This window comes from Clavibacter sp. VKM Ac-2872 (assembly GCF_015351105.1).
GTDB lineage: Bacteria > Actinomycetota > Actinomycetes > Actinomycetales > Microbacteriaceae > Clavibacter.
Genome location: NZ_JADKRR010000001.1, coordinates 840,403 through 884,001, shown reverse-complemented (window position 1 = coordinate 884,001; position 43,599 = coordinate 840,403). Strand labels below are relative to the sequence as shown.

41 protein-coding genes (1 of these 41 only partly in view) are annotated in these 43,599 nt (G+C 72.0%); 6 read left to right on the top strand and 35 right to left on the bottom strand.

Features of this window, described 5'->3' with window-relative positions:
* Positions 1 to 78: 78 nt before the first annotated feature.
* The 5 genes from ITJ40_RS04265 to ITJ40_RS04245 form a co-directional block, all read right to left on the bottom strand.
* Positions 79 to 1,206 (bottom strand): sugar-binding protein, encoded by a 1,128-nt coding sequence (locus tag ITJ40_RS04265; protein ID WP_194665897.1) that lies wholly within the window; start codon positions 1,204 to 1,206, stop codon positions 79 to 81.
* Positions 1,207 to 1,282: 76 nt separating this feature from the next.
* On the bottom strand, positions 1,283 to 2,800 hold the full coding sequence (araA, locus tag ITJ40_RS04260; RefSeq protein ID WP_194665896.1) for an L-arabinose isomerase: 1,518 nt from the start codon (positions 2,798 to 2,800) through the stop codon (positions 1,283 to 1,285).
* Positions 2,797 to 3,507, bottom strand: coding sequence for an L-ribulose-5-phosphate 4-epimerase (locus tag ITJ40_RS04255; protein ID WP_194665895.1), 711 nt, complete (start codon positions 3,505 to 3,507; stop codon positions 2,797 to 2,799). The genes araA and ITJ40_RS04255 overlap by 4 nt, the downstream gene beginning before the upstream one ends.
* Positions 3,504 to 5,207: a ribulokinase gene (araB, locus tag ITJ40_RS04250; protein WP_194665894.1), complete on the bottom strand. Its 1,704-nt coding sequence runs from the start codon at positions 5,205 to 5,207 to the stop codon at positions 3,504 to 3,506. Before araB ends, ITJ40_RS04255 begins: the two co-directional genes overlap by 4 nt.
* Positions 5,208 to 5,386: 179 nt before the next feature.
* Positions 5,387 to 6,409 carry a LacI family DNA-binding transcriptional regulator gene (locus ITJ40_RS04245; protein ID WP_194665893.1) on the bottom strand — a complete coding sequence of 341 codons (1,023 nt, stop codon included), beginning with the start codon at positions 6,407 to 6,409 and terminating at the stop codon, positions 5,387 to 5,389.
* Between the two features lie 176 nt (positions 6,410 to 6,585).
* On the opposite strand from ITJ40_RS04245, the gene ITJ40_RS17400 reads away from it, so the two are divergent.
* Positions 6,586 to 7,335, top strand: a complete 750-nt coding sequence (locus ITJ40_RS17400) for an RNase H family protein (RefSeq protein ID WP_194665892.1) — start codon at positions 6,586 to 6,588, stop codon at positions 7,333 to 7,335.
* A 40-nt stretch (positions 7,336 to 7,375) separates the two neighbouring features.
* Here ITJ40_RS17400 and ITJ40_RS04235 read toward each other — a convergent pair whose 3' ends face one another.
* Together ITJ40_RS04235 and ITJ40_RS04230 are read right to left on the bottom strand one after the other, a co-directional pair.
* Positions 7,376 to 8,548, bottom strand: coding sequence for a cystathionine gamma-synthase (locus tag ITJ40_RS04235; RefSeq protein WP_194665891.1), 1,173 nt, complete (start codon positions 8,546 to 8,548; stop codon positions 7,376 to 7,378).
* Positions 8,549 to 8,598: 50 nt separating this feature from the next.
* On the bottom strand, positions 8,599 to 9,963 hold the full coding sequence (locus ITJ40_RS04230; protein ID WP_194665890.1) for a cystathionine beta-synthase: 1,365 nt from the start codon (positions 9,961 to 9,963) through the stop codon (positions 8,599 to 8,601).
* A gap of 169 nt (positions 9,964 to 10,132) precedes the next feature.
* On the opposite strand from ITJ40_RS04230, the gene ITJ40_RS04225 reads away from it, so the two are divergent.
* Together ITJ40_RS04225 and ITJ40_RS04220 are read left to right on the top strand one after the other, a co-directional pair.
* Complete coding sequence (locus ITJ40_RS04225) at positions 10,133 to 10,876, top strand: DUF3105 domain-containing protein (RefSeq protein ID WP_194665889.1); 744 nt, start codon at positions 10,133 to 10,135, stop codon at positions 10,874 to 10,876.
* Between the two features lie 2 nt (positions 10,877 to 10,878).
* On the top strand, positions 10,879 to 11,646 hold the full coding sequence (locus tag ITJ40_RS04220; protein ID WP_194665888.1) for a DUF305 domain-containing protein: 768 nt from the start codon (positions 10,879 to 10,881) through the stop codon (positions 11,644 to 11,646).
* Between the two features lie 13 nt (positions 11,647 to 11,659).
* On the opposite strand, the gene ITJ40_RS04215 is transcribed toward ITJ40_RS04220, so the two are convergent.
* The 4 genes from ITJ40_RS04215 to ITJ40_RS04200 form a co-directional block, all read right to left on the bottom strand.
* Entirely contained in the window at positions 11,660 to 13,540 is a 1,881-nt protein-coding gene (locus ITJ40_RS04215; RefSeq protein ID WP_194666943.1) for an ABC transporter ATP-binding protein, read from the bottom strand.
* Between the two features lie 121 nt (positions 13,541 to 13,661).
* The gene (locus tag ITJ40_RS04210; RefSeq protein ID WP_194665887.1) at positions 13,662 to 14,651 is read right to left on the bottom strand and encodes a carbohydrate ABC transporter permease; all 990 of its coding nucleotides are present in this window, start codon (positions 14,649 to 14,651) and stop codon (positions 13,662 to 13,664) included.
* Entirely contained in the window at positions 14,648 to 15,619 is a 972-nt protein-coding gene (locus ITJ40_RS04205) for a carbohydrate ABC transporter permease (RefSeq protein ID WP_194665886.1), read from the bottom strand. The genes ITJ40_RS04210 and ITJ40_RS04205 overlap by 4 nt, the downstream gene beginning before the upstream one ends.
* A 139-nt stretch (positions 15,620 to 15,758) precedes the next feature.
* On the bottom strand, positions 15,759 to 17,123 hold the full coding sequence (locus tag ITJ40_RS04200; protein ID WP_194665885.1) for an ABC transporter substrate-binding protein: 1,365 nt from the start codon (positions 17,121 to 17,123) through the stop codon (positions 15,759 to 15,761).
* Between the two features lie 310 nt (positions 17,124 to 17,433).
* On the opposite strand from ITJ40_RS04200, the gene ITJ40_RS04195 reads away from it, so the two are divergent.
* Complete coding sequence (locus ITJ40_RS04195; RefSeq protein WP_194665884.1) at positions 17,434 to 18,453, top strand: LacI family DNA-binding transcriptional regulator; 1,020 nt, start codon at positions 17,434 to 17,436, stop codon at positions 18,451 to 18,453.
* Positions 18,454 to 18,495: 42 nt separating this feature from the next.
* Here ITJ40_RS04195 and ITJ40_RS04190 read toward each other — a convergent pair whose 3' ends face one another.
* Positions 18,496 to 19,728, bottom strand: a complete 1,233-nt coding sequence (locus ITJ40_RS04190) for an MFS transporter (protein ID WP_194665883.1) — start codon at positions 19,726 to 19,728, stop codon at positions 18,496 to 18,498.
* 97 nt (positions 19,729 to 19,825) lie between these two features.
* A complete protein-coding gene (locus ITJ40_RS04185) occupies positions 19,826 to 20,272 on the bottom strand; it encodes a MarR family transcriptional regulator (protein WP_194665882.1) in 447 nt (148 codons plus the stop codon).
* A gap of 135 nt (positions 20,273 to 20,407) precedes the next feature.
* Between ITJ40_RS04185 and ITJ40_RS04180 the strand changes: the two genes are divergently transcribed.
* Positions 20,408 to 20,983, top strand: coding sequence for a hypothetical protein (locus ITJ40_RS04180; protein WP_194665881.1), 576 nt, complete (start codon positions 20,408 to 20,410; stop codon positions 20,981 to 20,983).
* Between the two features lie 85 nt (positions 20,984 to 21,068).
* Here ITJ40_RS04180 and rplL read toward each other — a convergent pair whose 3' ends face one another.
* From rplL to tilS, 20 genes are all read right to left on the bottom strand, one after another.
* Complete coding sequence (gene rplL / locus ITJ40_RS04175; RefSeq protein ID WP_045529261.1) at positions 21,069 to 21,452, bottom strand: 50S ribosomal protein L7/L12; 384 nt, start codon at positions 21,450 to 21,452, stop codon at positions 21,069 to 21,071.
* 75 nt (positions 21,453 to 21,527) lie between these two features.
* Positions 21,528 to 22,043, bottom strand: coding sequence for a 50S ribosomal protein L10 (rplJ, locus tag ITJ40_RS04170; protein WP_012037545.1), 516 nt, complete (start codon positions 22,041 to 22,043; stop codon positions 21,528 to 21,530).
* Positions 22,044 to 22,345: 302 nt separating this feature from the next.
* Complete coding sequence (locus ITJ40_RS04165; RefSeq protein ID WP_194665880.1) at positions 22,346 to 23,323, bottom strand: aldo/keto reductase; 978 nt, start codon at positions 23,321 to 23,323, stop codon at positions 22,346 to 22,348.
* The gene (locus tag ITJ40_RS04160; protein WP_194665879.1) at positions 23,320 to 24,207 is read right to left on the bottom strand and encodes an NAD(P)-dependent oxidoreductase; all 888 of its coding nucleotides are present in this window, start codon (positions 24,205 to 24,207) and stop codon (positions 23,320 to 23,322) included. The genes ITJ40_RS04165 and ITJ40_RS04160 overlap by 4 nt, the downstream gene beginning before the upstream one ends.
* A gap of 161 nt (positions 24,208 to 24,368) precedes the next feature.
* Positions 24,369 to 26,879: an ATP-dependent Clp protease ATP-binding subunit gene (locus ITJ40_RS04155; RefSeq protein WP_012037542.1), complete on the bottom strand. Its 2,511-nt coding sequence runs from the start codon at positions 26,877 to 26,879 to the stop codon at positions 24,369 to 24,371.
* Between the two features lie 153 nt (positions 26,880 to 27,032).
* Complete coding sequence (locus ITJ40_RS04150; protein WP_194665878.1) at positions 27,033 to 27,215, bottom strand: hypothetical protein; 183 nt, start codon at positions 27,213 to 27,215, stop codon at positions 27,033 to 27,035.
* Positions 27,216 to 27,236: 21 nt separating this feature from the next.
* Positions 27,237 to 27,362, bottom strand: a complete 126-nt coding sequence (locus ITJ40_RS17215) for a hypothetical protein (RefSeq protein WP_012037540.1) — start codon at positions 27,360 to 27,362, stop codon at positions 27,237 to 27,239.
* Positions 27,363 to 27,368: 6 nt separating this feature from the next.
* Positions 27,369 to 28,910, bottom strand: a complete 1,542-nt coding sequence (gene lysS, locus ITJ40_RS04145; RefSeq protein ID WP_194665877.1) for a lysine--tRNA ligase — start codon at positions 28,908 to 28,910, stop codon at positions 27,369 to 27,371.
* Between the two features lie 93 nt (positions 28,911 to 29,003).
* Positions 29,004 to 29,882: a pantoate--beta-alanine ligase gene (gene panC, locus ITJ40_RS04140; RefSeq protein ID WP_194665876.1), complete on the bottom strand. Its 879-nt coding sequence runs from the start codon at positions 29,880 to 29,882 to the stop codon at positions 29,004 to 29,006.
* Positions 29,883 to 29,924: 42 nt separating this feature from the next.
* Positions 29,925 to 30,686, bottom strand: coding sequence for a DUF2520 domain-containing protein (locus ITJ40_RS04135; RefSeq protein ID WP_194665875.1), 762 nt, complete (start codon positions 30,684 to 30,686; stop codon positions 29,925 to 29,927).
* Positions 30,683 to 32,482, bottom strand: a complete 1,800-nt coding sequence (locus tag ITJ40_RS04130) for a PH domain-containing protein (protein WP_194665874.1) — start codon at positions 32,480 to 32,482, stop codon at positions 30,683 to 30,685. The genes ITJ40_RS04135 and ITJ40_RS04130 overlap by 4 nt, the downstream gene beginning before the upstream one ends.
* Positions 32,479 to 32,967 carry a PH domain-containing protein gene (locus ITJ40_RS17395; RefSeq protein WP_194665873.1) on the bottom strand — a complete coding sequence of 163 codons (489 nt, stop codon included), beginning with the start codon at positions 32,965 to 32,967 and terminating at the stop codon, positions 32,479 to 32,481. The genes ITJ40_RS04130 and ITJ40_RS17395 overlap by 4 nt, the downstream gene beginning before the upstream one ends.
* A 62-nt stretch (positions 32,968 to 33,029) precedes the next feature.
* Entirely contained in the window at positions 33,030 to 33,512 is a 483-nt protein-coding gene (locus ITJ40_RS04120) for a DUF3180 domain-containing protein (protein ID WP_194665872.1), read from the bottom strand.
* On the bottom strand, positions 33,509 to 34,399 hold the full coding sequence (gene folK, locus ITJ40_RS04115; protein ID WP_194665871.1) for a 2-amino-4-hydroxy-6-hydroxymethyldihydropteridine diphosphokinase: 891 nt from the start codon (positions 34,397 to 34,399) through the stop codon (positions 33,509 to 33,511). Before folK ends, ITJ40_RS04120 begins: the two co-directional genes overlap by 4 nt.
* Positions 34,393 to 35,103, bottom strand: a complete 711-nt coding sequence (locus tag ITJ40_RS04110; protein WP_194665870.1) for a DUF3592 domain-containing protein — start codon at positions 35,101 to 35,103, stop codon at positions 34,393 to 34,395. Before ITJ40_RS04110 ends, folK begins: the two co-directional genes overlap by 7 nt.
* Positions 35,104 to 35,107: 4 nt before the next feature.
* Positions 35,108 to 35,950 (bottom strand): dihydropteroate synthase, encoded by an 843-nt coding sequence (gene folP, locus ITJ40_RS04105; RefSeq protein WP_194666942.1) that lies wholly within the window; start codon positions 35,948 to 35,950, stop codon positions 35,108 to 35,110.
* 35 nt (positions 35,951 to 35,985) lie between these two features.
* Positions 35,986 to 36,576, bottom strand: coding sequence for a GTP cyclohydrolase I (gene folE / locus ITJ40_RS04100; protein WP_194665869.1), 591 nt, complete (start codon positions 36,574 to 36,576; stop codon positions 35,986 to 35,988).
* A 4-nt stretch (positions 36,577 to 36,580) separates the two neighbouring features.
* Positions 36,581 to 38,581, bottom strand: coding sequence for an ATP-dependent zinc metalloprotease FtsH (gene ftsH, locus ITJ40_RS04095; RefSeq protein ID WP_194665868.1), 2,001 nt, complete (start codon positions 38,579 to 38,581; stop codon positions 36,581 to 36,583).
* 157 nt (positions 38,582 to 38,738) lie between these two features.
* A complete protein-coding gene (gene hpt, locus ITJ40_RS04090; RefSeq protein ID WP_194665867.1) occupies positions 38,739 to 39,290 on the bottom strand; it encodes a hypoxanthine phosphoribosyltransferase in 552 nt (183 codons plus the stop codon).
* A 1-nt stretch (position 39,291) separates the two neighbouring features.
* Positions 39,292 to 40,317, bottom strand: a complete 1,026-nt coding sequence (gene tilS / locus ITJ40_RS04085) for a tRNA lysidine(34) synthetase TilS (protein ID WP_194665866.1) — start codon at positions 40,315 to 40,317, stop codon at positions 39,292 to 39,294.
* 54 nt (positions 40,318 to 40,371) lie between these two features.
* On the opposite strand from tilS, the gene ppa reads away from it, so the two are divergent.
* Positions 40,372 to 40,893: an inorganic diphosphatase gene (gene ppa / locus ITJ40_RS04080; RefSeq protein ID WP_194665865.1), complete on the top strand. Its 522-nt coding sequence runs from the start codon at positions 40,372 to 40,374 to the stop codon at positions 40,891 to 40,893.
* Between the two features lie 107 nt (positions 40,894 to 41,000).
* Here the strand turns inward: ppa and ITJ40_RS04075 are convergent, their stop codons facing one another.
* The gene (locus tag ITJ40_RS04075; protein ID WP_194665864.1) at positions 41,001 to 42,356 is read right to left on the bottom strand and encodes an NlpC/P60 family protein; all 1,356 of its coding nucleotides are present in this window, start codon (positions 42,354 to 42,356) and stop codon (positions 41,001 to 41,003) included.
* 13 nt (positions 42,357 to 42,369) lie between these two features.
* Positions 42,370 to 43,599: the 3' portion of a M23 family metallopeptidase gene (locus ITJ40_RS04070; protein ID WP_194665863.1), read on the bottom strand. It continues 66 nt past the right edge of the window; the window shows 1,230 of its 1,296 coding nt (coding positions 67–1,296); its start codon lies beyond the right edge, outside the window; it ends in the stop codon at positions 42,370 to 42,372.

Genomic DNA, 43,599 nt, shown 5'->3' with positions numbered 1-43,599 from the left:
TGCCCCCCCGCCCCGGTGCTGTGGCCGGCCGACGCGAGCGTCGGCCGGCCGGTGCGCCGCCGGGGCGGCGCGGAAGGGCTACTCGCCCTTGTCGATCTCGTCCTGCGTGTAGTAGCCGCTGTCCACGATGACCTCGACGAGGTTGTCCTTCGTCACGGTCACGGGGGCGAACTGCTTGGTCGGGACGTCCTTCACCTTGTTGTTGTAGGTGTCGGGCGCGTCCGGGGTGCCGCCGGTGAGCAGGTCGTCGACCATCGTGACGGCCTCCTTGCCGAGCAGGCGCGTGTCCTTGAAGATCGTCGAGTACTGGACGCCGTCGAGGATGAGCTTGTCGGACGCCTTCTCGCCGTCCTGGCCCGTGATGATCGGCATGGCGCTGCTGGGGACGCCGGCCGAGGTCAGGGCCTGGATGATGCCGCGCGACAGGCCGTCGTACGGCGAGAGGACGCCGTCCGGCTTGGCGCCGCCGGGGTACGAGCCGGAGAGCAGGTTCTCCATGCGGGCCTGGGCGCCCTCCTGCTTCCACTGCTGGATCGCGACCTGGCTGAAGTCCGACTGGCCGGAGCCGATCGTGATCTGCCCGGACTCGAGGAACGGCTTCAGGACGCTCATCGCGCCGTCGTAGAAGAACTGCGCGTTGTTGTCGTCCGGGCTGCCGGCGAAGATCTCGATGGTCTTCTTCTCGGTGCTGCCGGTGGCCTTGCCGTCGGCGTCCACGAGGCCCATGCCCTGCAGGAGCGAGTTGCCCTGCAGCACGCCGACCTGCTGGTTGTCGAACGTCGTGTAGTAGTCGACGTCCGCGGTGCCGTTGATGAGGCGGTCGTACGCGATGACCTTGACGCCGTCGTCGGCCGCGGTCTTGAGGACCTGGGTCAGCGCGGTGCCGTCGATCGACGCGACGATGAGCGCCTTGGCGCCCTTGTTGAGCATGGTCTCGATCTGCGAGATCTGGTCCTGCACCTTGTCGTTCGCGTACTGCAGGTCGACCTTGTAGCCGAGCTTGGTGAGCTGGTCGTTGACGTTGTTGCCGTCGTCGACCCAGCGCTCGCTCGTCTTGGTGGGCATGGCGACGCCGACGAGGGCGCCCTTGTTGTCCTCGGTGCCGCCGGCGCTGCCGCCGCGGCCTCCGCTGCCGCCGGAGCAGGCGGCGAGGGAGAGGGCGATGCTCGTGGCGGCGATGCCGACGAGGACCTTCTTCATCTTCACGGTCGTGTCCTTTCGTACTGCTGCTGTGAGGCGCTCGCCCGGCTTCTGCGCCGGATGCGCACCCCTGGTGTGGGTGTTACAGGCCCTGGGCCAGGCGGTGGTACGCCTGGTTCCAGCGGACTTCCTTGGTGAAACCCTTGAGGGTCGTGTCCTCGTCGATGACGAGGAGCTCGGTGCGCGCGATCTCGGCGAAGTCCTCGAAGACCTCGACGCCGATCTGCGTGCTCATGACCGTGTGGTGGGCGGCCCCGGCCGTGAGCCAGGCCGCTGCGCTCGTCGCGAGGTCCGGCGCGGGCTTCCACACGGCGCGGGCGACGGGCAGGTTCGGGAGCGGCTCGTCGAGCGGGACGACCTCCACCACGTTCGCGACGATGCGGAAGCGGTCGCGCATGTCCGACATGGCGACGACGACCGCGGGGCCGGGATCGGTGTCGAAGACGAGGCGCACGGGATCCTCGCGCCCGCCGATGCCGAGCGGGTGGATCTCGAGGCTCGGTCGGCCGGTCGTGAGCGTGGGGCAGATCTCGAGCATGTGCGCGCCCAGGATCTTCTCCTCGCCGGGGACGAGGTGGTACGTGTAGTCCTCCATGAGGCTCGCGCCCCCGGGGAGGCCGGCGCCCATGACCTTCGCCGCGCGGATCAGCACCGCCGTCTTCCAGTCGCCCTCGGCGCCGAAACCGTAGCCCTCGGCCATGAGCCGCTGGACGGCGAGGCCGGGGAGCTGGCGGAGGCCGCCGAGGTCCTCGAAGCTCGTGGTGAAGGCGCCGAAGCCGCCCTCCTCGAGGAAGGAGCGCAGGCCGACCTCGATGGCCGCGCCGTAGCGGAGCGACTCGTGGCGCTCGCCTCCACGCTGCAGCTCGGGCTGGATGTCGTAGAGGGCCTCGTACTCGTCGACCAGCGCGTCGATCTCGGCGTCGGTCGCCGCGTCCACGCGCTCGACGAGGTCGTTGACGCCCCAGGTGTTGACCGAGACGCCGAACTTGAGCTCGGCCTCCGTCTTGTCGCCCTCGGTGACGGCGACGTTGCGCATGTTGTCGCCGAAGCGGGCGACCTTGAGCTCGTGCACGGCGGCCCAGCCGGCGGCGGCGCGCATCCAGGTGCCGATGCTCTCGCGGACCGACGCGGTGCTCACGTGGCCGACGACCGTCTTGCGGACCACGCCGAGGCGCGACTGGATGTAGCCGAACTCCCGGTCGCCGTGCGCGGCCTGGTTGAGGTTCATGAAGTCCATGTCGATGCTGCTCCACGGCAGCGCGACGTTGGCCTGCGTGTGCAGGTGCAGGAAGGGCTTCTGCAGGGCGTCGAGGCCCTGGATCCACATCTTGGCGGGGCTGAACGTGTGCATCCACGCGATGAGGCCGATGGTGCGGTCGCTCGCGTTGGCCTCGAGGGCCATGCGGCGGATGCTGTCGGAGTCCTTGAGGACGGGCTTCCAGACGACGCGCACGGGGATGTCCGACGCCTCCTCGAGCTGCCGGGCGATCTCCTGCGACTGCTCGGCGACCTGCTGGAGCGTCTCCTCGCCGTAGAGGTTCTGGCTGCCGGTGAGGAACCAGACCTCGTAGTGGTCGAGGGAGGTGGTGATGCGGCTCACTTCAGGGCTCCTTGGGGTGCTTGTCCGTAGACGTTCTGGTAGCGGTCGAACAGGGAGTCGACGGCGTCGGCGGGCAGGGGCGCAGGCGTGCCGAGCTGGCGGGAGATGTGCACCGTGCGCGCCACGTCCTCGACCATGACGGCCGCCTTCACGGCGTCCTTCGCGTCCTTGCCGATGGTGAAGGGCCCGTGACCGGCCATCAGGACGGCGCGCGAGCGGTGCCCGGTGAGCGTCTCGACGATGCCGCGGCCGATCGAGTCGTCGCCGATGATCGCGAACGGGCCGACGGGGATCTCCCCGCCGAACTCGTCGGCCATCGCCGTGATGACGCACGGGATGGGCTCGCGCCGGGCCGCCCACGCCACCGCGTAGGTGGAGTGCGTGTGGACCACGCCGCCCACCTCGGGCATGTTGCGGTAGACGTACGCGTGCGCCGCGGTGTCGCTGGAGGGGGCGTTGCGCGAGCCGGGGGTGTCCGGGATCACGTTGCCGTCGAGGTCGCAGAGGATCATGTTCTCGGGGCTCAGGTCGTCGTAGGCGACGCCCGAGGGCTTGATGACGAACAGGTCGGCGCCGGGGACGCGGCCGGAGACGTTGCCGCCGGTCCAGACCACGAGGCCGTAGCGCACGAGCTCGCCGTGCAGGCGGGAGACCTCGGAGCGGACGCGGGCGACCGCGACCTCGATCTCGGGTGCGTAGGTGCTCACGCGCGGGCCTCCCTCTTCAGCGACTTGAGGCGCTTCATGACGTCGTTGGCGCCGCGGCCGAAGTGGTCGTGCAGCGTGGAGTACTCCTCGTAGAGGCGGTCGTAGGCGAGCGCGCGCTCCTCGCTCGGCTGGTACCTGCCGCGCTCGACCTTGCCCATCGCGTCGCCCGCGACGCGGACGTCCGGGTAGGCGCCCGCGGCGACCGCGGCGTGGATGGCGGATCCGAGGGCCGGGCCCTGCTCGCTCGTGATGACCGAGATGGGCAGCCGGAGGATGTCGCTGTAGGCCTGCATGAGGAACGCGTTCTTCAGCAGGCCGCCGGCGACGATGAACTCGGTGACGGGGACGCCGGACGCGGCGAAGGTCTCGACGATCTTGCGGGTGCCGAACGCGGTGGCCTCGAGCAGCGCCCGGTAGACCTCCTCGGTGCGCGTGGTGAGCGTGGTGCCGATGACGAGGCCGGACAGCTCGTGGTCGACGAGCACCGAGCGGTTGCCGGAGTGCCAGTCGAGCGCGACGAGGCCGTGTCCGCCGACGGGCTGGTCGGCCGCGAGGTCGGTGAGGTGCTGGTGCACGCTCTTCCCGGCGGCCTGGGCCTCCTCGGCGTAGCGCGCGGGCACCTGGTTCTTGACGTACCAGGCGAAGATGTCGCCGACGCCGGATTGGCCGGCCTCGTAGCCGTAGAGCCCGGAGACGATGCCGCCGTCGACGACGCCGCACATGCCGGGGACCTCGGTGAGAACGTCGCTGTTCATGACGTGGCACGTGCTCGTGCCCATGATCGCGACCATCTGGCCGGGCTCGACGGCGCGGGCGACGGGGGCGGTGACGTGCGCGTCGACGTTGCCGACCGCGACGGCGATGCCCTCCGGCAGCCCCGTCCAGGCGGCGGCCTCCGCGGAGAGCGTGCCGGCGGCGGATCCGAGCTGGCCGATCTCGTGCGCGACCTTGTCCTCGGCGAACGAGGCGAAGTCGGGGTTGAGCGCGCCGAGGAAGTCGCGGGTCGGGTACTCGCCGTCCTGGAGGATGCCCTTGTACCCGGCGGTGCAGGCGTTCCGGACGTAGCTGCCGGTGAGCTGCCAGACGATCCAGTCGGCCGCCTCGACCCAGTGCTCCATGAGGCCGTACAGCTCCGGGTCCTCCTCGAGGAGCTGGAGGCCCTTGGCGAACTCCCACTCGCTCGAGATGAGTCCGCCGTAGCGGGCCAGCCACTTCTCGCCCCGCTCCTCGGCCAGCGCGTTGATGCGGTCGGCGTGCGACTGCGCCGCGTGGTGCTTCCAGAGCTTGACGTAGGCGTGCGGGCGGTCGGCGTATCCGTCGACCTCGTTGAGCGGGGTGCCGTCGGCGAGCGTGGGGACCATGGTGCACGCGGTGAAGTCGGTGCCGATGCCGATGACGCGGGCGGGGTCGATGCCGGCCTCGCGGATGGCGGCGGGGACGGCCTGCTTGAGCACGTCGACGTAGTCGCTCGGGACCTGCAGGGCCCACTCGGGCGGCAGCTGCGCGCCGGTCGCGGCGAGCGTGTCGTCCATGACCGCGTGCGGGTAGTCGAGGACGCCGGAGCCGAGCTCGACGCCGTCCGAGACGCGCACCACGACGGCACGGCCGGAGAGGGTGCCGTAGTCGACCCCGATGACGTAGCTCTCGGCCTCCGGGCCGGGCTGTGCCTCGGCTGCGGTGCTCACGGGGGCGCTGGGCACGGGATCGACTCCTTCGTCTGGTGCATGGCGATCCGGGAAGACCGCCCGCCGATGTGAACGGTCACATCAGCGGATGTCACTCTACACACGCGCGGGATCGACCTGTCAACCCGAGAGGCCCCGCCCCCTCGGAATGGGGTGTCGGCGGCTGGGGAGGGCCGGGCCGGCAGCCGCCCGCGTCAGTACGAGGGCGGCCCGGTGGACGCGCGGACGACCAGCTCCGGCATGATCGTGCCCCGGTACCGGTCCCCCGTGTCGCCCATGCCGTCGAGCAGCAGCGCGACGCAGCGGCGGCCGACCTCGGCGAAGTCCTGGCGGACGGTCGTCAGCGGCGGCCAGAAGTGCGCGGCCTCGGGGATGTCGTCGAAGCCGACGATGCTGACGTCGCCCGGGACGTCGAGCCCCGCGTCGCGGACGGCGTGGATGAGGCCGAGGGCCATCTGGTCGTTGCTGGAGAAGATCGCCGTGAAGTCGCGCAGTCGCAGCATCTCGCGGCCCGCGTAGAACCCGAACTCGGCCGTCCAGTCGCCGAGGATGGGCGCGGTCGTGGGCGCCTCGGCCGCCGACATCGCGTCGAGGAAGCCGCGCATCCGCGCCTCCGCCTCGATCCAGTCCTGCGGGCCGGCGAGGTGGTAGATGTCGCGGTGGCCGAGGTCGAGCAGGTGCCGCGTGGCGAGGCGCGCGCCCGCGATCTGGTCGACCGAGAGGTCGTGCGCGTCGCCGAGGCCGTCGCTCTGCATCGTCACGTAGGGGACGTCGAGCGACATGCTCGCGATCACCTCGCGCACGCGCACCTGCGGCGCCACGACCACGAGGCCCTCCACGGCCTGGTCGACGAGGTGGCCGAGCGCGACCTGGATCGCGGCCTCGTCGGAGGACGGCAGGTTCGTGGTCGTGACCAGGTACCCGGCCTCGCGGGCGGCCGACTCGATGGCCGCGATGGAGGACGCCGGACCGTACTGGGAGCTCTGGGCCGTGAGCACGCCGATGGTGCGCGAGCGGCTGGTGACGAGGGCGCGGGCCGCGCGGTTGGGCCGGTACTGCACCTGCTCCATCACGTCGAGGACGCGCTGCCGCGTCTCCGCGCGGAGCGAGGGCGAGTCGTTGATCACGCGCGAGACCGTCTGGTGCGAGACACCGGCGAGGCGTGCGACGTCGCGGATGCTGGGCGCCCTGCCGCGCGGCGTCTCCGTCGTCATCATCGACCCCGTCTCCGTCCGGGCGTCCGCCCGGCCGCGCCTCCTGGCGCAGGTGTCACATTGTCACATGTGACTGTCACATGCCGCACGGCGACCGATCCCGCGCGACCGGGAGGTCCGGCGCCGCCGGTCGGGCGGCTGCGGCAGACTGGTCGTCCACCCGACGAGAGGCACCACCTGTGACGATCACCGCCGCGGCAGACGGATCCGCGCTCGGCAACCCCGGACCCGCCGGCTGGGCCTGGTACGTCGACGACGAGCACTGGGCCGCGGGCGGGTGGGCGCATGCGACCAACAACCAGGGCGAGCTCAAGGCCGTGCTCGAGCTGTTCCGCGCGACCGCGCACCTCGACGACGACCTGCTCGTGCTGTGCGACAGCCAGTACGTCATCAACTCGGTCACCAAGTGGATGCCCGGGTGGAAGCGCAAGGGCTGGCGCAAGGGCGACGGCAAGCCGGTGCTGAACGTGGAGCTGCTCAAGGAGATCGACGCCGAGATCCAGGGCCGCCGCTACCGCTTCGAGTGGGTCAAGGGGCACGCGAACCACCCGCTCAACGAGGCGGCGGACGTGCGGGCGCGCGCGGTGGCCACCGCGTTCCAGGGACGCAGCGCGATCCCCGCCGGCCCCGGCTGGGCGGGTCGCGATGTCGACGAGGACACCACCGAGGCGTCGGAGTCGGCGGCGGTGGAGGCCGATGCCGAGCTGGCAGCCGATCCCGTGGTCGCCGCCTCGGAGGAGCTCGAGGCCGAGGCCCCCGCGCAGCCGGGCCTGTTCGACTTCGACGCGTTCGACGAGGAGATCGCGCCCGAGCCCGGCGACACCACGCTCACGATCGCGCTCGACCGGGACACGATGGCTCGGCTCAGCGCCCACGCGCGCGAGCGCGGCGTGAGCGTCGACGAGGCCGTGCGCGAGCTGCTGCCCTGAGTGCCGCGCGACCCCGCCGGCGCGGCGGGGTCGACCGCGCCTAGTGCTTGCCCTGCTTGAGCGCCTTGCCGAGCGCGCGCTCGAGGTCGACGACGAGGTCCTCGACGGCCTCGATGCCGACCGAGAGGCGCACCAGGTCGTCCGGCACCTCGAGCGGCGTGCCCTTGACGGACGCGTGCGTCATCTCGGCCGGGTAGCTGATGAGCGACTCGACGCCGCCCAGCGACTCCGCGAGCTGGAAGACGCGCGTGCCCTCGACCACGCGCCGCGCGGCCTTCGCGCCCCCGCGGACCTGGAACGAGATCATGCCGCCGAAGCCGGTCATCTGCGCCTTGGCGATGTCGTGGCCGGGGTGGTCCGGCAGGCCCGGGTAGTGCACGGCCGTGACGTCGGGGTGCTGCTGCAGGAACGCGGCGATCTCCTCGGCGTTCGCGGAGTGGCGCTCCATGCGGACGGCGAGGGTCTTGATCCCGCGCGTGGTGAGCCAGGCGTCCATGGGGCCGGAGACCGCGCCGATCGCGAACTGGAGGAAGCCGACCTTCTCGGCCAGCGCGTCGTCGTCGAGGATGACGGCGCCGCCGAGCACGTCGGAGTGCCCGCCCAGGTACTTGGTGGTCGAGTGCACGACCACGTCGGCGCCGAGCGTCAGCGGCTGCTGCAGGTAGGGCGACGCGAACGTGTTGTCGACGACGACCGTGGCGCCCGCCGCGTGGCCGAGGTCGGCGAGCGCGCGGATGTCGCTGATCTTCATCAGCGGGTTGCTCGGCGTCTCGACCCAGAGGACCTTCGCCGGGCCGGATCCGAGCACCCGCTCGACCGCGGCAAGGTCGCTCATGTCGACCGTCTCGACGACGATGCCCCAGTCGCCGAGCACGCGCGTGAGGAGGCGGTACGTGCCGCCGTACACGTCGTCGCTCAGGACGATGCGGTCGCCGGGGCGCGTGATCGCGCGCAGCAGCGTGTCCTCGGCCGCGAGCCCCGACGCGAACGAGAAGGCGTGCTTCCCCTTCTCGAGCGACGCGAGCAGCTCCTGCAGGCCGGTGCGCGTGGGGTTGGCGCTCCGCGCGTACTCGTAGCCCTCGCGGAGCCCGCCGATCCCGTCCTGCACGAAGGTGCTCGTGAGGTACAGCGGCGGGATGACCGCTCCCGTCGTCGGGTCCGGGTCCTGGCCGGCGTGGATCGCGCGGGTGTCGAAGTCGTGCTTGTCGCTCACGGGGAATCGTCTCTCTGGGTCGGGGGATGCGCGCGGGCCGGGCCGGCGGATCAGTCGGTGAGGTAGGTGAGGAGGTCGTGCCGCGTGAGCACCCCGACGGGCTTGCCGCCGTCGCTCACCATGAGCGCGTCGGCGGACCCGAGCGCGCTCCACGCGTCGGGCACGGTCTCGTTCACGCCGATGAGGCCGAACGCGGCGCCCGCGAACGGGCCGACCTGGTCGGACAGCTGGGCGCGCCCGCTGAACACGAGCTCGAGCAGGCTGCGCTCGTCGACCGCGCCGGCGACCTCGCCCATGACGACGGGCGGCTCGGCCGTGAGGACGGGCAGCTGCGAGACGTCGTACTCGGTCATGATGCGGATCGCGTCGCGGATGGTGTCGTTCGGGTGCGCGTGGACGAGGTCGGGCAGGCTGCCGGTCTTGGCGCTCATCACGTCGGCGACCGTGCGCTGGCCGCTCACGCGGGCGAAGCCGTAGGACTGCATCCACTTCTCGTTGAAGATCTTGCCGAGGTAGCCGCGGCCGCCGTCGGGCAGCAGGATCACCATCACGTCGTCGGGGCCGAGGTGCTTCGCGGCCTTGAGCGCGGAGACGACGGCCATGCCGCTGGATCCCCCGACGAGCAGGCCCTCCTCGCGCGCGAGCCGCAGCGTCATGTCGAACGACTCCTGGTCGCTGGAGGCGATGACCTCGTCGACCACGTCGGGGTCGTAGGCGGCCGGCCAGAAGTCCTCGCCGACGCCCTCGACGAGGTAGGGGCGGCCGGAGCCGCCCGAATAGACGGAGCCCTCGGGGTCGGCGCCGACGATGCGCACGCGCCCCTCCGACACCTCCTTGAGGTACCGGCCGACGCCGCTGATGGTGCCGCCGGTGCCGACGCCCGCGACGAAGTGCGTGATCTCCCCCTCGGTGTCGCGCCAGATCTCGGGACCCGTTGTCTCGTAGTGGCTGAGCGGCCCGTTGGGGTTCGAGTACTGGTCGGGCTTGAAGGCGCCGGGGATCTCGCGCGCGAGCCGGTCGCTCACGGAGTAGTAGGAGTCGGGGTGGTCGGGCGCCACGGAGGTGGGCGTGACCACGATCTCGGCGCCGTACGCCGTGAGCACGTTGCGCTTGTCCTCGCCGACCTTGTCGGGCAGCACGAAGACGCAGCGGTAGCCGCGCTGCTGCGCGACGAGCGCGAGGCCCACGCCGGTGTTGCCCGATGTGGGCTCGACGATGGTGCCGCCGGGCTGCAGCTTCCCGTCGCGCTCGGCCGCGTCGATGATGCGCGTCGCGATGCGGTCCTTCGCGCTCCCGCCGGGGTTCAGGTACTCGACCTTCACCAGCACGGTCGCCGAGATCCCCTCGACCACCTTGTTGAGCTTCACGAGCGGGGTGTTCCCGATCAGGTCGAGGATCGTGTCGGCGTACTTCACGTGAGGTGGCGCTCCCGGCTTCGAGGTGCGCGGGCCGGTGGGCCCGCCCGTCCAGTGTAGGCGCGTGCCCTCGCCGTGTTACGGGGCGGTCCGGCCCCGCGCGGGCAGGGTGCGCCCAGCCCGACCCGGTACCCTGGCCGCACATTCCCCCAGCAGAGAAGGACCCTCCGTGGCGCGACGCGACGACACCACGCCCTCCGGCGACGAGAGCGGGCGCCCCGTCCCGCCGACCGCCAAGCAGGCCCAGAAGGACCTCACGGTCAAGCAGCAGCGCGAGGCCCGCCGCGCCGAGAAGGTGGCGGCCCTCAAGAAGCAGCAGGACCGCGCCCGCCGCAACCGCCTCATCGGCATCATCACGGGATCCGTGGCCGCCGTCGCGGTCGTCGCGGTCGTGATCGGCGTGGTCGTCTCGAGCGGGACGCCGAAGCAGGATCCGAATGACATCAGCATCGAGGGCCTCCGCACCTGGGACTCGTTGCCCAGCACGCATGTGCAGACCCCGGTCGACTACGCCGGGCTGTACGACGGCATGAGCCCGCCCGCCGGTGGCGAGCACAACCCCATGTGGCTCAACTGCGGCATCTACGACCAGCCGCAGCCGAACGAGAACGCGGTGCACGACCTCGAGCACGGCGCCGTGTGGATCACCTACGACGCCGCGAAGATCACCGGTGACGACCTGTCGAAGCTCCAGAAGTACGCCGAGTCGTTCGGCGGCTACGTCACGATGTCGCCGTACGACGGCCTCGACACCCCGATCGCGCTGTCCGCGTGGGGCGCGCAGGTCAAGGTCGACACGATCGACGACCAGCGCATCAAGGACTTCATGGCCAAGTACTGGAAGAGCCCCAACGCCCCCGAGGCCGGTGCCGCGTGCACCGGCGCCCTCGAGGGCGAGGGCCGGGTCGGCTGACCGTGACCGACCGCGATAGCGACGCGTCCGACCCGCGTCCCGACGGCGACCCCGTCGTCGACCACGTGCCGGACGACGACATCCGCGAGGAGGAGCTCGAGGGCCTCGTCGCGCACGGCGAGGCCACCCGCGCTCGCGGCCGACGGGTCCGCATCGGCCTGGCCGCGGGCATCGTCGCGGTGGCCCTCGTGGTCGCCGGACTGCTCGTGGGCCGCGTCACCGCGCCCGTCTCGGCGCTCACGCCCAGCACCAACAGCGCGGAGGCGGGCTTCTCCCGCGACATGCAGGTGCACCACGAGCAGGCCGTGCAGATGTCGCTCATGATCATCGACCGCACGGACGACCCCGAGGTCAAGCTCATCGCGCAGGACATCGCGCAGGCGCAGGCCCAGCAGGCCGGTCAGATGTACGCGTTCCTCACCTCGTGGGGCCTCGACCAGGCGCCGTCCCAGCCGCGCATGACCTGGATGACGCTGCCGACGCTCGACGGGAAGACCGACCACTCCTCCATGGACATGACTCCGGGCGCGACGATGCCCGGCCTCGCGTCGCAGGCCGACCTCGACGAGCTGCAGGGCCTCACGGGCGTGGCGGCGGAGCGGAAGTTCCTCACGCTGATGATCGCCCACCACCGCGGCGGCGTCGAGATGGCGCAGGGCCTGCTCGACCGCTCGCGGAACCCCCTGGTCACCGACCTCGCCAACGGCATGGTCATGATCCAGGACAAGGAGATCCTCTACATGCAGCAGCTGCTCGACGCCCGGTCCTGAGCCGCGGCGCGGATCAGGCCGCCGCGGTGCGCTGGTCGCTGTAGAGCCGCGCGTACTCGCCGCGTCGGGCCAGCAGCTCGGCGTGCGTGCCCTGCTCGACGATGCGGCCGGCGACGACCACGAAGATCACGTCGGCGTCCACCACGGTCGAGAGCCGGTGCGCGATCGCGATGGTCGTGCGGCCGCGCGACGCCGTGTCGAGCGCCTGCTGCACGACGCGCTCCGAGATCGCGTCGAGCGCGCTCGTGGCCTCGTCGAGGATCAGCACCGCCGGGTCCTTCAGCAGCACGCGCGCGATGGCGATGCGCTGCTTCTCACCGCCGGAGAGCCGGTAGCCGCGCTCCCCCACGAGGGTCTCGTAGCCGTCGGGGAACGACTCGATGGTCTCGTGGATGTTCGCGGCGCGCGCCGCCCGCTCGATCTGCTCCTGCGTGGCGCCGGGGCGCGCGTAGCGGAGGTTCTCCCCGATGGTGGCGTGGAAGAGGTACGTCTCCTGGCTGACGATTCCGATGTTCTCCAGCAGCGACTCCTGCGCGAGGTCGCGCACGTCCTCGCCCGAGAACAGCACGCGGCCGCCGGTGACGTCGTGGAAGCGCGGGATGAGGTACGACACCGTGGTCTTGCCCGCGCCCGAGGGGCCGACGAAGGCGGCGAACTGGCCCGGCTCGATCGCGAAGGACATGCCGTCGAGGGTCGGCCGTTCGCCGGCGCGCGTGTCGGGGTAGGAGAAGCGCACGTCGTCGAACGCGACGCGGCCGAGGGCGGGGCCCTGGGCCACCTGGCGGGCGTCGTGCCGGTCGCGGATCGCGGGCTCGAGGTCGAGGTACTCGAAGATGCGGGCGAACAGGGCACCGGAGGTCTGGAGGTCGAGGGCCACGCGCATCAGGCCGATGAGGGGCCACATGAGCCGCGCCTGCACGGTCGTGAACGCCACGATGGTGCCCGCCGTGACGCTGACGCCGCCGGTGATGAGGAAGCCCGCGACCACGTAGACGATGGCCGGGATGATCGACAGGAAGATCTGCACGAGCGCGAAGAACCACTGCCCGCTCATCTGCTGGCTCACCTGCAGCCGGATCTGGTTGCGGTTCTCGGCCTCGTAGCGCTCGGTCTCCGCGGCCTGCCGGTTGAAGCTCTTCGACAGGAGGATGCCGGAGACGGAGAGCGTCTCCTGCGTGATCGCGGTCATGTCCGACAGCGACTCCTGCGTCTTCGAGGCGATCCGCGCGCGCACCTGGCCGACGCGCCGCTGCGCGACCACCAGCACGGGCATCAGCACGACGGCCACGAGGGTCAGCTGCCAGTTGAGCACGAGCATCGCGACGAGCGCCGCGATCACGGTCACGGTGTTGCCGAGCACGCTCGAGACCGTGTTGGTGAGGACGGCCGCGACGCCGCCCACGTCGTTCTGGAGGCGCGACTGGATCACGCCCGTCTTCGTGCGCGTGAAGAAGCCGAGCTCCATGCTCTGCAGGTGGCGGAACAGGTCGACCCGCATGGATCCCATGACCCGGTTGCCGACCGTGGCGGTGAGGTAGGTCTGCCAGACGCCGAGGCCCGCGCCCGCGACCCAGATGGCGATCATGATCCCGACGAGCTCGACGAGCACCGGGATGTCCGGGCCGCCCGTCGGCGGGAAGAGCCCGCGGTCGAAGGCCTGCTGCGTGAGCAGCGGCGGCACCACCGTGAGGCCCGCGCCGACCAGCACGAGCGCGATCGTGAGGGCCAGCGCCCGGCGGTGCGGGCGGAACAGCTCCGCTATCCGGCCCAGCAGGTCCTCGACCCGCGGCGCCTCGGCGTTGGCCTTGCGCTGCGCCTCGGCGTCGGCCGCGCTCACCCGCCCGCGGCGTCCGCCGCCTCCGCGCATCCCGCCGCCCGCGGCGATGTCGCCCATCCTCGTCATTCCGGCGATTTTACGCCCGTGGGGGATCTCTCCCGACCACATCGCCGCCGGCAGGACGACGGCCCGGCCGCCCGCGCGAGCGGACGACCGGGCCGGGTGGCACGCGCGCCGGTCAGCCCTTCGTGGATCCGGCCAGGAGCCCGCGCACGAAGTACCGCTGGAGGCTGAAGAACACGATCAGCGGCACCACGAGCGAGACGAACGCGGCGGCCGTGAGCCGCTGCCAGTCCTGCCCGCGCGTTCCCGTCAGCTCCGCGAGGCGCTGCGTGAGCGGCGCCACGTCGGGCGTGCCGCCGGAGAAGATCAGCGCCACCAGCAGGTCGTTCCAGACCCAGAGGAACTGGAAGATCGCGAACGACGCGATGGCGGGGAGCGCCAGCGGCAGCACGATGCGGAAGAACACCTGGCCGTGGCTCGCGCCGTCGACCCGGGCCGCCTCGATGACCTCGCCCGGGATCTCCGAGATGAAGTTGTGCAGCAGGAAGATCGCGAGCGGCAGCGCGAAGATCGTGTGCGCCACCCACACCGGCAGGTATCCCTGCTCGGGGATGAGCGGGATCACGCCGTGCACGGCCTCCTGCAGCGGACGGAGCGTCCGCGTGAACATCTGCAGCAGCGGGATGAGGGCCATCTGCAGCGGCACGATCTGCAGCGCGAAGATCAGCACGAACAGGAAGTTCGAGCCCTTGAACTTGATCCACGCGAACGCGTACGCCGCCATCGACGCGATGACGAGCGGGAACAGCGTCGCCGGGATCGCGATGGCGAGCGAGTTCACGAAGTACGAGCCCAGCTGCGGCGACGACTGCGAGGTGGAGAGCAGCACGTCCTGGTAGTTGTCGAGCGTGAAGCCCGGGTTCTGGAAGATCGTCCACCAGCCCGTGGTCTGGATGAGGCCGGCCGGGCGGAACGACGAGACGAACAGGCCGAAGGTCGGCAGCGTCCAGAGCACCGCGATGATCAGGGCGGCCGCCGTGGCGCGACGCGACGTGAGCCGGTTCTTGACGCGGCGGCTCTTCGCCCCGACGGTGGCGGCCTGCTCGATGGTGCCGCGACGGGTCCCGCGGTCGGCGACGGGCAGGTCGGCGGGTGCGACGCTCATCGGATCTCCCTCTGCTTGCTCATGACGCGGACGTTGTAGATGACGATCGGCAGCACCATGAGGAACAGCACGATCGCGAGCGCCGAGCCGCGGCCCTGCTCGCCGGCGCGGAACGCCTGCGTGTACATCTCGTTGGCGATGACGCTGGTGTCGAAGTTGCCCGCGGTCATGGTGCGGACGATGTCGAACACCTTGAGGGTCGCGATGGAGATGGTCGTGACCACCACGACGAGCGAGCCGCGGATCCCAGGGAGGGTCACGTTGAGGAACCGCTCCCACGCGTTCGTCCCGTCGAGCTGCGCGGCCTCGATCTGCTCGGTCGGCACGCCCTTGATGCTCGCGGACAGGACGACCATGGCGAAGCCGGTCTGGATCCAGATCATCACGATGATGAGCAGCGCCGTGCTGATGGGCGACGTCTGCAGCCACTGCACGGGCTGCTGGCCCAGCCAGACGAGGATCTGGTTGAGCAGGCCGATCTGGGCGCTGTCGCCCGACTTGTAGTCGTAGACGAAGCGCCAGATGATGCCGGCGCCGACGAACGAGATGGCCATCGGCATGAAGACGAGGGCCTTGAAGTACTTCTCGCCGCGCGACTTGTCGATGAAGACGGCGTAGGCGAGGCCGATGGCCGTCGACAGCAGCGGCACGAAGATCACCCAGATGACCGTGTTGAGCAGCGTGCGGAGCGCGGACGGCTGGGTGAACATCCAGACGAAGTTGTCGAACCCGGCCCACTCCCCCGAGTTGTCGCGGAAGGCGAGCAGCGTGGTGCGGAACGCCGGGTAGATGAGGCCGACGGCCAGCAGGATCAGCGCGGGGAGGACGAACGCGCCGAGCTGCACCCAGTCCTTGCCGCGCTTCGGCGCCTTGTCGATGAGGAAGAGGATCAGCCCGATCACCACGGCGAAGACGGCGAGCGCCACCACCACCTGGAGGATCTTGCCGATCAGATCAGCGGTCGTCATGGACGTGTCGCCCTTCGGGTCGGGATGGAGGGAGGGAGGCGGGGCCGCCGCGCGTGCGCGACGGCCCCGCCGGATCCCGCGTGCGTGCGGGGGACGGTGCCGGCCCGGTCAGGGCCGGCGGTGGATCAGCCTGCGTCGATCAGGACGCGGGCCAGCTCGACTCGATGGCGTCGACCGTCTTCTGGGTCGAGTCGCCGCTCAGCCAGCCGACGATCCCCTTCCAGAAGGAGTCGGTGCCGACCGCGCCGGGCATGAGGTCCGATCCGTCGAAGCGGAACGTCGCGTTCGGGTCCTGGAGGATCCGGATGCTCTGCTTGAGGATGTCGCTCGAGGCGTTCGCGGGGTCGAGCCCCTTGTTCGCGCTGATGACGCCGCCCAGCTTCACGCGGTTGTTCGCCCAGGTGTCGCTCGAGAGGTAGGAGAGCACCGCGGTGATCTCGTCGCTCGACTTGAAGGCGCCGACGAGCTCGCCGCCGCCGGTGACGGTCGTCGCGTCGCCCTCGTTGGTGGGCGGCAGGAGGAACGCGTAGACGTCGCCGTCCGGCGAGACCTTGGCGTCGGTGCCGTCGGCCTTCTTCCAGAAGCCCTCGTAGAACGAGGCCTGGTGGTGCAGCGAGCACTTGCCGTCGAGGATCGGGAGGCCGGCGTCGCCGAACTCCGTGGAGATGATCGACGAGACGTCGCCGAGGCCGCCGTTGACGTAGTCGGGGTTCTTGATGATGTCGCCGACGCCGTCGAACGCCTTCACGATGGCGGGGTCGTTGAAGGGGATCTGGTGGGTGACCCACTTGTCGTAGGTCTCGGCGCCGGACTGGCGGATCACGAAGCTCTCGACCCAGTCGGTGCCCGGCCAGCCGGTGGCGTCGCCGGAGCCGATGCCGACGCACCAGGGCTTGTGGTCGCCCTCGGCCGCGATCTTCTGGGTGAGGTCCATGAGCTGCGCGGTGGACTTCGGGATCTCGTATCCCTTGGCCTTGAACTCCGCCGGCGAGTACCAGACGTAGCCCTTGACGCTCGCCATGAGGGGCGCGCCGTAGAAGGTGCCGTCGACCGTGCCGTAGCCCTTCCAGTCGGTGGACCAGTTCTTGTCGACGTTCTCCTCGACGGCGGCGGGCGCCGGCTGCAGGTAGCCCTTCGTGGCGAGCACGTTGAACAGGCCCGGCTGCGGGATGATGCCGATGTCGGGGGCCGACTGGCCCTCCGCGAGGACCGCGATCTGCGCCTCGAACTCCTTGGTGCCCTGGTAGTTCACGGTGATGCCCGTGCAGCTCTCGAAGTCCTTCCAGGACTCGACGAGCCGATCGGCCTCGTCGTCCTGGATGGTGCCGCCGATGCTGACCTCGGGGCTCCCCTCGAACGTCCCGTACGACGAGTACGGCGAGCAGTCGGTGTCCGCGGCGTCCTCGGCCGCGATGTCGCCCGTGCAGCCCGTGAGCGCGAGGCCGGCGATGCCGACCGCTGCGAGGGGTGCCGCGAAGCGACGTCGGAATAGGGCGTGGCCCATGTGCGTCTCCTCTTCATCGAGGGATGCGGGGTGACCCGCCGTCCCGTGGTGCGCGCGACGGTTGGTGAGGCGCCGTCGCCGAAAACCTTCTCCCGCGTCGGGAACCGGTTCCACAGGTCAACGTAGGGGAGCTCGCAGGTCACGGCAAGGTGGATCCGATAACGAAACGGTCTACTTCTCGGCGCCGGCAGGTGCGGGCCCGCCGCGGATGGTCCATCATCGGACTCGGCCCCCGCACGACCTGGAACCGCTTCCAGTCCGCGCGCGACCGGCGCGACGAGGCGCCGCGGGTCCCGATGGAGGGAGCGCGATGAGCGCCATCGCCGACGTCGCCCGGCTGGCCGGGGTCTCCAAGGCCACCGCGTCGCGCGCGCTCAGCGGCCGCGGCTACGTCTCCCCCGCCACGCGCACCCGGGTGTCCGAGGCCGCAGCCGAGATCGGGTACGTCGTCTCCTCGAACGCGTCGAGCCTCGTGACCGGCCAGTCGAAGAACGTGGGCGTCGTCATGCCCTTCCTCAACCGCTGGTTCTTCGCGGAGCTGCTCGAGGGGATCGAGGAGGCGCTCATCGAGGCGGACTACGACCTCACGCTCTACCGCCTCACCGCGGATCCCGAGCAGCGCCGGAAGGTCTTCGAGTACTTCCTCGTGCGCAAGCGCGTGGACGCGGTCATCGCGGTGAGCGTCGCGCTCACGCCCGCGGAGGTCGTGCGACTGCGCGCGCTCGACAAGCCGCTCGTCGGGATCGGCGGGCCGGTCGAGGGCATGAGCACCCTGAGCATCGACGACGAGGCCGCGGCGCGCCTGGCCACCGAGCACCTCCTGAGCCTCGGGCACGCGCGCGTCGTGCACCTGGGCGGCGACCTGCACGCGCAGATGGCGTTCTTCGTGCACGCGAAGCGGCTCGCGGGCTACCGGGCGGCGATGGACGCGGATCCGCGCGGGCTCGAGGCGCGGTTCGCCACGGCGGAGTTCACCATCGACGGCGGGTTCCGCTCCGGCATGGCGCTGCTCGCCGATCCCCGGACCCGGCCGACGGCGGTCTTCGCGGCCTCCGACGAGATCGCCATCGGGACGATCCTCGCGGCCCGGCAGCTGGGCATCGCCGTGCCCGCCGAGCTCTCGGTCGCCGGGATCGACGGGCATGCGCTCGCGCCGCTGTTCGGGCTCACGACGGTGGAGCAGCATCCGCGGGTGCAGGGGCGGGCCGCCGTGGGCATGGTGCTCGAGGGGCTCGCACCTGCGGGCGCGGCGGAGCGCACCGTGACGTTCCCCGTCGACTTCGCGGCGCGCGCGAGCACCACCGCGCCCCCGGCCCCGCCTGCGCCGTGAGGGCGGGCGGGAACGGGGCGGACGGGAGGCGCTCGGCGGGCGTCAGGCGTCGCCCGCGGTGACCGCCTGCGCCTCCTCGAGGGCGTCGACCGGCTCGGCGTCGACGCGACGCAGCCAGCGGTGGCCGGCCACCACGATCACGAGGGCGACGAGCACCGATCCGGCCGCGGCGTAGTAGGGCGTCGCGGCGGAGAAGAGGTCCGCGAGCTCGGTCGCCGCGGGCGGCGCGATGGCGCCGCCGAGGAACCGGACCGACGAGTACGCGGACGAGGCGACGCTGCGCGGGTGGTCCGTCGCCTCCATCACGCACTCGGTGAGGACCGTGTTGAGGACCCCGAGCAGGAGCCCGCCGACGATCACGCACACCACCAGCCCGACCGGGGAGCGGACCACGAGGCCGGCGGCCGCGAGGTCCACCGCGAGGAGCGGGAGCACGAGCCGGAGCACCGACGTGCGCGCCATGCGCCTCGTGAGGAGCGGCGCCACGAGCACCGAGGTGATCGCGAGCCCCACTCCCCAGCCGAAGAAGGTGAGGCCGAGGCCGATGGCGTCGAAGCCCAGCGGGAACGGCGTGTAGGCGAGCAGCACGAAGAAGCCGATGTTGTAGAACAGCGCGGCGGCGGCGAGCACCGCGAGGGCCGGGGTGCGGAGCGCGCGCAGCGGCGCGGACAGGCGCATGGGCGCGCGCGGCGCGGTGTCCTTCCCGAGGAGGGCGAGGATCGCGACGAAGCCGACCGCCATCAGGGTCGCGGTGCCGAAGAACGGGCCGCGCCAGCTCCAGGTGCCGAGGAGGCCGCCGAGGAGCGGACCGACCGCGATGCCGAGGCCGAGCGCCGCCTCGTAGAGCATGATCGCGGACGCGGTGCCGCCGGACGCGGATCCGACGATGGTGGCGAGCGCGGTCGAGATGAAGAGCGCGTTGCCGAGGCCCCAGCCGGCGCGGAAGCCGATGACCTGCTCCACGTCCTGGGAGAGGCCGGCCGCGGCCGCGAAGACCACGATGATCGCGAGGCCGATGAGCAGGGTGCGCTTGGCGCCGATGCGGCTGGAGATCCAGCTGGTGATGAGCATGGCGAGCCCGGTGACGAGCAGGTAGCTCGTGAACAGGAGCTCGGTCTCGGTGGCGGTCGCGTCGAGGCTCGAGGCGATGGCAGGGAGGATCGGGTCGACGAGCCCGATGCCCATGAACGCGATGACGCAGGCGAAGGCGACGGCGAAGACGGAGCGGGGCTGGCGGAAGATGTCGCGGAACGACGCGTGCTGCTGGGTGGACACGGGTGCGGTGTCGCCTCCTGGGATCGGTGCGGATGGGGGATGCGCGGGCGGGCCGCGGCAGGTGGCCGGTGGCAGGTGGCCGGTGGCCGGTGGCCGGTCAGTCGCCGGCCGGCGCGTCGACGCGCGCCATGATGAGCTCGACCGCTCGGGCGAGCGCGGCCACGTCGTCGGCCGGCAGGTCGGCGAAGCGCGGCACGAGGGCGGTGGCGAGGCGATCCCGCCAGTCGGCGAGGGCGGCCTCCCCCGCGGTCGTGATCTCGAGGAGCGTCGCGCGGGCGTCGGACGGGTCCGTCACCTGCGCGATCCACCCCCGGGCCACGAGCGCGCGCACGATCTTGGTCGTCGTGGGCTGCGCGACGCGGCTCCGCTCGGCGAGCACGCCGAGGCGCATCCCGCCGGGCCAGCTGACGAGCACGGAGAGCGTGCGCCAGACGGCGGGCGAGCTGGCGCCGCCGACCTCGTGCGCGGCCAGGCGCGTGAGGCGGTGGCCGGCGGTGACGAGGTCGCCGAGGACGGCGCGCAGGTCGGGCTCGGTCGTGGTCACGCATCAACCATATAGCCGAGCTATGCGAATGTCGAGCCGAGGGGACGGACCGGTCGGGAGTGCCCGCTCGCGTGGTCGGCGGATCGTGCAGGATGGGGCGCCATCACACCGTCGCGACGCACGAGGGAGGCAGCCATGGGACTGTTCGGACTGTTCAAGGGACCGCGGGACGACCGGGCGGAGCGCCCGGGGAAGGCCCGGCGCCCCTCGCCCTGGCCCACGTCGCCCACCCGCAGCGACACGGCGCCGGACGGCGCGGGCGTGCCCCTCCCGGGCGAGGCCGACGGACCGGCCGCGGCCGCCCCCGGCAGCAACGAGGCGGCCATCGCGCAGAACGCGCGCATCGCGGCGCAGATCTACCGCGACGACTACGAGACGCCGCTCGACTTCTCCCGCGCCTCGCTCGCGCGCGTGGATGAGATCCTCGGCCGCTTCCACGACTCCCGCACGAAGCTCCCGACGCCGTTCGGCCGCCTCACCGGCTACTACGTCTCGGAGGTCGCCCGCAAGGAGTTCGGCGGCGGGTACTTCGTCATCGACGAGGAGCCGGGTTCCATCCTGGTCATCGGCCCGCCGGAGCGCGGCGTGATCTACCACGCCTACGACAAGGTCTTCGGGCGCGTGTCGAACGGCCCCGAGGACGACCTCACGTTCTTCCACGACGGCATCCCCGGCACCCTGGACCGACCGGGCGGCGGGCACCTGGTCTGAGGACGCCGCGCCACCCGCCCGGGAACGACGCAGGGCGCCGACCCCCGAGGGGATCGGCGCCCTGTGCGCTGTGCGGTGGTGCGAGCTACTTGACGGTGACCGTCGCGCCCGCGGCCTCGAGCTGGGCCTTCGCCTTGTCGGCGGCCTCCTTGTTGGCGCCCTCCAGGACGGCCTTGGGGGCTCCGTCGACGAGCGCCTTCGCCTCGCCGAGACCGAGGCTCGTGAGGGCGCGCACCTCCTTGATGACCTGGATCTTCTTGTCGCCGGCGGCCTCGAGGATGACGTCGAAGGACGTCTTCTCCTCGACCTCCTCCGCGGGGGCGGCCGAGCCGGGGGCGGCGGCAGCGGCGACGGGCGCCGCGGCGGTGACCTCGAAGACCTCCTCGAACTTCTTGACGAAGTCGCTGAGCTCGATGAGCGTGAGCTCCTTGAAGGCCTCGATGAGCTCGTCGTTCGAGAGCTTTGCCATGATGTATCTCCTTGGGTTGGTGTGGTGTCTCGTTGGATCAGTGCATCGCGCCCCGGGGATGGGACCCGAGGGGTGCTACTGAGCCGATTCCTGCTTCTCGCGCAGCGCCTCGACGGTGCGTACGGCCTGCGAGAGCGGTGCGTTGAACAGGTACGCCGCGCCGAAGAGCGAGGCCTTGAAGGCGCCGGCGAGCTTGCCCAGCAGCACCTCCCGCGACTCGAGGTCGGCGAGCTTGTTCACCTCGTCCGCCGTCAGGGGGTTGCCGTCGAAGTAACCGCCCTTCACGACGAGAAGAGGGTTGGCCTTGGTGAAGGTGCGCAGCGCCTTCGCGACGGCGACGGTGTCGCCGTGCACGAACGCGATCGCGGACGGGCCGACGAGCTCGTCGTCGAACGACGAGATCCCCGCCTGGTTCGCCGCGATCTTGGTCAGCGTGTTCTTCACCACGGCGTAGGTCGCGTCTGCACTGATGCTCTTCCGCAGCTGCTTGAGCTGGGCAACGGTGAGACCGCGGTACTCGGTGAGCAGTACGGCGTTCGAGCTGCGGAACTTCTCCGCGAGCTCGGCGACCGAGGCTTCCTTGTTCGCCATGGCACTCCTTATCACGTGGTTCCCCGACACCGCGGAAGCGGTGCGAGGTGCTGGCAGCCCCCGGCTGCACACATGAGAAACGCTCCGGCACAGGAGGCCGGAGCGGGAGTGTCGCGCAGGCCCTCAGGGCATGCGCTGCATCGTGCTTCGATCACCTGCGCGGGCCTTCACATGAAGTGAACCTTCGTCCGGCGCATCCCCTCGCGGAGGCACGCCGACGACCAGCGGTCTGTGGCTCCGCTCAGAGTAGGCGACGGAGGGCCGCCCGCGCAAGTCGAGGGCGCGGGCGGTCCCCGGCGCGGCTAGTAGCCGACGACCGCGTGCGGCACGTAGTGCTCCTCGAGCAGGGACACCTCGTCGGCCGTGAGCTCGAGATCCAGCGACGCGACCGCGTCCTCGATGTGCGCGACCTTCGTCCCGCCCACGATGGGCGCGGTGACGACGGGGTTCCGCGACACCCAGGCGAGCGCCACCTGGGCCCGCGGGACGCCGCGCGCCGCGGCCACCTCGGCCACCGCGGCGGCGACCCGGCGGTCGGAGTCCTCCTGCGCGGCGTAGAGCGTCTTCCCGAACTCGTCCTTGCGGCTCCGGTCCGTGCTCGCGTCCCAGTCGCGCGTGAGGCGGCCGCGCGCGAGCGGGCTCCACGGCAGGGATCCCACGCCCGCGTCGGCGCAGAGGGGCAGCATCTCGCGCTCCTCCTCGCGGTTCACGAGGTTGTAGTGGTCCTGCATGGTGACGAACGGCGCCCAGCCGTTCGCCCGCTGCAGGTGCAGCGCCTTCGAGAACCGCCACGCGTCCATCGACGAGGCGCCCAGATAGCGCACCTTGCCCGCCTTCACGAGGTCGTGGAGCGCCTCGAGCGTCTCCTCGAGCGGCGTCGCCGGGTCGAAGCGGTGGATCTGGTACAGGTCCACGTAGTCCGTCCCGAGCCGGCGGAGGCTCTCGTCGATCTGCCACATGATGTGCTTCCGCGACAGCCCGCGCGAGTTCGGCCCCTCCCCCATGGCGCCGTGCACCTTGGTGGCGATGACCACCTCCTCGCGCTTCGTCAGCTCCTTCAACGCGCGGCCCGTGATCTCCTCGCTCGACCCGTCGGAGTAGACGTTCGCCGTGTCGAAGAACGTGATCCCGAGCTCGACCGCGCGGCGGATGAGCGGGATCGAGTCCTCCTCGCCGAGCGTCCACGCGTGGTTGCCGCGCGTCGGCTCGCCGTAGCTCATGCAGCCGAGCGCGATGGCCGAGACCTCGGTGCCCGTGCTCCCCAGGCGCACGTACCTCATGAGGGGTGCCCCGCGACCGGGTCGTCGCCCGTGGTGGCCGGCGCGTGGTCGCGCCAGGTGTGCTCGGGCTCGTAGCCGAGGATCCGGCGGGCCTTGTCGATGGAGAGCAGCGTCTCGTGCTCCCCCAGCTCCTTCGTGACCTCGACGCCGGGGAAGACCTCGGCCGCGAGCTCGGCGCTGGAGCGGCTCATCACGGTGTCGGCGTTCGCGACGATGAAGCGGTCGAAGCCGGTCCCGTCGTGCTCGAGCGCCTTGCGGACGGCCTGCGCGCCGTCGCGGCCGTCGATGTAGCCCCACAGGTTCCACTTGCGCGCGAGCGCGTCGTCGTCGAAGCCCGGGAACGCGTCGTAGTCGTCGACGTCCATGACGTTCGAGAAGCGGAGCGCGGTGACCTGCAGCTCGGGATCCCAGCGGCACAGCTCGATGGCCATCTGCTCCTCGAGGTGCTTGACGAGCGAGTAGGTGCTGTTCGGCTGCGCCGGGTACTCCTCGTCGACGGGGATGTAGGGCGGCGGCACGTCGAACGGCAGGCCGAGCACGGTCTCGCTGGACGCGTAGACGATCTTGCGGATGCCCGCCCGGCGCGCGGCCTGGAAGACGTTGAAGCTCGTGAGCATGTTGTTGTGGAACGTGGCCACGTCGCTCAGGATCGCGGGGGCCGGGATCGCGGCGAGGTGGACGACGGCGTCGAATCCCTCGTGCAGGTCCTGGACGCCGAAGAGGGCGTCGACCACCTGGCCGTAGTCGGTGGTTTCGACGCGGACGTAGCCGGATCCGCGCTCCCCCACCTGGTCGATGTTGGTGACTTCGTGTCCGTGGGCGCGCAGGTCGGCCACGACGTGGCGGCCCAGCTTCCCCGAGCCTCCGGTGACGGCAATTCTCATCAGCGAGCATCTCCTTCGTGGGCGGTTCCGCCCGGAGTCCATCCTGGCCCGCGGCCCGGGGAGGCGACAGCCGCATGGAGGACACCCGCAGCCCGCTGGCACGGCGACGGCCCGCCGCCCCTCTCGGGGACGACGGGCCGTCGTGTGGTGCCGGCTGCGCGCTACTCGCTCGTGATGGCGAGGTCGGGCGTGCCGGTCCCGGTGCCGATGCCGGCCGCGACCGAGATGCCCTCGCGCTGCGTGGTGACGAACGTGAACTGGCCGTCCACGTAGTCGACGTGCACGTGGTCGCCCGCGTTGAGCTCGCCCTGCAGGATCCGCTCGGAGAGACGGTCCTCGATCTCGTGCTGGACGGCGCGGCGCAGGGGCCGGGCGCCGAGCGACGGGTCGAAGCCGACCTCGATGAGGCGCTCCTTCGCGGCGGTCTCGAGCGTGATCGTGAGGTCGCGGTCCATCATGCGGTCCGACAGGCGCTTCACGAACAGGTCGACGATCTGGAGCAGCTCGGGCTTCGACAGCTGCGGGAACACGATGGTGTCGTCCACGCGGTTGAGGAACTCGGGCTTGAAGTTCTTCTTGAGCTCCTCGCTGACCTTGCCCTTCATGCGCTCGTACGAGTTCGCGGCGTTGTTCTCGACCTGGAAGCCGACCGGGGCACCCGTGATGTCCTTGGTGCCGAGGTTGGTGGTCATGATGATGACCGTGTTCTTGAAGTCGACCACGCGGCCCTGGCCATCCGTCAGGCGCCCCTCCTCCAGGATCTGGAGGAGCGAGTTGAAGATGTCCGGGTGGGCCTTCTCGATCTCGTCGAACAGCACCACGGAGAACGGCTTGCGGCGCACCTTCTCGGTGAGCTGGCCGCCCTCCTCGAAGCCGACGAATCCGGGAGGGGCGCCGAAGAGGCGGCTCACGGTGTGCTTCTCGCCGTACTCGCTCATGTCGAGCGAGATGAGGGCGTCCTCGTCGTCGAACAGGAACTCCGCCAGGGCCTTCGCGAGCTCCGTCTTGCCGACGCCCGTGGGGCCGGCGAAGATGAACGATCCCGAGGGGCGACGCGGGTCCTTGAGCCCGGCGCGCGTGCGGCGGATGGTCTTGGACAGGGCCGAGATGGCCTCCTCCTGGCCGATGACCCGCTGGTGCAGGGCCTTCTCCATGAAGACGAGGCGGGAGGACTCCTCCTCCGTGAGCTTGAACACCGGGATGCCCGTGGCCTGCGCCAGCACCTCGGCGATCAGGCCCTCGTCGACCTCTGCCGTGGTGCGGACATCGCCCGACCGCCACTGCTTCTCGAGGCGCAGGCGCTCGCCGAGGAGGTTCTTCTCCTCGTCGCGCAGGCTCGCGGCCTTCTCGAAGTCCTGGTCCTCGATGGCGGTCTCCTTGGCCACGCGGACCGTGGAGATGCGCTCGTCGAACTCGCGCAGCTCCGGCGGCGCCGACAGGATCGAGAGGCGCAGGCGCGCGCCGGCCTCGTCGATCAGGTCGATGGCCTTGTCCGGGAGGAACCGGTCGGCGATGTAGCGGTCGGCCAGGTTCGCCGCGGAGACGATGGCGCCGTCGGTGATGGACACCTTGTGGAACGCCTCGTAGCGGTCGCGCAGGCCCTTGAGGATGTTGATGGTGTGGGGCAGCGAGGGCTCCTGCACCTGGATGGGCTGGAAGCGGCGCTCGAGGGCCGCGTCCTTCTCGAAGTGCTTGCGGTACTCGTCGAGCGTGGTGGCGCCGATGGTCTGCAGCTCGCCGCGCGCGAGAAGCGGCTTGAGGATGCTGGCCGCGTCGATCGCGCCCTCGGCGGCACCCGCGCCCACGAGCGTGTGGATCTCGTCGATGAAGGTGATGATGTCGCCGCGCGTGCGGATCTCCTTGGTGACCTTCTTGAGGCGCTCCTCGAAGTCGCCGCGGTAGCGGGATCCGGCGATGAGCGAGCCGAGGTCGAGCGTGTAGAGCTGCTTGTCCTTCAGCGTCTCCGGGACGTCGCCCTTGACGATGGCCTGCGCCAGGCCCTCGACGACGGCGGTCTTGCCGACGCCGGGCTCGCCGATGAGGACGGGGTTGTTCTTGGAGCGGCGCGACAGGATCTGCATCACGCGCTCGATCTCCTTCTCGCGCCCGATGACGGGGTCGAGCTTGCCGTCGCGCGCCGCCTGCGTGAGGTTGCGGCCGAACTGGTCGAGGACCGTGGAGCCCGCCTGCTGGCTCTGCTGCGCCTCGCCGCCGACGGCGACCGCCTCCTTGCCCTGGTAGCCGGACAGGAGCTGGATGACCTGCTGGCGCACCCGGTTGAGGTCGGCGCCGAGCTTGACGAGCACCTGCGCGGCGACGCCCTCGCCCTCGCGGATCAGGCCGAGCAGGATGTGCTCGGTGCCGATGTAGTTGTGGCCGAGCTGGAGGGCCTCGCGGAGCGACAGCTCCAGGACCTTCTTGGCGCGCGGCGTGAACGGGATGTGACCCGTGGGCTGCTGCTGGCCCTGGCCGATGATGTCCTGGACCTGTTCGCGGACGGCATCGAGGGAGATGCCGAGCGACTCCAGGGCCTTGGCGGCCACGCCTTCGCCCTCGTGGATGAGGCCGAGCAGGATGTGCTCGGTCCCGATGTAGTTGTGGTTGAGCATCTTGGCCTCTTCTTGGGCCAGGACGACGACGCGACGAGCGCGGTCGGTGAATCTCTCGAACATCTGTATCTCCCTGGGCACCGGGGCAGGGGGCCGGCGCCGATATGTAGAGAGTAACGACGGGTCCGAGGAGTGCATGCCCCTGTTCGCCGTGGGCGTGACGCGATGCGTCGGGCGGAGGATCCGGGCCGGAGGGGCCCGCGACGGCGCCGTGCGCTAGCGGTCGGCGTCGGCCGCGGGCACGCCCATGCGGGCGCGCTCCTTCGCCTCGATGGCGGCGTAGGCCTTGCGCTCCTGCTTGTCCGCCTGGATGACCGCTCGCATGATGAACCAGAAGATCAGCCCCACGCCGAGGGTGGGGAGGATCGACCAGATCGCGCTCGCCCAGAAAGCATCCATGCGAGAAGGATACGCCGCGCTCTAGGTGAGGATGCCGTAGACGCCCTGGCCGATCATGACGACGGCGATGCCGCCCACGATGATCCAGAGGGCGTAGCGCGCGGTGGTGGGCTTCTTGGGGTTCGAGCCGTCGGGGCCGAGGGGCATGGTCGCCTACTTCACTAGGGGGAACAGGATGGTCTCGCGGATGCCGAGACCCGTGATGGCCATGAGGAGCCGGTCGACCCCCATGCCCATGCCGCCCGAGGGCGGCATGCCGTGCTCGAGGGCACGGAGGAACTCCTCGTCGAGCGGCATGGCCTCGTCGTCGCCGCGCGCCGACTGGCGCGCCTGGTCGACGAAGCGCTCGCGCTGGACGACGGGATCCACGAGCTCGGAGTAGCCGGTGGCCAGCTCGAAGCCGCGGATGTAGAGGTCCCACTTCTCGACGACGCCCTCGATCGAGCGGTGCGCGCGCGTGAGCGGCGAGGTCTCCACCGGGAAGTCGAGCACGAACGTGGGGCGCTCGAGGCCGCCCTTCACGAAGTGCTCCCAGAGCTCCTCGACGAGCTTGCCGTGCGTGCTCAGCGGCACCACGACGCCCTCGCGGTCGGCGATCGCCTGGAGCTCGTCGACGGTCGTGCCGGGAGTGATCTCCACGCCCGCGGCCGCGCTCAGCGAGCCGTACATGGAGATCCGGTCCCACTCGCCGCCGAGGTCGTACCGGGTGCCGTCGGCCCACGTGACGACGTGGCTGCCGGCCACCGCCATCGCCGCGTCCTGCACGAGCGTCTGCGTGAGCTCGGCGATGGAGGTGTAGTCGCCGTAGGCCTCGTACGCCTCGAGCATCGCGAACTCGGGGCTGTGGGTCGAGTCGGCGCCCTCGTTGCGGAAGTTGCGGTTGATCTCGAAGACGCGGTCGATGCCGCCGACGACCGCGCGCTTGAGGTACAGCTCGGGCGCGATGCGGAGGTACATCTCGGTGTCGAAGGCGTTGGAGTGCGTGACGAACGGGCGGGCGGACGCGCCGCCGTGCATCACCTGCAGCATGGGCGTCTCGACCTCGACGTAGCCGCGCAGGCGGAACGTCTCGCGCATGGAGGCGTTGACCTTCGCGCGGTCGAGGACGTTCTTGCGCGCCTGGTCGCGCACGATCAGGTCGAGGTAGCGGCTGCGGACGCGCGTCTCGTCGGAGAGCTCGGAGTGCAGGTTCGGCAGGGGCAGCAGGGCCTTCGAGGCGATGCGCCACTCGTTGGCCATGATCGACAGCTCGCCCTTGCGGCTCGCGATGACGCGGCCCGCGACGAAGACGTGGTCGCCCAGGTCGACGAGCTCCTTCCACGCGGCGAGCGCGGCGTCGCCGACCTCGGCCAGCGAGATCATGGCCTGGATGCGGGTGCCGTCGCCCGCCTGGAGCGTCGCGAAGCAGAGCTTGCCGGTGTTGCGGAAGTGGACGACGCGGCCCGCGATGCCGACCACGTGGTCGGTCTCCTCGCCGGGCTCGAGGTGGCCGAACGCCGCGCGGACCGCGGGGATGGTCGTGGTGACCGGGACCTGCACCGGGTACGCGCCCTCGCCGGGGCCGCCCTCGGCGTTGAGGCGCGCGCGCTTGGCGAGGCGCACGGCCTTCTGCTCGGCGACGTCCTCCGCGGATCCCTCCACGGCGGGAGCGGGGGCTGTCTCGGGCGTCGCGGGCGTTCCGGGGCTGTCGGTCATGTGCGGGCGGATCCTCGCGGGTCGAAGGGGCGTGCGGCCGAGCGGCCTCCCGTCGATTCTCGCAGGTGCGGGCGCGGCCCGGGCGCGGCCCGGTCAGGCGATGACGACGGTCTCGTTGTCGAGGAGGCGCGTGCTGCCGACGCGGGCCGCGATGACGGCGAGCGCGACGCCCGTGAAGCCGTCGTCCACGGACTCGAAGGTGGCGGGATCCACGACCTGGAAGTAGTCGAGGGCCACGGCGGGCTCGCCCATCACGACGGACTGGGCGGCCGCCATGACGGCGTCGATGCCGCGGTCCCCGGCGCTCTGGGCGGCCTCGAGCGCGGCCGGGATGACGCGCGCGGCACGTCGCTCGCGGTCGTCGAGGTAGCGGTTGCGGCTCGAGAGGGCGAGGCCGTCGGGCTCGCGCACCGTCGGCAGCTCCTCGATGCGGACGGGCAGGTCGAGGTCGCGCACCATGCGGCGGACGAGGTGCAGCTGCTGGGCGTCCTTGCGGCCGAAGGTGGCGATGTCGGGCGCGACGACGTGGAGGAGCTTCGCCACGACGGTGAGCATGCCGTCGAAGTGGCCGGGGCGGGAGCGGCCCTCGAGCGTGAGGGCGACGGATCCGCCGGTGACGCGGACGCGGGCGGGCCCATCCGGGTACATCTCGGCCGCGGACGGCGCGAAGACCAGGTCGACGCCCGTCTCCGCGAGCGCGGCCACGTCGGCGTCGAGCGTGCGCGGGTAGGCGTCGAGGTCCTCGCCCGCGCCGAACTGCAGGGGGTTGACGAAGATCGACACGACCACGAGGGACCCGAGCTCGCGGGCGCGGCGGGCGTGCGCCAGGTGGCCATCGTGCAGCGCGCCCATGGTGGGCACGAGGACGACGGCGGGCGCCTCCCCCGCCGCGGTGCGCGCGGCCCGGTGGTCGCGGACGCGGGCGCGCAGCTCGGCGATGCCGGTGACGACGGTGGGCGCGGGGATCGTCATGCCGTGGTGCTCCTCGGGTGCTCGGGACGCGGACGCACAAGGTTAGTGCGCGTCGGGACCCTCGTCCGTCGGCAGCGGGATGTCGCCGGACGTGAGGCGCGCGCCGCCCGCCGGGGAGGAGCGGCGGAGCGCGTCGTCGACGGCCGAGCGGATCAGCGGGCCGAGCACGCGGCCGGGCTCCTCCACGCCGATGCCCGCGAGGAGGCCGGCGGCCTGGTCGACGATGGCGGTGGAGAACGTGGTCGCGGTGGAGATGGCCTCGGCGTACGCCGTGCGGTCACGCTCCTCCACGACGACGGGCTCGCCGCCCATCTCCACGACGAGCACCTGCGCGATGGGGAGGACGGGCGCGGGCGCGGTCACGGCGAACCAGCTGTCCGCCATGCGGCTGAGGTCCATGCTCGTGCCGGTGAACGACATCGCCGGGTGGATGGCGAGCGGGATGATGCCGGACGCGAACGCCGGGGCCAGCACCTGGATCCCGTGCGCCGCCGAGGTGTGCACGACGAGCTGACCCGCCTGCCACGCGCCCGTGGCGGCGAGACCCGCGACGAGGCCGGGGAGCTCGGCGTCGGGGACGGCGAGGAGCACGAGCTCGCTCCGCTCGACGAGATCGGGGATCTCGAGGACCGGGACCCCCGGCAGCATGGCCTCCGCGCGCTCGCGGCTGGCGGCGGAGACGGCCGAGATGCCGGTGATCGCGTGACCGGCGCCCGCGAGCGCCGCGCCGAGGACGGGGCCGACCCGGCCCGCGCCGACGATGCCGACGCCGAGCCGGCCGGAGCGCTGGGACGGGGAGGTCACGCGGGGTCCTCGGGCGCGGAGCGGTGGCGCGGGGCGTCGGCGGCGGGCGGCGGCCAGGGGGACGCGGGATCGCGAGCGGGAGCGGGCTCCTCGTCGGAGTCGCGGGCGGGGGCCGGCGGGGCGGCCGGCGCGGTCGCGGTCGCGGATCCCGGCGCCGGCCAGCTCGCGGCCTCGGCGCCCCAGTGCGCGGACGTGTCCGAGCGGGCGGACGCCACGGCGGCCTGGACCAGCCGGGTCGACAGCTCCATCCCGGTGGCGCGGTCGATGGCGCCGAGCCGAGTGTCCACGGGTCCCGCGACGGTGGCGGCGCGCACCGACACGAGGTCGAGGCGGCGGTCGATCGGGCCCTGCGTGAGGTCGACGCCCTGCGTCCGGGCGTGCGGCACGATGACGAGGCGACGCCAGATCATGCCGCGGCGGACGAGGAACGCCGACGCGTCGACCGCGAAGCCGGTGCGGCGCCAGGAGAAGGGCTTGAGGATCCAGGCCCGACGCGGCGACGTCGTGAAGCCGTCATCGACTCCCCCGCGGCCGGTCATGCCCGCGGCGACGAGCGCCAGCGTCCGGTCGCCCACGAGGTCGGGCAGCACGAGGCCGAGCACGCGGTCGACGTCGCGGCGGTCGCCCACCGGGAGGATCGACGTGTTCTGCTGGCCGGCCGCGCCCGGCGCCGAGGAGTACGAGGCGCGCGTGATGCGGATCTCCCACCAGCCGGACGCGCGCCAGAGGAGCGGCTGCACGACCTCGACCGCGTGGATCCGGCCGGGCGGGATGGTGTCGTTGCTCGTCGACAGGAGCCCGAAGCCCACGCGGACGCCGTCGGGCGTGCCGGCGACGCTGTAGCGGAGCGAGCGCGTGATGCGGCGCACGAAGAAGCCGGCGGATCCCAGCAGCGTGGGCAGCAGCGGCACGAGCAGGTACCAGGCCTCGAAGCGCACGATGAGCGGGATCCCCACCACCACGAACAGCACGAGCACGACCGTCGGCGCCGAGAGGAGGACGGCGCCGACGAGGCGCGGGATGGGGATGCGCACGATGGACTGCGGCGGCGCCGCATCGGGATCGAGCTCCGGCGCGAGGAAGTCGTCCACGCGGGAGCCGACGAAGCCGCGGGCGGGAGCGCCGGGGGCGGCGGGAGCGGATCCGGCCGCCTCCGCCCGCGCGCCGGACGCGAGCCGCAGCACGCGCAGGCGGAACGCGTCGGCGTCGCGCGAGCGGAGGTACTGCAGCGGCAGGTTGGCGTCGTTGCCCGCGACCTGGATCTCGAGCTTGGCCGCGCCGATGAGCCGCGCGATGAGGGGGCGGACGATGTTGACGCCCTGGATCCGGTCGAGCCGGGCCCGCCGGTTCGTGCGCGACAGGATTCCGCTGCGCACCTCGACGGTCTCCTCGGTGACGCGGAACGTGTGCATCCGCCAGGAGAGGTAGGAGATGCCGACCGCGAGGAGGGTGAACGCCAGGAGCGCGAGGATCACCCAGATGAGGCTGCCGGACTCCACGAGCATCGGGATGAGGTCCTGCTCGCCGTCCCGACGCTGGCCGGGCACGAACTGCTCCACGAGCTGCTCGCGCAGCGACGAGACGAGGAAGCCGATCGCGACGATGAAGAGGACCCCGCCGCGGAGCACGGGGGTGGCGGGGTGCAGGCGGTGCCAGTCGCCGTCGGTGAGCTCCTCCGCGATCCGCGCCTCCGCGGCGGGGCCGGCTCCCTCCGCGGACGCCGAGGCGGACGAGGCGTCGCCGGGCGCGGCGCGGGACGGGCGCGCCGCCGGATCCTCGGGCGTCGGGTCGCTCACAGCCCGGCCCGGCGCGTCTCGGCGAGGGCGACGAGCCGGTCGCGCAGCTCCTCGGCGTCCGCGTTCGTGAGGCCGGGGATCTGGATGGCCGCCGCGGCGGCCGCGGTCACGAGCTTGAGGTCCGCCAGGCCGAGCACGCGGCCGACGGGGCCGCGCGTGATGTCGACGAGCTGCATCCGCCCGTACGGCACGGCGACGACGCGCGTCCACATGATGCCGCGGCGGAAGACGAGGTCGTCCTCGCGGAGCTGGTAGCCCATCGCCCGCACGCGGCGCGGGACGATGACGAGCGTCACCACCAGCTCGATCGCCGCGGCGGCGCCGAGCACGATGGGCAGCCAGCGCGGCGCCTCGACCGCGAAGAGGAACGCCGCGATGCCGCCGAGCACGAGGGCGGTGATCACGCCGCCCACCAGCTCGACGCCGACGAGGCGCGGGGAGACGCGGCGCCAGGAGACGCCGTGCGGGTCGACGTTCGGGGTCACGGTGCTCCTCGGTTGGTGCGATGGGGCCTGCCGGCGGCGGTGCGGGGGTCGTGCTGAGGGTCCTACGAGAGCTCGCGCGCCGGATCCCCGGCGCGCGGGTCGTCTCCATCGTCGGGCGGGACCGTGCACCAGTGCTCGGCGACCAGCCCGGCGACGAGGAGGACGACGGCTCCCACCGTACCGGCCACCGCCAGCCCGACCGAGGACGCGCCGGGCAGCACGGGACGCGCCAGCACGAAGGCCAGCACTCCCCCGGTGATCCCGGTGAGCAGCGCCCCGGCGAGAGCCGACGCCTTGGCGAGGAGCACCACGCGCGTGGCACGGAAGGGGTCGACGCGTCCCGGGGTGCGTCCGAGCGTCGAGCGGCGGATGGGGCGGGCGAGCGCGAGCAGCACGATCCCGACGATGAGGAGCGTCGCGCCGAGCGTGAGCGGCGGGATGAGGAGCGCGCGGCCGGTCATCACGAGCGCGTTCTCGGCGAACCAGCCGACGGCCGCGCCCGCGATGAGGAGGGCGATGAGGGTGGTGGAGCGCGTGCGCGTCATGGGGTGGCCTCCGCGGGGTCGACGGCGGGCTCGAGGGCCGCGAGCAGCGCGTCGACGCGGCCGCGGCCGGGCAGCACCGCGTCGGGATCCGCCTGCAGCCACGGCCCCAGCACGAAGGCGCGCTCGGCGGCGCGCGGGTGCGGGAGCGTGAGCCGGTCGTCGTGGATCCGCGCGTCGCCGTACGCGACGACGTCGAGATCGATCGTGCGGTCGCCCCAGCGCTCGGCGCGGACGCGGCCGAGGTCGCGCTCGATCGCGGCCAGCGCGTCCAGCAGCTCGTGCGGGCCGAGGCGCGCGTCCACCAGCGCGACGCCGTTGAGGTAGCCGGGCTTCGTCGGATCCTCCCCGTCGGCGGTCACGGCGACGGACTCCACGAGCTCCGAGGAGCGCACGACCCGGAGACCCGGCACCTCGTCGACCAGGGCCAGCGCGCGCTCGATGGTCGCGCGCCGGTCGCCGAGGTTGGATCCCACGGCCACGACCGCGCGCGCGGCCTCCCCCGGCGCGGGCAGCGCGGACGCGCGCTCGATCACCACGGCCACGTCGTCGAACGGCACCGCGATCGGCGCGTCCGGCTTGTGCACGGTGACGCGCACCCACCGGGCGACGGGATGCGCGAGCACGACGCCCGCGACGCGCTCGGCGACCGTCTCGATGAGGTCGACCGGATCGCGCCCGACCGCCGCGGCGACCTCCTCGGCCAGCTCGCCGTAGTGCAGCGTGCGGGCCAGCTCGTCGCTGCCGCCCGCGGGGGCGAGGTCGAGCGCGACCTCGAGGTCGACCACGAACGGCTGGCCGTCACGGCGCTCCTCGGCGAAGACGCCGTGGTGGGCGTGCACGCGGAGGCCGGTGAGGAGGATGCGGTCGGCCGGCAGGGTCGTCACCATGAGCGGCCCACGACGATGGACGGGAGGTCGCCCGGGTCGGCCGGGTCGTACCAGAGCGGGAGCTTGCCGCCGACGGCGGGGAGCAGGCGGTCGGCCGTGGTGACGGTGCGGGTGACGTGGTGGTCGCGGCCGTCGGCGTCGGTGAAGGCGACCGTGAGGCGCGCGCGGACGGCGTCGCCGGATCCGTCGAGGCGCTGGACCGCGGTCACGATCGCGGAGGTGCGGCGGCCCGTCTCGGTGACCCGGCGGGCCGTGGCGGCGAGGCGCGCGACGCGACGCTGGACGACGGCCCACCCGATGGCGGCGGCGATCCCGAGCACGGCGAGCACCGCGGCGACGAGCCCGATGGCGGCGTGAGACGCGTCGCCCTCGCTCGCCGCCGAGGAGAACGGCAGCGCGCCGACGATCCCCAGGGCGGTGCCGAGCAGCGCGACGGCGACCGGCCAGAGAGCGGCGCCGATCGTGGTGAGGACGGGCGAGAGCAGCACGACGGAGGCGTAGGCGCTGCCGAGCGATCCGAGGAGCCCGAGCACGACGGCGACGACCTTCGCGACCACGACGCCCGTCCCCGCACCGGCGGCCAGGTCGGTGGGGAAGGTCAGCCCGGCGCCGAGGATCACGGACGCGATGAGCGCGGCGACCGCGATGCGCACGAGCACCGCCTGCGGGGAGACGACGACACGGTCCTGGCTCACGGCGCTCATGCTCCTACTCTGACAGACCGGCGGCGGCCGACGGCCCGGCGGATGCGGCGGCGGCGGCCTCGGCGCGCCCGCGCGCCCACGCCCCCTCGACCGCGAGCGCCGCGCGCGTGGACGCGACGTCGTGCACGCGCACGGCCCACGCCCCGGAGCGCGCGGACAGGGCGCTGACGACGGCGGTCGGCACGTCCCGGTCCGCGACGCCCGCGCCCTCGGGCAGCAGCCGCCCGAGGAAGCGCTTGCGGGAGGCGCCCACGAGCACGCGGTGGCCGAGGCCCGTGAAGCGGTCGAGGGATCCGAGCAGCTGCCAGTCGTGCGCGGCCTCCTTCGCGAAGCCGAGGCCCGGGTCGAGGACGATGCGGGCGGGATCGAGCCCCGCGGCGACCAGCGCGGCGACGCGGGCGTCGAGCTCGTCGCGCACCTCGCCGACCGTGTCGGCGTAGGTCGCCCGCGCCGCCATGGTGTCGCTGTGCCCGCGCCAGTGCATCGCCACGTAGTCGACGTCGGCTCCGGCGACGACGGCGGCCATGCGCGGATCCGCGAGCCCCCCGGACACGTCGTTGACGACGCGCGCCCCCGCGCCGATGCAGGCCTCCGCGGTCGCGGCGCGCATGGTGTCGACGCTCACGGCGATGCCCTCCGCGGCGAGCTCCCGCACGACGGGGAGCACGCGCCGGAGCTCCTCGTCGGCGTCCACCCGGAGGGCGCCCGGGCGGGTGGACTCCCCGCCGACGTCCACGAGGTCGGCACCCGCGGCGACCATCCGCCTGGCGTGCGCGAGCGCGTCGTCGAGGGCGAGGTGGCGGCCGCCGTCGCTGAAGGAGTCGGGGGTGGCGTTGAGGATCCCCATCACGAGCGTGCGCGCGACGGGCGACGACGGGCAGGTCACGGCCGGTCCCGAGCGGCAGCGGCGGGCAGGAGCGCCAGCACCTCGGCGCGCGCCGCGGGCTCGGCGAGCGACCCGCGCGCCGCTATGGTGATGGTCGTGCTGCCCGCCTGCCGCGTGCCGCGCGCGGTGACGCAGCCGTGCGTCGCGTCGAGGATCACGGCCACGCCGCGGGCGCCGAGGCCCCGTTCGAGCGCCTCCGCGATCTGCTCCCCCAGCCGCTCCTGCATCTGCGGCCGCGACGCGAGGTCGTCGACCACGCGCGGCAGCCGGCCGAGCCCCACGATCCGCTCCCCCGGCACGTAGGCCAGGTGCGCGACGCCCGTGAACGGCAGCAGGTGGTGCTCGCAGATGGAGCGGAAGGCGATGCCGGTCACGATCACGGGCTGCGGCGCCGCGTCCGTCTCGGGGAGGGGGAACGTCTCGCGCAGGTGCCGGAGCGGATCCGCGCCCACGCCCGCGAAGAACTCGCCGTAGGCCTCGGCCACCCGCGCCGGGGTGGTCGCGAGGCCCTCCCGGCCCGGGTCCTCGCCGATCGCGAGGATCAGCTCGGCCACGGCCGCCTCGATGCGCGCCCGGTCGACGCCCACCGGATCAGGCCGTCGCGGGACGCGGGAAGGGCGAGCGCTTCGGCTTGCCGGCCGGCGGCTCCGAGTCGACCGCGCCGTCGACGACGCCCTGGTCGATGGGCGCCTTCTGCGGCATCGGCACGGGAGGCAGGTCGGACAGCGGGCGCTTGTCGCTGGAGAGCCACTGCGGGCGCGGCGGCAGCTTCTTGACGTCCGCGAAGATCGCCGCGAGCTGGTCGTGGTCGAGCGTCTCCTTCTCGAGCAGCTCGGTGGCCAGTCGGTCGAGCACGTCGCGGTTGTCGTTGATGACCTGCCACGCCTCGTCGTGGGCGCCGTCGAGGAGCGCGCGCACCTCGGCGTCGACCGTGAGGGCCATGTCCTCCGAGTAGTCGCGTCCGCCGCCGAGCTCGCGGCCGAGGAACGGCTCGCCGGAGCTCGAGCCGAGCTTCACGGATCCGACCTTGGCGCTCATGCCGTACTCGGTGACCATGCGGCGGGCCGTGGACGTGGCCTTCTCGATGTCGTTCGACGCGCCCGTGGTCGGGTCGTGGAACACGATCTCCTCCGCCACGCGGCCGCCCATGGCGTACGCCAGCTGGTCGAGCAGCTCGTTGCGGGTGACGGAGTACTTGTCCTCGAGCGGCAGCACCATCGTGTAGCCGAGGGCGCGGCCGCGGGGCAGGATCGTGACCTTGGTGACGGGATCCGTGTTGTTCATCGCCGCCGCCGCGAGCGCGTGCCCGCCCTCGTGGTACGCGGTGATGAGCTTCTCGTGGTCGCGCATGATGCGGCTGCGGCGCTGGGGCCCGGCCATGACGCGGTCGACGGCCTCGTCGAGCGCGCGGTCGTCGATGAGCTGGGCGTTGGAGCGCGCCGTGAGGAGCGCGGCCTCGTTGAGGACGTTGGCGAGGTCGGCGCCCGTGAAGCCCGGGGTCTTCCGCGCGAGGACCTCGAGGTCGACGCCCGCGGCGAGCGGCTTGCCGCGCCCGTGCACCTCGAGGATCTGCTTGCGGCCCTGCAGGTCGGGGGCGTCGACGCCGATCTGGCGGTCGAAGCGGCCGGGACGCAGGAGCGCGGGGTCGAGCACGTCGGGCCGGTTGGTGGCCGCGATGAGGATGACGTTGGTCTTGACGTCGAAGCCGTCCATCTCCACCAGGAGCTGGTTGAGGGTCTGCTCGCGCTCGTCGTTGCCGCCGCCGACGCCGGCGCCGCGGTGGCGGCCGACCGCGTCGATCTCGTCGACGAAGATGATGGCCGGCGCGTTCTGCTTGGCCTGCTCGAACAGGTCGCGCACGCGGCTCGCGCCGACGCCCACGAACATCTCGACGAAGTCGGATCCGGAGATGGAGTAGAAGGGCACGCCCGCCTCGCCCGCGACGGCGCGCGCGAGCAGGGTCTTGCCGGTGCCGGGAGGGCCGTACAGCAGCACGCCCTTGGGGATGCGGGCGCCGACGGCCTGGAACTTGGCGGGCTCCTTGAGGAAGTCCTTGATCTCCTCGAGCTCCTCGATGGCCTCGTCCGACCCGGCGACGTCCGCGAACGTGACCTTCGGGGAGTCCTTGGAGGCGAGCTTCGCCTTCGACTTGCCGAACTGCATGACGCGGTTCCCCCCGCCCTGCATGCCGGAGAACATGATCCAGATGAAGAAGCCGATGAGCAGGAGCGGCAGCAGGATGCTGAACGCGGAGAGGAGCCAGCTCGGCTGCGGCACCTGGTCGTCGAAGCCCTCGGCCGGGTTCGCGGTCGTGATGGCGGAGACGATCTCGCCGCCGCGCTGCGCGACGTAGTTGAACTGCACCATGGTGCCGTTGTCGCCGTCGGCGCTCGCGAGCGTGAGGTCCACGCGCTGCTCGCCGTCGATGATCTTGGCGGAGGCGACCTTGCCGTCCTGGATCAGCTCGAGGCCGTGCTGCGTGGTGATGGTCTTGTATCCGGATCCCGTGATGAGGCTGAAGCCCACGGACACCACGACGATGGCGAGGACGACGATCAGGATCGGGCTGCGGAGGAGTTTCTTGAAGTTCATGAGCGTAGGGGCGCGGGCCCGACACCTTTCTGCCCGTGCCGCGCCGTACGGCGACGAGATGTCTCGAGGATACAAGCGGCCGTCTGAGCGTGGCCGCGGTGTTCGCCGCCAGCCGAACGTGCGCCGGCATGGAGGCGGGTAAGAGGGGCGGGGCGACTCAGCTGTAGACGTGCGGCGCGAGGATCGCCACGTCGCGGAGGTTGCGGTACCGCTCGGCGTAGTCGAGCCCGTAGCCGACCACGAAGTCGTCGGGGATCTCGAAGCCCACGTACTTGACGTCGACCGCGATCTTCGCGGCCTCGGGCTTGCGCAGCAGCGCGCACACCTCGACGCTCTCGGCCCCGCGCGAACGGAGGTTCGCCAGCAGCCAGGACAGCGTGAGGCCGGAGTCGATGATGTCCTCGACGATGAGCACGCGCCGGCCGGTGAGGTCGGCGTCGAGGTCCTTGAGGATGCGGACGACGCCGCTCGACTTGGTGCCGGAGCCGTAGGAGCTGACCGCCATCCAGTCCATGTGGATCGGCAGCGCGAGCTCGCGGGCGAGGTCGGCCATGACCATGACCGCGCCCTTGAGCACGCCCACGAGGAGCAGCTCCTCCCCCGGGTTGTCGCGCTCGATCTCGCGGCACATCTCGGCGATGCGGCCGTGGATCTCCTCCTCGGTGTGGAGGACCTCGGTCAGGTCGTCGGCGATGTCGGTGGATCTCATGTCACTCTTCCGTCGTCCTGGCGCTGAGGACGATGAGCCCGTCCTTGCGTACGACCCTAACGCCCGGCAGGTCGACCGGCCCCTGCCCGTGCCAGTCGGTGACGAGGCGCGCGACCTCCAGGACGTGCGTCCGCGAGAGGTGGGACGCGAACTCCTCGCGCGCGGCGAGGCGGATCAGCCGGTGCCGCAGCGCGGGCGGCGCGGCGAGGAGCGAGGCGACCTCGAGGGAGATGCCCGCCTCGGCGTGGTCGGCGATCTCCTCGATCATCTCGGCGGCGAAGTGCTCGAGCGCGTCGTCGTCCTCGCGCAGCTGGTCGGCCGTGCGGGCCAGGGCCTCCGCGACGCCGGGGCCGAGCTCGCGCTCGAGCACGGGCAGCACGTCGTGGCGGACGCGCACGCGGGCGTAGAGGGGATCGGCGTTGTGCGGGTCCTGCCACGGGGTGAGGCCCTGGTCGACGCACGCGGCACGGGTGACGGCCGCGCGGATCCCGAGCAGCGGCCGGAGGTACACGGCGTCGGCCGCGCGCGCGGGCATGGACGCGGCCATGCCGTGGAGGCTCGTGGCGCCCGACCCCCGCGCCAGCCCGAGCAGCACGGTCTCCGCCTGGTCGTCGAGGGTATGGGCGAGGAGCAGCGCGCGGGATCCGGTCTCCCGCAGCGCGTCGTCGAACGCCGCGTACCGGGCGACGCGCGCGGCGGCCTCGGGGCCGGACGCGCCGGGATCCACCCGCACGCGCGACACGAGGACCGGTGCGAGGCCGAGGGCGCGCGCGGCGTCGGCGGCCCGCGCGGCGACCGCGGCGGATCCCTCCTGCATGCCGTGGTCGACGACGACCGCGCCCGCGGCGACGCCCGCGCGGGGGCACTCGAACGCGGCGGCCGCGGCCAGCGCGAGCGAGTCGGCGCCGCCCGAGAGCGCGACGAGGACGGGACCGGCCGGCTCCGCGGGCAGCGCCGCGATCGCCGCGCGGACCGCCCGCCTGAGGTCCGCGACGGCGGGCGTGAGACGGGGGCGCTCGGAGGGCATCCACTAACGTTATGGCAGCATCCCGCCCACGTCCGAACCACGAGGAGCACGCGCATGGCCAGCTACGACGTCGTCGTCGAAATCCCCAAGGGGTCCCGCAACAAGTACGAGGTCGACCACGAGACGGGCCGCGTGTACCTCGACCGCGTGCTCTTCACGTCGTTCGTCTACCCCACCGACTACGGCTACTTCGAGAACACCCTCGGCCTCGACGGCGACCCCGTCGACGTGCTCGTGCTGCTCGAGTACCCGGTCTTCCCCGGCGTCGGCGTCGCCGTCCGCCCGGTGGGCGTCTTCAACATGAGCGACGAGGCCGGCATCGACTCCAAGGTCATCGCCGTCCCCGCGAAGGACCCGCGCTGGGCCCACGTCCAGGACATCGACGACGTGCCGCAGCAGACGCGCAACGAGATCGAGCACTTCTTCGAGCACTACAAGGACCTCGAGCCCGGCAAGTGGGTCAAGACGGAAGGGTGGGGCGACGCGGCCGAGGCCGAGCGCATCGTCCAGGCCGGCTTCGAGAAGCTCCAGGCCGAGGGCCACGGGCACGGCGGCGAGCCGGAGGAGGACGCCTGATCCGCGTCACCCGGTGAGCCCGCGCGGCTGACACGACGACGCCCGCCTCCGCAGCAGCTGCGGTGAGGCGGGCGTCGTCGTGTCCGGGCAGGGCCGATCGGAGGGGATCAGCCGGGTCGGCCGACGTAGGGCATGATGTCGCCGAAGCCCCAGAGCTGCTGGATCTTCACCACGTCGCCGGGCTTCGGCGCCGCGATGATGGTGTTCCCGCCCATCGAGAGGGCGTCGTGGTAGAACCCGCTGCCGTCGTTCCAGAAGATGATGTCCCCCGGCTGACGCTGCGAGAACGGCACGAGGCGGCCCCGCGCCTGCATGGTGTTGTACTGGCTGCTCACCGAGTGGCTGCCGACGTCGATGCCCGCCGCGCGGTACGCCATCATCACGAGTCCCGAGCAGTCCCACACGTTGGGGCCCGCGCCGCCGAGGACGTAGGCCTCGCCGAGCTGGGCCTTCGCGAACCCGAGGGCGACCTGCGCGGCGTTGCCGGACGGGGCGGGGGCCGGCGCGGGAGCGGGAGCCGGGCCGGGCGCGGGACGCGAGGGCTGCTGCGGGGCCGGCTGCTGGGGTGCGGGGGCGGGCGCGCCCGATCCACCACCGGACGAGGATCCGCCGCCGGACGACGAACCGCCGCCGCCGCCGCCGGACGAGGATCCGCCGCCGCCCGAGCCGCCCGACGAGGGCGCCGGTGCGGCCACGGGGGCGGGGATCGGCGGCTGCGTGATGCCCTGGATGTACTGCGCCTCGATCTCCGAGGTGGAGTCCTTGAGCAGCGCCAGCTGCGCGATGAGCTGGTCGCTGTTGCGCGTCTGCTCGGCGACCGCGGCCTGCGCGGTCGCGGCGGCGGAGTTCGCGTCGTCGAGCGCCTTCTGGGCCTCGTCCGCGAGCCGGGCGAGCTCGTCCTTCGCGACCTGCGCCTGGTCGCTCAGCGACGCGGCGCTGTTGCGGTCCGCGAGCGCCTGCTGGTACACGGACTGCGTGCTCTCGGAGAGCTTCGTCATGGTGCCGAGCGAGCGCAGCAGCCCCTCCGCGTCGTCGCCGTCCGACGCGAACAGGCTCGCCGTGATGTCCTGGCCGCCGGCCCGCGCGAGGTGGCTCGCGAGGAGCCCGGCGCGCATCCGGCTGGTGAGGGCCGTCGCCTGGGCCTCGTCGGACTTCTTCTGCAGGCGCGCGAGCTCGTCGGCCTTCGCGTCGCGCGCGGCCTGCGCCTCGGCGTACTTCTCGCCGGCGATCATCGCGGCCTTGTTCGACTGGTCCGCGGACTCCTGCAGCCCCGTCGCCAGCTCGGTCACGCGGTCGATGGCCGCCTGGGTGTCGGCCTGGTTCGCCTTCGCCGCCTGGACGTCGGCCCACGAGGGGTAGTCGGTCGCGGCGAACGCGGTCTGGGCGGCGACGCCGCTGGACACCGCGATCACCCCCACGGCGATCGTGGAGATGACGACCGTGGTCGGGCGAAGGTGGTTCATGTCGTTCCTCATGTCAATGCGTGCTGCTGATGGAGACGCCCTGGCCGTGCATGAACGCCACCGGGTCGACGGCGTTCCCGTTGATGCGGATCTCGAAGTGGAGGTGGCAGCCGGTGGAGCCGCCCGTGGTGCCCGTGTGGGCGATGGGCTGGCCCGCGACGACCTGCTGGCCGGTGCGCACGAGCGTGCCGCCGTCCACGATGTGCCCGTACGCCGAGGAGACGCCGCCGCCGTGGTCGATGCGGATGTAGTTGCCGTAGCCGCCGTTCCGACCGGCGAAGCTGACGGTGCCCGAGTGGGCGGCGTACTGGATCTCGCCGCAGCTGTATCCGCGGACGAGGTCCTCGCCCGCGTGCATGATCTTGGTGTGGTAGATCGGGTGGATCCGGTACCCGAAGGGGCTGCTCGTGCTGGCTCCCGGCAGCGGCGCGGTCCACCCGGATGAGCTGATGGCGCCGGGCGAGACGTCGCCACCCGCGCTGCCCTGGCTCGCGGCGAGCGCGTCCGCGTCGGCTTGGCGCTTGCGGACGCCGGCCTGGTAGTCGTCCTCGGTGGCCTCGCGGTTCTCGGTGATGACGGAGAGCTTCGCGTCGGCGTCGGCCTTCTGCGCGCTCTGGTCCTCGAGCGCCTGCTCGAGGTCGACCTGCGCCTGGGCGGCCTCCTCGAGGAGCTGCTCGGCCTTCGCGTTCAGCGCGTCGAGCTCCGCGAGCGCCACCTTCGCCTGGTCCGCGAGGGCCGTGGCGGCGTTGCGGTCCTGCAGGGCGATCGCGTAGATCTGGTCGCTCTTCTCGGCGACCTTGCTCATGGTGCCGAGCTTGTCGAGGAGGTCGTCGCTGCCGTCGCCCTCGCTGAGGAGGAGGGTGCCGGAGAGGTTCTGCCCGCCGGACCGCATCAGCTGCTTGGCGAGGCCGGCCGCCTGCTCCTGGGACTTGGTGGCCTTCGCGGCGGCCGCGTCGACCTTCTGCTGGAGCAGGTCGGTCTCGGCGTGCTTGTCGTCCGCCGCCTGCTGCGCCTTGTCGTGCTCGTCGCCGCGCTGGACCACGAGGGCCTGCGCGTCGGTGACGCGCTGCTGGAGGGACGCGATCTCGTCGTTGATCCGCTGCACGAGCGCCTGCTGCGCCTGCTCGTCGCCGCGCGCCTTCTGCACGTCGTCCCACGAGGCGAAGGTGTCGGCGTGGGCGGGAGCGGCGATCGACCCCGTGAGGAGCACGGCGACGATGGCGACGATGGCCTGGAGGCTGCG

What these genes read in the sequence shown, in the direction of transcription:
- ITJ40_RS04245 (WP_194665893.1), bottom strand. Translation starts at nt 6,409, where the DNA reads ATGATGACGACGGAGACGCCGCGCGGCAGGGCGCCCAGCATCCGCGAC.
- ITJ40_RS04215 (WP_194666943.1), bottom strand. Translation starts at nt 13,540, where the DNA reads ATGGGCGACATCGCCGCGGGCGGCGGGATGCGCGGAGGCGGCGGACGC.
- ITJ40_RS04210 (WP_194665887.1), bottom strand. Translation starts at nt 14,651, where the DNA reads ATGAGCGTCGCACCCGCCGACCTGCCCGTCGCCGACCGCGGGACCCGT.
- ITJ40_RS04205 (WP_194665886.1), bottom strand. Translation starts at nt 15,619, where the DNA reads ATGACGACCGCTGATCTGATCGGCAAGATCCTCCAGGTGGTGGTGGCG.
- ITJ40_RS04200 (WP_194665885.1), bottom strand. Translation starts at nt 17,123, where the DNA reads ATGGGCCACGCCCTATTCCGACGTCGCTTCGCGGCACCCCTCGCAGCG.
- ITJ40_RS04195 (WP_194665884.1), top strand. Translation starts at nt 17,434, where the DNA reads ATGAGCGCCATCGCCGACGTCGCCCGGCTGGCCGGGGTCTCCAAGGCC.
- ITJ40_RS04180 (WP_194665881.1), top strand. Translation starts at nt 20,408, where the DNA reads ATGGGACTGTTCGGACTGTTCAAGGGACCGCGGGACGACCGGGCGGAG.
- rplL (WP_045529261.1), bottom strand. Translation starts at nt 21,452, where the DNA reads ATGGCAAAGCTCTCGAACGACGAGCTCATCGAGGCCTTCAAGGAGCTC.
- rplJ (WP_012037545.1), bottom strand. Translation starts at nt 22,043, where the DNA reads ATGGCGAACAAGGAAGCCTCGGTCGCCGAGCTCGCGGAGAAGTTCCGC.
- ITJ40_RS04165 (WP_194665880.1), bottom strand. Translation starts at nt 23,323, where the DNA reads ATGAGGTACGTGCGCCTGGGGAGCACGGGCACCGAGGTCTCGGCCATC.
- ITJ40_RS04160 (WP_194665879.1), bottom strand. Translation starts at nt 24,207, where the DNA reads ATGAGAATTGCCGTCACCGGAGGCTCGGGGAAGCTGGGCCGCCACGTC.
- ITJ40_RS04155 (WP_012037542.1), bottom strand. Translation starts at nt 26,879, where the DNA reads ATGTTCGAGAGATTCACCGACCGCGCTCGTCGCGTCGTCGTCCTGGCC.
- ITJ40_RS04150 (WP_194665878.1), bottom strand. Translation starts at nt 27,215, where the DNA reads ATGGATGCTTTCTGGGCGAGCGCGATCTGGTCGATCCTCCCCACCCTC.
- ITJ40_RS17215 (WP_012037540.1), bottom strand. Translation starts at nt 27,362, where the DNA reads ATGCCCCTCGGCCCCGACGGCTCGAACCCCAAGAAGCCCACCACCGCG.
- lysS (WP_194665877.1), bottom strand. Translation starts at nt 28,910, where the DNA reads ATGACCGACAGCCCCGGAACGCCCGCGACGCCCGAGACAGCCCCCGCT.
- panC (WP_194665876.1), bottom strand. Translation starts at nt 29,882, where the DNA reads ATGACGATCCCCGCGCCCACCGTCGTCACCGGCATCGCCGAGCTGCGC.
- ITJ40_RS04120 (WP_194665872.1), bottom strand. Translation starts at nt 33,512, where the DNA reads ATGACGCGCACGCGCTCCACCACCCTCATCGCCCTCCTCATCGCGGGC.
- folK (WP_194665871.1), bottom strand. Translation starts at nt 34,399, where the DNA reads ATGGTGACGACCCTGCCGGCCGACCGCATCCTCCTCACCGGCCTCCGC.
- ITJ40_RS04110 (WP_194665870.1), bottom strand. Translation starts at nt 35,103, where the DNA reads ATGAGCGCCGTGAGCCAGGACCGTGTCGTCGTCTCCCCGCAGGCGGTG.
- folP (WP_194666942.1), bottom strand. Translation starts at nt 35,950, where the DNA reads ATGGGGATCCTCAACGCCACCCCCGACTCCTTCAGCGACGGCGGCCGC.
- ftsH (WP_194665868.1), bottom strand. Translation starts at nt 38,581, where the DNA reads ATGAACTTCAAGAAACTCCTCCGCAGCCCGATCCTGATCGTCGTCCTC.
- hpt (WP_194665867.1), bottom strand. Translation starts at nt 39,290, where the DNA reads ATGAGATCCACCGACATCGCCGACGACCTGACCGAGGTCCTCCACACC.
- tilS (WP_194665866.1), bottom strand. Translation starts at nt 40,317, where the DNA reads ATGCCCTCCGAGCGCCCCCGTCTCACGCCCGCCGTCGCGGACCTCAGG.
- ppa (WP_194665865.1), top strand. Translation starts at nt 40,372, where the DNA reads ATGGCCAGCTACGACGTCGTCGTCGAAATCCCCAAGGGGTCCCGCAAC.
- ITJ40_RS04075 (WP_194665864.1), bottom strand. Translation starts at nt 42,356, where the DNA reads ATGAACCACCTTCGCCCGACCACGGTCGTCATCTCCACGATCGCCGTG.